Source organism: Bacillus sp. UMB0728, assembly GCF_002858875.1.
GTDB classification, from domain to species: domain Bacteria; phylum Bacillota; class Bacilli; order Bacillales; family Cytobacillaceae; genus Bacillus_AB; species Bacillus_AB infantis.
This window is the reverse complement of sequence record NZ_PKLA01000006.1, coordinates 169,973-224,466: the sequence shown is the minus strand read 5'-3', so window position 1 is coordinate 224,466 and position 54,494 is coordinate 169,973. Positions and strand designations below refer to the sequence as shown.

The 54,494-nt window shown below is 46.7% G+C and carries 66 protein-coding genes (2 of these 66 running past the window's edge); 46 read left to right on the top strand and 20 right to left on the bottom strand.

Annotated elements, in window-relative coordinates; all coding sequences use genetic code 11:
* The 3 genes in view from CYJ37_RS22670 to CYJ37_RS22660 are tightly spaced (at most 29 nt apart) and all read left to right on the top strand, a layout consistent with a single transcriptional unit that may run on beyond the window.
* Positions 1–515: the 3' portion of a carbohydrate ABC transporter permease gene (locus CYJ37_RS22670; RefSeq protein WP_022543283.1), read on the top strand. The gene continues 310 nt to the left of window position 1, outside the view; 515 of the gene's 825 nt are visible here — the last part of the coding sequence; its start codon lies beyond the left edge, outside the window; its stop codon occupies positions 513–515.
* 29 nt (positions 516–544) lie between these two features.
* Entirely contained in the window at positions 545–3,583 is a 3,039-nt protein-coding gene (locus CYJ37_RS22665; protein WP_101552033.1) for a glycoside hydrolase family 2 TIM barrel-domain containing protein, read from the top strand.
* A gap of 24 nt (positions 3,584–3,607) precedes the next feature.
* Complete coding sequence (locus CYJ37_RS22660) at positions 3,608–5,824, top strand: alpha-galactosidase (RefSeq protein ID WP_101552031.1); 2,217 nt, start codon at positions 3,608–3,610, stop codon at positions 5,822–5,824.
* A gap of 233 nt (positions 5,825–6,057) precedes the next feature.
* Here CYJ37_RS22660 and CYJ37_RS22655 read toward each other — a convergent pair whose 3' ends face one another.
* Together CYJ37_RS22655 and CYJ37_RS22650 are read right to left on the bottom strand one after the other, a co-directional pair.
* Positions 6,058–6,414 carry a hypothetical protein gene (locus CYJ37_RS22655; protein WP_101552029.1) on the bottom strand — a complete coding sequence of 119 codons (357 nt, stop codon included), beginning with the start codon at positions 6,412–6,414 and terminating at the stop codon, positions 6,058–6,060.
* A 33-nt stretch (positions 6,415–6,447) separates the two neighbouring features.
* Positions 6,448–7,152 (bottom strand): FadR/GntR family transcriptional regulator, encoded by a 705-nt coding sequence (locus tag CYJ37_RS22650; RefSeq protein WP_165352694.1) that lies wholly within the window; start codon positions 7,150–7,152, stop codon positions 6,448–6,450.
* 185 nt (positions 7,153–7,337) lie between these two features.
* On the opposite strand from CYJ37_RS22650, the gene CYJ37_RS22645 reads away from it, so the two are divergent.
* Both CYJ37_RS22645 and CYJ37_RS22640 read left to right on the top strand, forming a co-directional pair.
* On the top strand, positions 7,338–8,711 hold the full coding sequence (locus CYJ37_RS22645) for an FAD-binding oxidoreductase (RefSeq protein ID WP_094768016.1): 1,374 nt from the start codon (positions 7,338–7,340) through the stop codon (positions 8,709–8,711).
* Positions 8,712–8,732: 21 nt separating this feature from the next.
* Entirely contained in the window at positions 8,733–9,716 is a 984-nt protein-coding gene (locus CYJ37_RS22640) for a bile acid:sodium symporter family protein (protein ID WP_094768017.1), read from the top strand.
* A 135-nt stretch (positions 9,717–9,851) separates the two neighbouring features.
* On the opposite strand, the gene htpX is transcribed toward CYJ37_RS22640, so the two are convergent.
* Entirely contained in the window at positions 9,852–10,730 is an 879-nt protein-coding gene (gene htpX, locus CYJ37_RS22635; protein WP_101552025.1) for a protease HtpX, read from the bottom strand.
* A gap of 248 nt (positions 10,731–10,978) precedes the next feature.
* Between htpX and CYJ37_RS22630 the strand changes: the two genes are divergently transcribed.
* From CYJ37_RS22630 to CYJ37_RS22590, 9 genes are all read left to right on the top strand, one after another.
* Entirely contained in the window at positions 10,979–11,719 is a 741-nt protein-coding gene (locus CYJ37_RS22630; RefSeq protein WP_022543288.1) for a DUF1836 domain-containing protein, read from the top strand.
* Between the two features lie 121 nt (positions 11,720–11,840).
* Positions 11,841–13,355, top strand: coding sequence for an MDR family MFS transporter (locus CYJ37_RS22625; RefSeq protein ID WP_101552022.1), 1,515 nt, complete (start codon positions 11,841–11,843; stop codon positions 13,353–13,355).
* 146 nt (positions 13,356–13,501) lie between these two features.
* Positions 13,502–14,068: an RNA polymerase sigma factor gene (locus CYJ37_RS22620; protein ID WP_009792451.1), complete on the top strand. Its 567-nt coding sequence runs from the start codon at positions 13,502–13,504 to the stop codon at positions 14,066–14,068.
* Positions 14,055–14,825 (top strand): hypothetical protein, encoded by a 771-nt coding sequence (locus CYJ37_RS22615; protein ID WP_009792450.1) that lies wholly within the window; start codon positions 14,055–14,057, stop codon positions 14,823–14,825. Before CYJ37_RS22620 ends, CYJ37_RS22615 begins: the two co-directional genes overlap by 14 nt.
* The gene (locus tag CYJ37_RS22610) at positions 14,819–15,697 is read left to right on the top strand and encodes an ABC transporter ATP-binding protein (RefSeq protein ID WP_009792449.1); all 879 of its coding nucleotides are present in this window, start codon (positions 14,819–14,821) and stop codon (positions 15,695–15,697) included. Before CYJ37_RS22615 ends, CYJ37_RS22610 begins: the two co-directional genes overlap by 7 nt.
* Positions 15,694–16,950: a hypothetical protein gene (locus tag CYJ37_RS22605; RefSeq protein ID WP_009792448.1), complete on the top strand. Its 1,257-nt coding sequence runs from the start codon at positions 15,694–15,696 to the stop codon at positions 16,948–16,950. Before CYJ37_RS22610 ends, CYJ37_RS22605 begins: the two co-directional genes overlap by 4 nt.
* A gap of 17 nt (positions 16,951–16,967) precedes the next feature.
* A complete protein-coding gene (locus CYJ37_RS22600; RefSeq protein WP_180827420.1) occupies positions 16,968–18,122 on the top strand; it encodes a hypothetical protein in 1,155 nt (384 codons plus the stop codon).
* A 130-nt stretch (positions 18,123–18,252) separates the two neighbouring features.
* Positions 18,253–18,681: a sigma-70 family RNA polymerase sigma factor gene (locus tag CYJ37_RS22595; RefSeq protein WP_009792446.1), complete on the top strand. Its 429-nt coding sequence runs from the start codon at positions 18,253–18,255 to the stop codon at positions 18,679–18,681.
* Entirely contained in the window at positions 18,674–19,984 is a 1,311-nt protein-coding gene (locus CYJ37_RS22590; protein ID WP_009792445.1) for a DUF4179 domain-containing protein, read from the top strand. The genes CYJ37_RS22595 and CYJ37_RS22590 overlap by 8 nt, the downstream gene beginning before the upstream one ends.
* Positions 19,985–20,023: 39 nt before the next feature.
* Here the strand turns inward: CYJ37_RS22590 and CYJ37_RS22585 are convergent, their stop codons facing one another.
* Entirely contained in the window at positions 20,024–21,082 is a 1,059-nt protein-coding gene (locus tag CYJ37_RS22585; protein ID WP_022543289.1) for a sulfite oxidase, read from the bottom strand.
* A gap of 174 nt (positions 21,083–21,256) precedes the next feature.
* On the opposite strand from CYJ37_RS22585, the gene ypfJ reads away from it, so the two are divergent.
* Both ypfJ and CYJ37_RS22575 read left to right on the top strand, forming a co-directional pair.
* Positions 21,257–22,102: a KPN_02809 family neutral zinc metallopeptidase gene (gene ypfJ / locus CYJ37_RS22580; RefSeq protein WP_009792443.1), complete on the top strand. Its 846-nt coding sequence runs from the start codon at positions 21,257–21,259 to the stop codon at positions 22,100–22,102.
* Positions 22,103–22,123: 21 nt separating this feature from the next.
* The gene (locus tag CYJ37_RS22575; protein WP_022543290.1) at positions 22,124–22,624 is read left to right on the top strand and encodes a cupin domain-containing protein; all 501 of its coding nucleotides are present in this window, start codon (positions 22,124–22,126) and stop codon (positions 22,622–22,624) included.
* 44 nt (positions 22,625–22,668) lie between these two features.
* Here the strand turns inward: CYJ37_RS22575 and CYJ37_RS22570 are convergent, their stop codons facing one another.
* On the bottom strand, positions 22,669–23,046 hold the full coding sequence (locus tag CYJ37_RS22570) for a YidH family protein (protein ID WP_094768026.1): 378 nt from the start codon (positions 23,044–23,046) through the stop codon (positions 22,669–22,671).
* Between the two features lie 147 nt (positions 23,047–23,193).
* On the opposite strand from CYJ37_RS22570, the gene CYJ37_RS22565 reads away from it, so the two are divergent.
* Positions 23,194–23,754, top strand: coding sequence for a maltose acetyltransferase domain-containing protein (locus CYJ37_RS22565; protein ID WP_009792440.1), 561 nt, complete (start codon positions 23,194–23,196; stop codon positions 23,752–23,754).
* A 51-nt stretch (positions 23,755–23,805) separates the two neighbouring features.
* On the opposite strand, the gene CYJ37_RS22560 is transcribed toward CYJ37_RS22565, so the two are convergent.
* Together CYJ37_RS22560 and CYJ37_RS22555 are read right to left on the bottom strand one after the other, a co-directional pair.
* Positions 23,806–24,288, bottom strand: coding sequence for a DinB family protein (locus CYJ37_RS22560; RefSeq protein ID WP_009792439.1), 483 nt, complete (start codon positions 24,286–24,288; stop codon positions 23,806–23,808).
* A gap of 105 nt (positions 24,289–24,393) precedes the next feature.
* Positions 24,394–25,056, bottom strand: coding sequence for a hypothetical protein (locus CYJ37_RS22555; protein WP_009792438.1), 663 nt, complete (start codon positions 25,054–25,056; stop codon positions 24,394–24,396).
* Positions 25,057–25,277: 221 nt separating this feature from the next.
* Between CYJ37_RS22555 and CYJ37_RS22550 the strand changes: the two genes are divergently transcribed.
* From CYJ37_RS22550 to CYJ37_RS22530, 5 genes are all read left to right on the top strand, one after another.
* Positions 25,278–25,559, top strand: coding sequence for a hypothetical protein (locus CYJ37_RS22550; protein ID WP_009792437.1), 282 nt, complete (start codon positions 25,278–25,280; stop codon positions 25,557–25,559).
* A 154-nt stretch (positions 25,560–25,713) separates the two neighbouring features.
* On the top strand, positions 25,714–26,388 hold the full coding sequence (locus CYJ37_RS22545; protein WP_022543291.1) for a response regulator transcription factor: 675 nt from the start codon (positions 25,714–25,716) through the stop codon (positions 26,386–26,388).
* Positions 26,378–27,763: a sensor histidine kinase gene (locus CYJ37_RS22540; RefSeq protein WP_009792435.1), complete on the top strand. Its 1,386-nt coding sequence runs from the start codon at positions 26,378–26,380 to the stop codon at positions 27,761–27,763. Before CYJ37_RS22545 ends, CYJ37_RS22540 begins: the two co-directional genes overlap by 11 nt.
* A gap of 192 nt (positions 27,764–27,955) precedes the next feature.
* Complete coding sequence (locus CYJ37_RS22535) at positions 27,956–29,044, top strand: NAD(P)-dependent alcohol dehydrogenase (protein WP_009792434.1); 1,089 nt, start codon at positions 27,956–27,958, stop codon at positions 29,042–29,044.
* A 224-nt stretch (positions 29,045–29,268) separates the two neighbouring features.
* Positions 29,269–30,183 (top strand): peptidoglycan recognition protein family protein, encoded by a 915-nt coding sequence (locus CYJ37_RS22530; RefSeq protein ID WP_009792433.1) that lies wholly within the window; start codon positions 29,269–29,271, stop codon positions 30,181–30,183.
* A 28-nt stretch (positions 30,184–30,211) separates the two neighbouring features.
* On the opposite strand, the gene CYJ37_RS22525 is transcribed toward CYJ37_RS22530, so the two are convergent.
* A complete protein-coding gene (locus CYJ37_RS22525) occupies positions 30,212–31,198 on the bottom strand; it encodes an NAD(P)-dependent alcohol dehydrogenase (RefSeq protein WP_101552018.1) in 987 nt (328 codons plus the stop codon).
* Positions 31,195–31,359 (bottom strand): hypothetical protein, encoded by a 165-nt coding sequence (locus CYJ37_RS27450; RefSeq protein WP_022543293.1) that lies wholly within the window; start codon positions 31,357–31,359, stop codon positions 31,195–31,197. Before CYJ37_RS27450 ends, CYJ37_RS22525 begins: the two co-directional genes overlap by 4 nt.
* A gap of 65 nt (positions 31,360–31,424) precedes the next feature.
* Here CYJ37_RS27450 and CYJ37_RS22520 point away from each other — a divergent pair, with 65 nt between their 5' ends.
* From CYJ37_RS22520 to CYJ37_RS22465, 12 genes are all read left to right on the top strand, one after another.
* Positions 31,425–31,940, top strand: coding sequence for a hypothetical protein (locus tag CYJ37_RS22520; RefSeq protein WP_009792430.1), 516 nt, complete (start codon positions 31,425–31,427; stop codon positions 31,938–31,940).
* A gap of 5 nt (positions 31,941–31,945) precedes the next feature.
* On the top strand, positions 31,946–32,596 hold the full coding sequence (locus tag CYJ37_RS22515) for a PspA/IM30 family protein (RefSeq protein ID WP_022543294.1): 651 nt from the start codon (positions 31,946–31,948) through the stop codon (positions 32,594–32,596).
* 103 nt (positions 32,597–32,699) lie between these two features.
* Entirely contained in the window at positions 32,700–34,178 is a 1,479-nt protein-coding gene (locus CYJ37_RS22510; RefSeq protein WP_022543295.1) for an aldehyde dehydrogenase family protein, read from the top strand.
* Between the two features lie 110 nt (positions 34,179–34,288).
* Positions 34,289–34,705, top strand: coding sequence for a hypothetical protein (locus CYJ37_RS22505; RefSeq protein WP_094768038.1), 417 nt, complete (start codon positions 34,289–34,291; stop codon positions 34,703–34,705).
* A 69-nt stretch (positions 34,706–34,774) separates the two neighbouring features.
* Positions 34,775–35,203 (top strand): GNAT family N-acetyltransferase, encoded by a 429-nt coding sequence (locus CYJ37_RS22500; RefSeq protein ID WP_170939471.1) that lies wholly within the window; start codon positions 34,775–34,777, stop codon positions 35,201–35,203.
* Between the two features lie 37 nt (positions 35,204–35,240).
* Positions 35,241–35,780: a hypothetical protein gene (locus CYJ37_RS22495; RefSeq protein WP_101552015.1), complete on the top strand. Its 540-nt coding sequence runs from the start codon at positions 35,241–35,243 to the stop codon at positions 35,778–35,780.
* 44 nt (positions 35,781–35,824) lie between these two features.
* Positions 35,825–36,016, top strand: a complete 192-nt coding sequence (locus CYJ37_RS22490) for a hypothetical protein (protein ID WP_101552012.1) — start codon at positions 35,825–35,827, stop codon at positions 36,014–36,016.
* A 78-nt stretch (positions 36,017–36,094) separates the two neighbouring features.
* Entirely contained in the window at positions 36,095–36,718 is a 624-nt protein-coding gene (locus CYJ37_RS22485) for an alpha/beta family hydrolase (protein WP_101552010.1), read from the top strand.
* Positions 36,719–36,728: 10 nt separating this feature from the next.
* Positions 36,729–37,169 (top strand): NUDIX hydrolase, encoded by a 441-nt coding sequence (locus CYJ37_RS22480; protein WP_101552008.1) that lies wholly within the window; start codon positions 36,729–36,731, stop codon positions 37,167–37,169.
* A gap of 143 nt (positions 37,170–37,312) precedes the next feature.
* Positions 37,313–37,522: a helix-turn-helix transcriptional regulator gene (locus tag CYJ37_RS22475; protein WP_101552006.1), complete on the top strand. Its 210-nt coding sequence runs from the start codon at positions 37,313–37,315 to the stop codon at positions 37,520–37,522.
* Positions 37,519–37,908 (top strand): hypothetical protein, encoded by a 390-nt coding sequence (locus CYJ37_RS22470; RefSeq protein ID WP_101552004.1) that lies wholly within the window; start codon positions 37,519–37,521, stop codon positions 37,906–37,908. The genes CYJ37_RS22475 and CYJ37_RS22470 overlap by 4 nt, the downstream gene beginning before the upstream one ends.
* Before the next feature lie 118 nt (positions 37,909–38,026).
* Positions 38,027–38,452, top strand: a complete 426-nt coding sequence (locus CYJ37_RS22465; protein ID WP_101552002.1) for an organic hydroperoxide resistance protein — start codon at positions 38,027–38,029, stop codon at positions 38,450–38,452.
* Positions 38,453–38,489: 37 nt separating this feature from the next.
* On the opposite strand, the gene CYJ37_RS22460 is transcribed toward CYJ37_RS22465, so the two are convergent.
* The 3 genes from CYJ37_RS22460 to CYJ37_RS22450 form a co-directional block, all read right to left on the bottom strand.
* Entirely contained in the window at positions 38,490–38,939 is a 450-nt protein-coding gene (locus tag CYJ37_RS22460; RefSeq protein WP_101552000.1) for a MarR family winged helix-turn-helix transcriptional regulator, read from the bottom strand.
* An 84-nt stretch (positions 38,940–39,023) separates the two neighbouring features.
* Complete coding sequence (locus CYJ37_RS22455) at positions 39,024–39,539, bottom strand: CBO0543 family protein (protein WP_101551998.1); 516 nt, start codon at positions 39,537–39,539, stop codon at positions 39,024–39,026.
* A 225-nt stretch (positions 39,540–39,764) separates the two neighbouring features.
* On the bottom strand, positions 39,765–40,940 hold the full coding sequence (locus tag CYJ37_RS22450; protein WP_101551996.1) for an IS256 family transposase: 1,176 nt from the start codon (positions 40,938–40,940) through the stop codon (positions 39,765–39,767).
* A gap of 150 nt (positions 40,941–41,090) precedes the next feature.
* Here CYJ37_RS22450 and CYJ37_RS22445 point away from each other — a divergent pair, with 150 nt between their 5' ends.
* A complete protein-coding gene (locus tag CYJ37_RS22445) occupies positions 41,091–41,936 on the top strand; it encodes a hypothetical protein (RefSeq protein WP_101551994.1) in 846 nt (281 codons plus the stop codon).
* Positions 41,937–42,024: 88 nt separating this feature from the next.
* A complete protein-coding gene (locus CYJ37_RS27445; protein ID WP_009792415.1) occupies positions 42,025–42,198 on the top strand; it encodes a hypothetical protein in 174 nt (57 codons plus the stop codon).
* A gap of 47 nt (positions 42,199–42,245) precedes the next feature.
* Here CYJ37_RS27445 and CYJ37_RS22440 read toward each other — a convergent pair whose 3' ends face one another.
* Complete coding sequence (locus tag CYJ37_RS22440; protein WP_094768042.1) at positions 42,246–42,977, bottom strand: alpha/beta hydrolase; 732 nt, start codon at positions 42,975–42,977, stop codon at positions 42,246–42,248.
* Positions 42,978–43,112: 135 nt separating this feature from the next.
* Here CYJ37_RS22440 and CYJ37_RS22435 point away from each other — a divergent pair, with 135 nt between their 5' ends.
* From CYJ37_RS22435 to CYJ37_RS22425, 3 genes are all read left to right on the top strand, one after another.
* A complete protein-coding gene (locus CYJ37_RS22435) occupies positions 43,113–43,409 on the top strand; it encodes a hypothetical protein (protein WP_101551992.1) in 297 nt (98 codons plus the stop codon).
* Between the two features lie 458 nt (positions 43,410–43,867).
* Positions 43,868–44,362 carry a GNAT family N-acetyltransferase gene (locus tag CYJ37_RS22430; protein WP_094768044.1) on the top strand — a complete coding sequence of 165 codons (495 nt, stop codon included), beginning with the start codon at positions 43,868–43,870 and terminating at the stop codon, positions 44,360–44,362.
* A 15-nt stretch (positions 44,363–44,377) separates the two neighbouring features.
* A complete protein-coding gene (locus tag CYJ37_RS22425) occupies positions 44,378–45,394 on the top strand; it encodes a S66 family peptidase (RefSeq protein WP_009792409.1) in 1,017 nt (338 codons plus the stop codon).
* Positions 45,395–45,450: 56 nt separating this feature from the next.
* Here CYJ37_RS22425 and CYJ37_RS22420 read toward each other — a convergent pair whose 3' ends face one another.
* A complete protein-coding gene (locus CYJ37_RS22420) occupies positions 45,451–45,762 on the bottom strand; it encodes a hypothetical protein (RefSeq protein WP_022543298.1) in 312 nt (103 codons plus the stop codon).
* A gap of 94 nt (positions 45,763–45,856) precedes the next feature.
* On the opposite strand from CYJ37_RS22420, the gene CYJ37_RS22415 reads away from it, so the two are divergent.
* A complete protein-coding gene (locus CYJ37_RS22415; protein WP_022543299.1) occupies positions 45,857–46,195 on the top strand; it encodes a hypothetical protein in 339 nt (112 codons plus the stop codon).
* A gap of 220 nt (positions 46,196–46,415) precedes the next feature.
* On the opposite strand, the gene CYJ37_RS22410 is transcribed toward CYJ37_RS22415, so the two are convergent.
* From CYJ37_RS22410 to CYJ37_RS22390, 5 genes are all read right to left on the bottom strand, one after another.
* Positions 46,416–46,598 carry a DUF1272 domain-containing protein gene (locus CYJ37_RS22410; RefSeq protein WP_009792406.1) on the bottom strand — a complete coding sequence of 61 codons (183 nt, stop codon included), beginning with the start codon at positions 46,596–46,598 and terminating at the stop codon, positions 46,416–46,418.
* Between the two features lie 108 nt (positions 46,599–46,706).
* Positions 46,707–47,528, bottom strand: coding sequence for an SPL family radical SAM protein (locus CYJ37_RS22405; RefSeq protein WP_101551990.1), 822 nt, complete (start codon positions 47,526–47,528; stop codon positions 46,707–46,709).
* Between the two features lie 11 nt (positions 47,529–47,539).
* The gene (locus tag CYJ37_RS22400) at positions 47,540–48,253 is read right to left on the bottom strand and encodes a 2OG-Fe(II) oxygenase (RefSeq protein ID WP_101551988.1); all 714 of its coding nucleotides are present in this window, start codon (positions 48,251–48,253) and stop codon (positions 47,540–47,542) included.
* Positions 48,254–48,530: 277 nt separating this feature from the next.
* Positions 48,531–49,478: an L-lactate dehydrogenase gene (locus tag CYJ37_RS22395; RefSeq protein WP_101551986.1), complete on the bottom strand. Its 948-nt coding sequence runs from the start codon at positions 49,476–49,478 to the stop codon at positions 48,531–48,533.
* A gap of 197 nt (positions 49,479–49,675) precedes the next feature.
* Complete coding sequence (locus CYJ37_RS22390; RefSeq protein ID WP_009792402.1) at positions 49,676–50,002, bottom strand: hypothetical protein; 327 nt, start codon at positions 50,000–50,002, stop codon at positions 49,676–49,678.
* A gap of 118 nt (positions 50,003–50,120) precedes the next feature.
* On the opposite strand from CYJ37_RS22390, the gene CYJ37_RS22385 reads away from it, so the two are divergent.
* The 4 genes from CYJ37_RS22385 to CYJ37_RS22370 all read left to right on the top strand — a co-directional run bounded on the left by CYJ37_RS22385 (position 50,121) and on the right by CYJ37_RS22370 (position 51,651).
* Positions 50,121–50,273, top strand: a complete 153-nt coding sequence (locus CYJ37_RS22385; protein ID WP_009792401.1) for a YfhE family protein — start codon at positions 50,121–50,123, stop codon at positions 50,271–50,273.
* 129 nt (positions 50,274–50,402) lie between these two features.
* Complete coding sequence (locus tag CYJ37_RS22380; RefSeq protein ID WP_094768049.1) at positions 50,403–50,825, top strand: DUF1801 domain-containing protein; 423 nt, start codon at positions 50,403–50,405, stop codon at positions 50,823–50,825.
* 18 nt (positions 50,826–50,843) lie between these two features.
* Positions 50,844–51,362, top strand: coding sequence for a GNAT family N-acetyltransferase (locus CYJ37_RS22375; protein WP_101551984.1), 519 nt, complete (start codon positions 50,844–50,846; stop codon positions 51,360–51,362).
* A 34-nt stretch (positions 51,363–51,396) separates the two neighbouring features.
* Complete coding sequence (locus tag CYJ37_RS22370; RefSeq protein WP_022543303.1) at positions 51,397–51,651, top strand: hypothetical protein; 255 nt, start codon at positions 51,397–51,399, stop codon at positions 51,649–51,651.
* A 26-nt stretch (positions 51,652–51,677) separates the two neighbouring features.
* Here the strand turns inward: CYJ37_RS22370 and CYJ37_RS22365 are convergent, their stop codons facing one another.
* Entirely contained in the window at positions 51,678–52,343 is a 666-nt protein-coding gene (locus tag CYJ37_RS22365) for a hypothetical protein (protein WP_142385293.1), read from the bottom strand.
* 93 nt (positions 52,344–52,436) lie between these two features.
* Between CYJ37_RS22365 and CYJ37_RS22360 the strand changes: the two genes are divergently transcribed.
* Together CYJ37_RS22360 and CYJ37_RS22355 are read left to right on the top strand one after the other, a co-directional pair.
* A complete protein-coding gene (locus CYJ37_RS22360) occupies positions 52,437–53,273 on the top strand; it encodes a GNAT family N-acetyltransferase (RefSeq protein ID WP_180827419.1) in 837 nt (278 codons plus the stop codon).
* 134 nt (positions 53,274–53,407) lie between these two features.
* On the top strand, positions 53,408–54,494 hold the 5' portion of the coding sequence (locus CYJ37_RS22355) for a catalase (RefSeq protein ID WP_101551979.1). The gene runs 959 nt beyond the window's last position; the window shows 1,087 of its 2,046 coding nt (coding positions 1–1,087); its start codon is at positions 53,408–53,410; its stop codon lies beyond the right edge, outside the window.

Here is a 54,494-nt window from a genome sequence, read left to right as displayed (position 1 = left end):
ATATCCTGCTCTTATCAATGATGATTCCGTTTGCTGCTTTAATGGTGCCTTTATTCCGCATGTTCGGAACCATATCGCAGACCATGCCGATGATCGGGATCGACACTCTCACGGCAGCCGTCCTGCCGACGATTACTACCGCTTTCCTGATTTTCTTCTTCAGGCAGAGCACAAAAATGTTTCCGCGCGACATACTCGAAGCCGGGCGGATCGATGGTCTTTCTGAGCTGGGCATCTTTTTCCGCATTTATGTGCCAACCATGAAAACGACTTATGCTGCAGCTGCAATCATCACCTTCATGGCAAGCTGGAACAGCTATCTATGGCCCCTGGTTGTCCTGCAGTCACCGGAAAACCAGACAATTCCGCTTTTGATATCCAACTTAGGTTCAAGCTATTCACCTGACTATGGTGTGATCATGACAGCTATTGTCATTGCGACCCTCCCGTCTGCACTGATTTTCTTCATTATGCAGAAGCACTTCGTGGCAGGGATGATGGGATCGGTTAAATAAACTTTTTATAAAAAGGAAGTGCAGGAAAAATGTCTTCAACTCCATCTTTAAATTGGCTATCGGATGTCAGTGTGTTTGCAGTGAACCGCCTCCCCGCACACTCAGACCATAAATACTATAAAACACTGGAAGAAGCCAGGGCGGGTGCTTCCATGAGCATGCGACACAGCCTGAATGGCAGCTGGAAATTTAATTATTCGGTGAACCCCGATATGAGGCCTGCCGAATTTTACAAGGAAAAATTTTCGTGTGATGGCTGGGATTTCATCAATGTCCCCGGACACATCCAGCTGCAGGGCTACGGCAAACCCCAATATGCGAATACGATGTATCCATGGGACGGCCTTGCTGATATCCGCCCGCCTGAGATTCCGCAGGACGTTAATCCTGTCGGAAGTTATGTAAAAGAATTTACGGTGCCTGAATCTATGGAAGGCAAGCCTCTTTATATTTCATTCCAGGGAGTGGAGTCCGCTTTTTATGTGTGGCTGAACGGAGAATTCGTCGGCTACAGCGAGGACAGCTTTACTCCTGCTGAGTTTGAGCTGACACCATACCTTAAGGATGGTGATAACAAGTTGGCTGTAGAAGTATACCAGCGCAGTACAGGAAGCTGGCTGGAGGATCAGGATTTCTGGCGCTTCTCCGGGATATTCCGGGATGTGTATCTGTATACGGTGCCCGGCACTCACATCAATGACCTTGATGTCAGGACAGAGCTTGATGATCATTTCACCAGCGGTACGCTGAAGGGAAGATTGGAACTGCTGAAGGGCAGTGATGTTCCGTCACGGATTGCAGCAGATTTATATGACGACCTTGGGAACCGTGTTTCCTCAGGAGAGGCAGTTGAAAGCGGCGGGAGCTGGGAATTCACTCTCGGGCTCGACTCTCCTGCATTATGGAGTGCGGAGCAGCCTAACCTGTATAAGCTTTATCTTACGGTATATGGAGAAAACGGAAGCATAGAAGAAGTTATACCGGAAAGGGTTGGGTTCAGAAGGTTTGAAATGAAGGATAAAATCATGACCCTGAACGGACAGCGGATTGTCTTTAAGGGCGTCAACCGGCATGAATTCAATTGCCGGACGGGGAGGGCAATCACCAGGGAAGATATGCTCTGGGATATAAAGACACTCAAGCAGCATAACATCAACGCTGTGCGCACCTCTCATTATCCGAACCAGAGCCTGTGGTATGAGCTTTGTGATGAATACGGGATTTACGTGATTGATGAAATGAATCTTGAAACACATGGATCATGGCAGAAGATGGGCAAAGTCGAGCCTTCCTGGAATATACCGGGGAATCTGCCGGAATGGCAGGATATCGTCATGGACCGGGCAATTTCCATGTATGAGCGGGATAAGAACCATCCATCCATCCTGATCTGGTCCTGCGGCAATGAATCATATGCCGGCGATGTGATCCTGAACGTCTCAAAATACTTCAAGGAAAAAGATCCCGGCAGGCTCGTTCATTATGAAGGGGTATTCTATGACCGGAATTACAGCGAAACGAGTGACATGGAAAGCCGGATGTATGCCAAGCCGACCGATATTGAAAAATACTTAACCGAAGATCCCGAAAAGCCATACATCAGCTGTGAATATATGCATGCGATGGGCAACTCGCTTGGAGGCATGTACAAATATACTGATCTGGAAAACAAATACCCGATGTACCAGGGCGGCTTTATTTGGGATTATATTGATCAGTCACTGGTGAAAAAAGACCGTTTCGGCAAAGAATTCCTTGCCTATGGGGGGGACTTTGACGACAGGCCGACCGATTATGGCTTCTGCACGAACGGCATTGTATATGCCAACCGGGAGCTGTCCCCGAAAATGCAGGAAGTGAAATTCCTGTATCAGGACTTCAAGCTGGAAGTAGAATGGGCCGGTGCCAGGATTAAGAATGAAAGCTTGTTTACTAATCTGGAACAGTATGATCTGCAGTATACACTGCAGCATGAGGGAAATGAGATTTTTAAAGGATTTTCGTCCTTGTCTGTAAATCCAGGTGAAGAAGGATATGCAGCCTTCGAATGGCCTGAAGCTATCAGAGAGAAGGCTGGTGAGTACTGCATTACAGCTTCGCTTATCCTTAGAGAGCCGGAGCAATGGGCTGAGCAGGGGCATGAAGCTGCATTCGGCCAATATATTTTCGAGGTGGAAGGTGAGCAAAAAGCTGAAGCAGTGTCTGGGAAACTAAGGATTGTAGAAGGAGACGTAAATATCGGTGTCCATGGAAGCGATTTTTCCATCATATTCTCTAAGCAGGCTGGAACACTTGTCTCGCTCAAATATGCCGGAAAAGAAATGATTTCGTATCCGGTCTTCCCGCTGTTCTGGAGAGCAACTACAGACAATGACAGGGGATTTGCACAGGGATTCACATCAGGGGCATGGTATGCGGCGAGCCTGGCAAGGCAGTGTACAGCGGTGGAAGTAAAGGAAGAAGAAGCGGGCTCTGCCGAAATTGCGTTCAGCTATCAATTTTCCATCAGCGAAAAGATGAGCGTAAAGGTTCATTACACAGTACGCGAGAATGGTTCCCTGCATGTAAGATCCGTATACAATGGTGCAGATAACCTACCGCAAATGCCGACATTCGCCCTTTCCTTCAAGGTGCCGGCTGAATATGAAAAGCTTGACTGGTATGCCCTTGGGCCGGAGGAGAATTATGATGACCGCAGCCGTGGGGCCAGGCTTGGAAGATTCCAGAACACAGTGAAAGATAATGTCTCCGGCTATGTGATGCCGCAGGAGTCCGGAAACCGTACCGGCGTCCGCTCAGTGGACATAACCAATCAGAATGGTTCAGGCATCAGGATCTCAGCAGAAGGGGAGCCGGTGGAGTGTACAGTCTCTCCATACATGGCATTCGAATTGGAGCATGCAAACCATCACTATGAACTGCCTGATATCCATTACACAGTGGTGACGGTTGCCGGCCGCCAGATGGGTGTGGGCGGCGATGACAGCTGGGGGGCTCCTGTCCACAGCGAACATACAATCCAGCCGGAGAAAGACATGGTATTCGAGTTTGTCATTGAACGGGTGTAAGAATTTTTTGAAGCAGGTGATCCTATGCTAATACATGCAAACAGTGAGACAAGACAGTTCCATCTGACAAATGGGCAGGTCAGCTATATTTTTCACGTCATGAAAAATGGCCAGCTTGGCCATCTTTATTACGGAAAGGCACTCCGCCACCGGGAGGATTTTTCCCATTTACAGATTTATGATGTACCGACCGCAGCAAGCTGCCACCCTTATGCAGATGATCCTGCCTTTTCCCTTGAGACATTGCGCCAGGAATATCCTGTCTATGGCAGCTCAGATTTCAGGGAACCTGCCATTTTGGTAAAACGAAATGGATTGAATCATATTCCTGACTTTCAGTTTGAACGTTTTAAGATAATGGAAGGGAAGCCCCTGCTAAAGGGGCTTCCGGCCACCTATACGGAAGAGAATGGGGAAGCGGCTACGCTCCAGATCTTTTTAAGGGATGAAAAACTTCAGGCAGAGCTTTTGCTGAATTACACCATTTTCAAGAATCATCCTGCGATCACAAGAAGCGTCCTCCTTAAAAATGAAGGAGAAGAGTCTCTTGAAATAGACCGTTTAATGAGTGCGTCCATTGATTTACCTGATAGTAACTTTCGCTTTCTTCATCTGGCAGGTACCTGGTCAAGGGAGCGGCATGTGAAGGAAAGAAAGCTCCAGGCAGGAATTCAGTCCATTTCAAGCATAAGAGGTGCAAGCTCTCACCATCATAATCCGTTTGCCGCATTGGCGAGGCCTGATGCGACAGAGCATAACGGTGAGGTCTATGGCTTAAACTTTGTTTACAGCAGCAATTTCATCATTCAGGCTGAGGTGGACCATTATGAAGCGGTAAGGCTTACAGCTGGCATCCATCCTTTCGGGTTTCACTGGTCTCTGGGGGAAAAGGAGTCATTCCAGAGCCCGGAAGCAGTGATGATATACTCTGACAGCGGGCTGAACGGGATGAGCCAGGCCTTCCATAATCTTTACCGGAAACATCTGATTCCTGCACAATGGCGCAAAAAGGAAAGGCCGATTCTGATTAATAACTGGGAAGCCACCTACTTTGATTTTAACGAAGAAAAGCTGGTGAATATCGCAAAGTCTGCTGCAGAGCTGGGAATCGAGCTGTTTGTCCTGGATGATGGCTGGTTTTGCAAGCGCAATGATGACACAACCTCGCTGGGAGACTGGGAAACAGACGAAAGCAAGCTCCCGAATGGATTGGAGAAGCTCGCAGAAAAAATAAAGGAAACCGGAATGAAATTCGGCCTTTGGTTCGAACCGGAGATGATCAGCCCGAAAAGCAGGCTGTATGAAAAGCATCCCGACTGGGCGGTCGGCCAAACCCTGGGGAGGAATCAGCTGGTGCTGGACTTCTCACGGGAAGAGATCGTCGAGTATTTATATGAGAAAATGTCAGGCATCATTAAAATGACAGGATTGTCCTACATAAAATGGGACATGAACCGGAATATCACGGAAGCCTTTTCAGCGAATCTTCCGGCTGGGCAGCAGGGTGAGTTCTTCCATCGTTATATTCTTGGAGTGTACCGCTTGTATGAAAAGCTGACATCAGAATTTCCGGAGGTATTATTTGAATCGTGTGCAGGCGGGGGAGGCAGGTTCGATCCAGGAATGCTGTATTACGCCCCGCAGGCGTGGGCCAGCGATGATACAGATGCAGTCGAAAGATTGAAGATCCAATATGGGACCTCCTTTGCCTATCCTCTGTACAGCATCGGGTCACATGTGTCTGCCGTGCCGAACCACCAGACTTTAAGAGAGACTCCGCTGTCTACCCGGGCCAATACAGCCTATTTTGGAACATTTGGTTATGAATTGAATCCTCTTAGTCTATCAGATGAAGAGCGCAGCCGGATTTCAGAGCAGGTTTCTTTTTATAAACAGCATCGGCGCCTGATAAGGGACGGGCATTTCTGCAGATTATTGAGTCCTTTTGAAGGAAACGAAACAGCCTGGCTGACAGTGAATGAGGACAAAACGGAGGCGCTGGTTGGCTGGTATAAGGTACTGGCAATGGCGAATCCGCCGAAACAGCAAACGCTGAAGCTTTCAGGACTGGATCCTTCTATTATGTACCAGGTATCAGGAAGCAGCAGAAGCTATTACGGAGATGAGCTGATGCAGACCGGGCTGCAGCTTCCCGTTGAATTTAACGGCGTTAATGGAAAGACGGCCGAGCGCGGCGGGGATTTTCAGTCTTATGTGTTCCATTTAAGAGCAGTGGATTAAAAGGAAGGGCGGGAGAACCGCCCTTTTTCCTTTGAAGACTATTAAACTGCTGATTCTTCAATCTCCCTGCCTTTAACAACCTCTCGAATAGAAAGCGGACAAGACGCCCCATAACGAGAAGCTGCAGGGGGAGCGCAAAGATAAAGTTCTTAAAAGCAATTGATCCGTAGCTTTGCACCCATGAGTCCAAGCTTCAGAACCAAAATGCATATGCCCCAAGTGCTGAAGCCTCTTTAATCAAACGTTTGATTAAGAAGAAATCTCCTTACTTTTCCTGTGATGACACCTCTTTTGAAAAAGAAAAGGAACCACCACAGCATCAAATATAAATAACCTGCCAGCGAAAATAAGGTCCAGCCGATGCCCTGCTGCAGCTGGCCGATAAAGTATTCCATTTCATTTATTCCGGGTCCTCTTTCAGTGCTGGCAGCCATGCTGGCAATAGGTACACTCAGTACAAAGAAAATCAAAATGACAGATGGAATCTTCAGCTGTTCTTTCATAATACAATAGACAGCGGCAACCATCGAGCTAAACAGAATAGAATAATAAATGGCCCAAAACCAGCCGGGCATAGTCTCCCAATACATAATGATCCTCCTGATTTCAGCCTTATAAAAAGCTCACTGTACCTGCTGCCTATCTATCATTCCTAAAGAAAGCTCTCTCCTGATTAGGGAGATATGCTTTTCCATGGAGAGCCTTGCTTCTTGGACCTGGCCTGAAGCGATGGCCAGAAAGATTTCTTTATGCTCTTCAATGGTATCCTGCCTTCTCGATGGATCGAGGAGCCTTTCCTTCCTAGTAGCACGGATGGTGTCATTCATATGTCCGCTTACCGTTTCAAACAGTTTGGCAAAGATGGAATTGCGGGCGGCATTGACAATGGCGAAATGAAAGTCGACATCCGCCTTAATCCCCAGCTCTGCATCATCCGTGCTCTCCATCAGGAGAAGGGCCTGTCTGATCGGCTCCAAATCCAGAGAGCCTGCCCTCTGTGCTGCAAGCCCGGCACATTCTACTTCCAAGGCGCGCCTGAGCTCGAGCATCTCATAGACAAGCTTGGTTTTTTCATTTTCGATGGTAAAAGAGACGCTCTCCGGCCGGGAATTCGGACGGGCTTTCAGATAGCTCCCGCTGCCCTGCCTGATTTCGAGCACCCCCTGTGCTTCGAGCTGCCTTAAGGCTTCTCTGACAGATGTGCGGCTCGCCTTAAAGCGGGATGCCAGTTCCCTTTCAGTCGGAAGCCTGTCCCCGGGCTGGAAGGCACCGGAAAAAAGTATATTCTGGAGGTGATCTATTATAGTTTCATAGGCCTTTTTTTTCATATTTTTCACTCCCTAAAAATGACAGGTAAAGCGATTTCATCATACAGAAAATCCAGGGAAAGCTCAATACTTTGAAAGAAGTTATTGATTTTTTCAGACAATTTAGTAAAATGGACGAAAAGGTTGGACCAATCTGAATATATAACTAATTGGTATGAACCATTATTCAGCAGGGAGAGAGATGCATGAATACAGTCAGCGCGGAAGCGATAGGAGAACTGCAGAGTATGTTAAGAGAAGGGCAGGTTTCTGTCAATCAAACAGAAAGGGAGCAGCGAAGCCGGGATGAATCCTATCATAAAGAAAGCCTGCCGGATGTCGTCGTCTTTCCGGAATCGACGGAGGATGTCCAAAAAATCATCATAACTGCCAGGCGGCATAAAATGCCGGTTATCCCATTTGGGCGCGGAACCAGCCTGGAAGGACATGTGATCCCCTATAACGGCGGGATAACTGTCGATTTTTCAAAAATGGATAAAGTGCTGGAGGTCAGGGAAAAGGATTTTCTTGTGCGGGTGCAGCCGGGCGTTACCCGGTCCCAGCTTAACAAAGTCCTGAAGAAATATGGTTTGTTTTTCCCGGTTGATCCTGGGGCAGATGCCACTTTAGGCGGGATGGCTGCGACCAATGCAAGCGGGACAACCTCGGTCAGGTATGGAGTGATGCGGGATCAGGTTCGCGATCTTGAAGTGGTGACAGCTGACGGGACCATTATACATACAGGCAATCTGGCGGCCAAATCATCCTCCGGCTATCATTTGAATGGACTGTTTGTCGGATCTGAAGGGACGCTGGGATGCTTTACTGAATTGACCTTGAAGGTGTATGGCATACCGGAAGCCATTCTGGCGGCAAGGGCTTCATTTCCCACCATCACCTCTGCGGTCGAAGCAATCGTCAGCATCCTCCAGGCAGGAATTCCGATAGCCAGGGGAGAGCTAGTTGATGAGGCTTCAATGAAGCAGGTTAATTTATTCAGCGGTACCGGGTATGCTGAAAAGCCGACGCTGTTTCTGGAGTTTCATGGAAACGGGGCCGGGCTGAAGCAGGATGTTGAATTCATGAAGGCGATCGCTGAGGAATGCCAGGCAGAACAAATTGACTTTGAAACTGACAACGCTTCCAGGACGCAGCTCTGGGAGGCGCGCCATAATCTCGCTTATGCTTATATTCACGGGTATCCTGGAAAGAAGATGATGGTAACAGATGTATGCCTGCCTATATCAGAACTGGCCGGAGCTGTGGAACACAGCAAGGTCCACCTCGATGCACTGGGATTGGCCGGGGGCATAGTCGGGCATGTCGGGGACGGGAATTTTCATGTGCTGCTGATGATCAATATGGATGATCCGCTGGAGGTGCAGCAGGCAGAGGAGTTCAATGAACGGATTGTCATGTATGCACTGGAGCGCGGCGGGACCTGTACAGGAGAGCATGGGGTCGGAATCGGCAAGCAGAAGTATCAGGAGAAGGAGCATGGCGCGGCCTATGAGGTGATGAAGAAAATCAAGCGGGCCATTGATCCTGAAGGCCTCCTGAATCCCAATAAACTTGTTTAAAAAGAAAGCGGGGGAAAATTGATGAAGGTTCTTGAAACAATCAGTACAATTGCCGGCAAATATTTTGCCATATGGGTCATCTGCATGGCGATAATTGCTTACCTGCTGCCTGACCCATTCCTTGTGTTCGGCAGCTATATCACCATCCTGCTTGGCGTTGTTATGTTTGGAATGGGGCTGACCTTGAAAGGGACCGACTTTAATCTTATTTTTAAAAATCCGGTGCCTGTTATCATCGGTGTCTGTGCCCAGTTCATCATCATGCCGCTCGGGGCATTTGCAATTGCTTACCTTCTGGATCTGCCTGCAGAGCTTGCAGCCGGCCTGGTCCTGCTTGGGTCTGTACCAGGGGGAACGGCTTCCAATGTGATGGTTTACTTGGCAAAAGGGAATCTGCCTCTTTCCATCGCTATGACTTCGTTTTCAACGCTGCTTGCCCCGCTGGCAACCCCCTTTATCCTGCTGCTGCTGGCAGGCCAGTGGATGCCGGTGGATGCGAAAGCCATGATCCTATCGATTGTTCAGGTCATCATTGTACCGATCGTTCTAGGCCTGCTTATCCGCCGTTTTATGCCGCAGGCTGTAGAAAAAGGCATCACGATCATTCCGCTTATTTCCGTACTTGCCATCATTATTATTGTCGCAGCTGTGGTAGCAGGAAATGTAGCCAACATTGCATCGGCAGGGCTGCTGACCTTTGCAGCTGTAGCGCTTCACAATGGATTGGGGCTTTTATTGGGCTATTTGGCCGCGTCAGCCTTAAGGCTGGATGAAAGCACAAGGAGAGCCATCAGCATTGAGGTCGGCATGCAGAACTCAGGTCTTGGTGTGGCGCTTGCCACGGCCCATTTTGGCCCTCTCGCAGCACTGCCGAGTGTAGCTGGTGCTGTATGGCATAATATATCCGGCCCGATTTTGGCTACCTATTGGTCGAAGAAGCCTGTTTCCGAAAGAGCTGAAGAAGATTACCCCATTAGTGAAGGAAATGCGAAAACAAATGTATAGCAGAATTTGAGATTTAGGAGAAGCACTGCAGCAGCAGTGCTTTTCGTTTTCAGGAAAGAAAGCAGAAGCAAAAAAATGCCGGCCCGCTAAATCCGCCGGGGGAAGGCGGCCTTTAACGGGCCAGCATTTGTGTTATTAGCTGTTCAAACGTCTGATTCTCTCATCCAGATCAGGGTGGGTTGAGAATAGGGAACGCTTGCCTTTGTTATTAATTTTCAAGGTTGATATCGCTGTCTGCTCTTCGCCTTTCATACGGGCAGAGTAGGCTTTCAGCATTTGGAGGGCATGGGTCATTTTATCCCTGCCGGCAAGATCTGCGCCTCCCCGGTCTGCGTGGTATTCGCGATGCCTTGAGTAGGCGAACACGACCAGGCTTCCAAGGATCGAGAATGCGATCTGGAAGATAATCACTGCGATGAAGTGGACAATCGGAGCCATCTCTTCCCTTACAAAACGTGATGCCACCCAGGCAGCAATACGGGCCAGGAAGACGACGAATGTGTTCACTACACCCTGCAGGAGGGTCATGGTCACCATATCGCCATTGGCAATATGGGCAACTTCATGGGCAATAACGCCTTCAATGGCATCATCATCCATTTCCTGAAGCAGACCAGTCGATACTGCAACCAATGAACGCTTTTTGGAAGGTCCGGTCGCAAATGCGTTAACCTCAGGGGAATGATAGATTCCGACCTCCGGCATATGTGTGAGTCCTGCTGCCCTTGAGAGGCGGTGGACTTTTTCAACAATCTGCCTTTCAGAAGGAGATAAAGACCCTTCAGGCTTCAGCACCTGGACATTCATCATCCGCTTTGCCATCCAGCGCGACATTGCCAGGGAGATGAATGATCCGGAGAAACCAATGACAGCACTGAATATCAGCAGGGAAGCAAAATCAATCCCGCCCTGTGCATTCATGTAATTTCCGCCGCCGATCAGTGAAAAAATAATCGAGATGGTCAACAGAACCAGCACATTGGTCAATAAAAAGTAAAATATCCTTTTACCCAATTCTTCTCATCCTTTTTATATAAATTTTAAGGTCATTTGAACTTGTAACTTGACCTTATTTTATATGATTATGCACAAATAAGCAAGTATAAAACATCCTCCCCAAACACTCCGTGCCTGACACCGGAAAAAGACAAATACGCCATTTTTGTCCACATATGGTGCCAGGCACGCGGAAGCACCGTTGACGGTGTCAGGGGAAAGATTTAGGATAGGGTTACAAAGTATCGGTCGGGAGATGAATGAGTATGGAGTTGTTTCAGTTGTCGAGGGCCAGGATGGCGGAGCTTTTATTTGCCCTCAGGGGGGAAGGGGAGAAGAACCCGAAGGCTGTGCTGCAAGAAGCATGGAAATCGGGCCATCTGACCAATATATATGGAAAGAAGCTTGAGATATTTATAGAGACGGATATGCCTGCTGTATTTGAAAAAATTATGAGGCAGACTCCCCCGGTTCCGGGCTTCAGCGTCAATGAAATTGTCTCGCTCGGAAATCAGATCGAGTATACGAATCTTTCCTCCACAGCAGTCCAGAACTGGGTGAAAAGAGAAATGCGCGAACTGGTTGGGACGCCGCAGGCCGGGAAGAAGTATACCATTGACCAGGCGGCCATTCTTTTTATTGTGGAGGATCTGAAGTCGGCTTTGGATTTTGGCTCTATCCGTAAGATACTGACACTTCTTTTTAATAATCCGGAAGATAGGACAGACGATGTGATTGATCCGATCATCTTCTACGCTGGATATGCCGGCATTTTTGAAAAGGTGCATCCGCAGAAGCTGGCTGAAGGCACCGCGCAATTTCAAGTAGAACAGGAGATCCGGAGAGAATCGGCTTCAATAGTGGAAGGATACACGGATTTGACCAGACCTCAAAAAGAGATTGTATCCAATGTGCTGACAACCGCCGCCCTCACTGTGCTGTCAGCCTACTATAAGACACTGACAAGGAAATATGTGAGTGCGACCCTGTTTCTTAACGGAGAATAGGGTACCGCAGTGTATTTCTGTAAGAGTTTGTCGAACGGGCGGAATTGATGTTTGGAAGGATAAAATTTAAAATTGAATAGATATCTTATCTATCCTATTTCAGTTTTAATGGAGGTTTAACGTGGCAGAACAAAAGAATGTAAATCTTGTAGTGGCAGGGCTTCTGCTGGGCATCCTGATGGCAGCGATGGACAACACGATTGTTGCCACAGCGATGGGGACCATTGTGGCAGACCTGGGCGGATTCGAACAGTTTGTCTGGGTTACTTCAGCCTATATGGTCACCGTCATGGCGGGCATGCCGATTTTTGGGAAGCTTTCCGATATGTACGGCCGCAAGCGCTTTTTTATTTTTGGACTGGCTGTATTCCTGATCGGCTCTGCCCTTTGCGGGCTTGCCCAGTCGATGGTCCAGCTCAGCGTTTACCGGGCTATCCAGGGGGTTGGCGGAGGAGCCCTCATGCCGATAGCTTTTACGATTGTATTTGATATTTTTCCGCCTGAAAAACGGGGGAAAATGACCGGCCTTCTCGGGGCTGGGTTCGGGACAGCCAGTGTCCTGGGCCCGCTGCTCGGAGCATTCATTACAGACTGGATCAGCTGGCATTGGGTTTTCTACATAAATGTACCGATCGGGATCGTTTCCGTCTTCCTGATCATCAAGTACTATCATGAATCCAATGACTATCAAAGGCAGAAAATTGACTGGGCCGGTGCTTTCACCCTGGTGGCTGCAGTTGTCAGCCTTATGTTCGGCCTTGAGCTCGGCGGAAAGGAATTCGCCTGGGACTCTTTCCAGATTATCGGACTGTTCGCGGGCTTTGTCTTCTTTTTCATTGCGTTCCTGTGGGTGGAAACGCGGGCGGATGAACCGATCATTTCTTTCTGGATGTTCAAGCGCCGCCTTTTTGCAACTTCCCAGATCCTTGCATTCCTTTACGGCGGCACCTTTGTCGTCCTGGCTGTGTACATCCCGATTTTTGTCCAGGCCGTGTACGGGGGATCAGCCAAAAATGCCGGTCTGATCCTGACGCCGATGATGCTTGGTTCTGTAGCAGGAAGCGCCATCGGGGGGATCTTCCAGACAAAAACCAGCTATCGGAATCTGATGGTCATCTCGGTCATTTCCTTTTTTGCAGGCATGCTTCTGCTTGGCAATATGACACCTGATACAGCCAGATGGGCTTTGACTCTGTTTATGATCCTCACCGGCTTTGGAGTAGGGTTTTCATTTTCGCTGCTTCCGACAGCATCCATCCATAACCTGGATCCGAGATACCGCGGTTCAGCCAACTCAACGAACTCATTCTTGCGTTCGCTTGGCATGACGCTTGGCATTACCATCTTCGGAATCGTCCAGCAGAATGTATTTGCTGACAAACTGCAGAATGCTTTTAAAGGCATGCAGGGCGGCGGGGCAATGCCGATGGGTGACCCGCAGCAGCTGTTCGAACCGGCAGAGCGGGCGAAAATTCCGGCTCCGGTTCTTGATAAAATCATTGCAGGGATGTCAGACAGTATCACCATCATATTTATGCTGGCCCTCATCCCGATCGGCATTGCGGCAGTGACCATTCTCTTTATGGGAAAAGAACGCGTGGAAATCAACAAGAAAATAGAAAAGCCGCAGGAGTAGCGGCAGGTGGCCGGCAGGGGGGAATCCTGCCGGTTGTTTTTTTGCAAAAAAGAAATAAAGTTCAAAACTAATTGCCGCCTTGTTACGAATATATAGATATAAGCTTATGAACCAACAGAATTCTGATAGGAATAGAGTGGTGGGAGATGCATCGGGACTTAAAGCTCATACAAAAGATAATTAAAAAGGGAAACGAAGAGGCAGCGAATGAGCTGGTGTCCCTTTATTATCGCGAAATCTATCATTATGTCTACAAACAGACTCTTGATCAGGAGCAATCCAAGGATTTGACCCAGGAAATTTTCATTAATATGCTGCATGGACTTCATCAGTTTGAAGGAAAGAGGGCCCTTTTCCGCACCTGGCTGTATAAAATAGCAACCTATAAAATTGTCGATTATTACAGGTCAAAGCACTACAAAGCAAGCAGGAGGATGGCGGATATAGAAGATCTTGAAATTGGCAGCCATGAAGATTCTTCTGAGTCTATTCTGCAAAAAGAAGAGATAGAAGCAGTTTTGGCCGTGCTGGATCGAATGGAAGCTTCGTATCAGCAGATATTCCGGATGAAGCTGTTTGGCGAGCAAACCTTTCAGGAAATTGCCTCTTCACTTCAGGTTCCAGAATCAACAGTAAAAACAAAGTATTATCGCAGCCTCAAATTTATCAGAGAGGAAGCTAAAAAGGAGGGATTTACGCATGCAGAAAGATAAAGACTGGCAGATTCCAGAGCTAAAGATTTCAAAAGAGGAAATAACGTCAATTGTCCAAAAGGGCAATGTCAGAAAAGAGTCATTCATTACTTTGATAAGGGGAATGTACAGGAGAATCGGCTTCAGGTTTCTTATGAAGGATTGGCTTGAAATGCTCCTGGCCGCCGGCATGCTGGCAATGCTAATGATTGGAATCACAGCCACAGCCAGTGAAGGAGAGGCAGCTGGCGGGGGAACAAGCTTTTACAGCTTGATCATGATTGTTTCCCCGCTTCTCTATGCCTTCCTCGCCTTCCTGCCATACTTAAAAAGCAGGGCCAGCGGGACGTACGAGCTGGAAATGGTCTGCAAATATAATCTTCACCAGCTGGCAGCTTTCCGGATGCTGATATTCAGTGTCTTCTGTTTTCTTCTTAATAGCATATGGGTGCTGGCTCTTGCTGTACGGTTTGCTGCTGTGGAATTTGTACAGGGCTTATTGATATCAACGGCTTCCCTGCTGATTTTTTCTGTGCTGTTCTTATATGTATTAAGCTTCTTTAAAACGAATATGGCGCGGGCGGCAGCTCTGGTTATTTGGATAGCCGGCAATATTATTCTTGTCATACTGAATAATTCCATATATATGGGCTTGCTCATATCTGTTCCCAGGTACTTATACGGGGCAGTCATCGTTCTGTTTTTCTATTTATATATGAACAAATTGAAGGAACTGCTTATTCATAACAAAAGAAGAGGGGGCTACACACTATGCTGACAGTGAATAGCGTAAGCAAACATTTTGGCAGCCATGCAGTATTGAAAGATGTGCAGCTGGAATTCTCAAACGGGGTATATGGTTTGCTTGCCCCGAATGGCGCAGGGAAAACGACCCTCATCAAGATGCTGACTACTCTTCTGCACCCAGGAAAAGGTGAAATCCTGTACAGCGGGCAGAATATCCTGAGCATGGGCGAGGCTTACCGCGAGTTAATTGGCTATCTGCCCCAGGATTTTGGCTATTACAAAAATTATACTCCCTATCAGTATCTCCAATATCTTGCTGCTTTGAAGGGCATATCTAAGAAGGAAGCGGATGAAAAAATTCCGCATCTCATGACGCTTGTCGCGCTTGAGGGTGCGGTTAAAAAGAAAATGGGGAAGTTTTCAGGAGGGATGATTCAGCGGGTGGGGATTGCCCAGGCGATGCTGAATGATCCGAAGATCCTGATTCTCGATGAACCGACAGCAGGCCTTGACCCAAAAGAACGGGTCAGATTCAGGAACCTCCTGTCTGATTTGGCAAGAGACCGGATTGTCATCCTATCCACTCATATCGTTTCAGATGTTGAGTCGATCGCCAATGAAATTATTATGATAAAGGATGCGAAGGTCCTTTATAAGGATTCAATCGCTAATATCTGCCGAAGGCTGGACGGGAAAGTATTTGAAACAGAAATCGAATTCAGTGAAGCAGCCGATTTTAGAAGAAACTTTTTGTCTCTGTCTGAACGGCAGGAACAGGGCCGGATGAATATCCGTTTTATGGCAGAGGAAAGACAGTCAGCTCACTGGAAACAGGTTCAGCCTGTTCTGGAGGATATTTTTCTCTATGAGTATAGAGATGAAGCAGGCATTACGGCTCAATGAGAGTTCTGCGCTGGGAAATCCGCAAAGCCTTTTTATCGCCTTCGGTCCTTGGTCTTGTTTTTCTGTTCATGGCCTTTAATTTGTATCTTGTGCTCAACAATTCGGTCATAAAAGAAGATTTGAAAAAAACATCAGCATTCGCGGCGGCCTACGGGACAGATATTACTGGCGAGAGCCTGGATGCAATGAAGGATGATTATGACTCCCTGATGAAGCAAGTGAATCTTGCGATAGAAGAGAAAGAATCAAAGACCTACAAGGATATGAATTCTTTTTTCACGGATCATGCCTTCGATCCATTAGAAAACTATACAAAAGAAGAAAGGGAGCTATTTAATGACGCAGGGCTGCTGGAATACTATTATTCAAGCAGTTTATATGCTGATGAAGAATACCGGAAGATAGATCCGGTGGGCATTGCTGAGTACAATATTCAGAAGTATGGATTGACAGGTTCGGCAGCAGAGCTGGTAAGGAGCCAGTATGGAAAGTTTGAGGAGCGGTTCAAGGAAGTCCTGGAAAATGGAGAGCATATGCATCTGTTCCATTCACAGGAGGCCTTCGGTACACACTTGCTTCTGTTTAAAACCATGTTTAAAGCTTTCCTGCTCGAAGGAGTGATTCTTGCGGCCCTGATTACAGGCCATGTCATTAATTTTGAATTTGATCGCGGAACCCACCTGCTGGCATACAGCTCCAGAAGGGGAAGGAGGCTTTGGCAGGATAAATTTTGGGCAGCCCTGACGGCAAATCTAGTACTGTTCACAGTCATGCTGGCAGCCGGGCTCGCTGTCTATTTTGCAGTTTTTCCCTACAGCCAGTTTTGGCAAGTCCCAATGTCGAGCTATTTTAATAAAGGGGAGCATTGGTTCATGACGGTGAGGGAGATGACGTTTTCACAGTATCTTGCTGCAGTTATCGGCCTTTCCTATGTCATGATGATCATCTTCACCCTTATGGCTGCCGTAATTTCTAGATGGATACGAAACAGCTATCTTGTTTTTTTTGCCTTTCTCTTGTTATTCGGCATGCTTTTTGCTGTTCAGAAACTCTTTCCAACCAGTCATGCCAGTTACTTTATCGGCCTTTTCACACCGGTGAATCTGGTGCTGAATTCTTTTGTCTGGTTTATGCACCGCGCCATGCACGTCATTTCAGGATTTGAGCTGGCGGTTTCAGGTGTCTGGCTGATTTTCCTGGCAGCAGCTGTGATGCTGTCCTGCAAGAGCTTTAATAGATGCGACTTAACATGAAGGGGATGAACCGGGATTTGAGAATTATCTGGCAGGAAATGAAAAAGATCTTCCGACCAATCATGCTAATCATGCTTGTCTTAATTAATTTGCTGATGTACTACATTTTTATAGACTTCGATATTTCTTATTTTGCAAATGGCCGTCCAGCCAAAGATTATTATGAAATCAGCAGTGAGATGATAGAAGATTACGGAAGAAAGCTGGATGAAAAAGAGTATGATGATTTCAAGCAGGCATACCAGGAGGCATTGGACCGTGCAGACGCCTATATACAGAAGCTTGACGAAGCGCAGCAAACTGATGTTGCTTCGTACGCAGAATTAGTAGAATTAAATAATAAGAATGATTTAAGCAGCCCTGAAAGACAATTGTACGACAAGCTTTTCTCTGAGAAGGAGATAGGCTGGGAAATTCAGACGCGGGAAGGCATCATGGAAGATATGGATTCTGCCGGCACAGACTTTGGTTACGGCTATATTTCAGGTAAGCCGTCTGAAAGGCAGGAAGCAAGGATCAATGATCTGCTAGAGGATGAATCCTTCCGTTCCATTTTCCCGGCATATCCTGTAGGTGATAATTTTCACAGCATCAGCCAAAATATCTGCCTAACAATCCTGGTGAGCATTCTTTTTATGATTCTCCCTATTACGATCAGAGATTATAAGAACCGTATGATTGATCTGCAGTATACCTCCAGGGCTGGGAGAAAATTGTTTATAAAGAAGGCAGCGGCAGGCGTCCTGTCAGCATTCATCATTGCAACAGTCCTTCTTTGTGTCTATTACGGGTTATATTTTACCAATAATATTACAATCTTTTTGAACAGTGATATCAACAGCTTTCTTGGGTATCCATACTGGTACAACCTTACTTTCTGGCAGCTTATACTGATTGTCATCGGGCTAACCTATATCCTGGCTTTGTCCACCGCTCTTTGTGCCATATTCATTTCAAGCATCAGCAAAAATTTCATCAGCGTCATCGGCCTCCAGTTCCCGATTTTTGCATGTGTCTGCTGGCTGCTGGCGCAAAGGATGCTCCTCGGAAACGCATTGGCAATTGATCATCCGCAGCCTCAATTCTTCTTTACTTATGGAGTGATCATCATATTGCCCGCAGTAGCTATTCTCTGGAAAAAGCAGCGGGAGCAGCAGCGCGATATTTTATAAGAGGGGCCTGGCATAAGCCAGGCCTTTAAGTATGTTCATGTAAAGAAATATTTACTCGAAAATAGTCAGGCAACTGAAACGTTTCCCACCCCCCAGCACTCTAACAAGCAGAAAGAAAGGAGGGGCAGGCGTGGATATAAAAAAAGTGAAGCAGGCGAAAAAGGGAAATAAGAAGGCCTTCCAGGATTTATTGGAGGCAGAGAAAGAGAAGCTGTATAAGATGGCTTACTTGTATATGAAAAATGAGGCGGATGCCCTGGAGGCCTTCCAGGAGACGGTATATAAAGCCCTCGTATCGATTCAGCAATTAAGGGAAGAACAGTATTTTTCAACCTGGCTGGCGCGGATCCTGATTAATACATGTAAGGACCTGCTGAAAAAGAAAAGCCGGGTCATCCCGATGGAAAGAGAAGTACTGGAAGATAGGACCTCTCCCTATATGCCGGAAAGCGACAGCTCTGAATTGCTGGAATGTCCGGAAGGCACCGTTAAGACAAATATCCATCGCGGAATAGGACAGCTGCGGGTGAAAATGAAGGAGGAGTGTGTTAATGAATAGCGAATTTCCTCAATTTAAGGTTGAAATGAAAAAAATTGCTGTGCCTGAAGATGAGCTGGATCAAATTATCAGCAAGGCCGTAAGGGAAACCAGAATTAAAGGAACGTTAAGGCGAAAAGCGTTTTACACAACCAGCGCAGCTGCTGCAGGGTTTGCCTTATTTATCGGTTCGGCTATATATTCTCCTGCTATTGCAAAAATCGCTTCCGAAATCCCGGTTGTGGGCACCTTTTTCAGCGGTTCGGGAGATGAAGGGCTGGAAATTGCCGGGGCAAAAGGTCTTACCCAGGTGGTCGGCAAATCGGCAACAGATAAAGGCATCACTTTAACCATAAATGAAGTCTTTTATGATGGAACCAGGCTGGCCTTTGGGTTTACACATGAATCTCTGTTAGCGATTGGGGAAATGGAGCGGCCGGCTATTTATGTGGATGGCAATGAAATCAACTTTAGCTCAGGCTCTTCAGGGGAGTTTGTTACACCGGCAAAATACCAGGGGATTCTGGATATTAATCCGACCGAAGAGCTTCCGGAGGAGTTCACCATGAAGTTCAGGGTGGATGCAGTCGGTCTGATGCCGGGGAAGTGGGAATTTGAATTCCCGGTCAAACAGTCCGGCGAAGTGACGGTTATCCGGCCTAAAGAAACCAAAAACATTCAAGGGATGGAAGTGAATGTGAATTCAGTTAAGATCGGCCCTGCTGGTACGGATCTTTCTGTCAGTCTGACAGCTGATTTGGAACAAACAAAGCTGGATCCTTATACAGATTTGCACTTCAATATTGTGGATAATCAGGGGTTGGCGCTAAGGCAGATGTCGGGAAGCGGGCATGGCGATACTGTGGACGGAAAGGAGGAGGCAACGCTTAGTATGTTATACTCTCCGGTAAAAGAGGGGACTAAATCCTTGAGCATCATCCCCTATACGCTGCCGGCTCAGCATAGCGCCCCTGAAGAGGTAATGATTCCTCTTAGTGAAGGAGGTCTTCCAGCTATACTCGAGCAGGGAGGGGGAGACAAAATAACGGTAACGGACATAGAACGGACAAAGCAAAGCACCACCATATTTTTCGAAGTAGACAGCGAATTTGCCTATGATGACCAGCTGACGAGAAATCCTACAATTCTTGAGACGGCTGATGGAGAAAACCTCACAATTGAGAAGGAACCGTTTGCTGAAAGGGTGAAAGGAAACCTATATAAACAAGTATTTAAGGCAGCTGGGAGTAAGGAACTGATTTTCAAAGCCTTTGTCATGCCTGAGCCGGAAATGTTTGAAGCTTTTACTGTAGAACTGCCATGATAATAGCCAGGCACCTTTCATCGGTGCCTGGCTATTATTTCACTCCACCTTAACACTCACCATATCAATCGCATGATACCCATACCCCTTCCTATTCCAAAATGGGGAAGCCGGCTGTACACGGCCATGTGTATCATACGCTCTGGACATAAGAGTATATTCTCCTTTACCGGCCTTCCAATCATACACCCAAGGCTGCCACTCATACCCGCTTGCTGCCGGGCTTTCAAGTCTTGCCTCCTTCCAGTTTTCACCGCCGTCAGTGCTTACCTCCACTTTTTCGATTTTCCCTTTACCGGTCCATGCGATGCCTTTGACAGGATGGCTCCCGGTTTGAAGAATCTGTCCGTCCAATGGATGGCGGATGGAACTGTTGACATGGAGCTTCGTTACTGGCGCTGCTCCTTCATCCTTTTCTCTATGAGGATAATAGACATAATCGATTGTCTGGAAAGGTCCTGTAAACGGGGCATCTGCAACAGTGATGCTCTTGAGCCATTTTACGGAAGCCATTGCGTACCACTGGGGAACGATAAGTCTTAGTGGAAAGCCGTGCTTGAAAGGGATCGGCTTTCCGTTGTATTCGTAGGCAACCAGTGTATCCGGATGCAGGGCTTTTTCCAGCGGAAGGCTTCTTGTAAACGAATATACCTCGTCAGAATCGGTTCTTTCTCCAAAGTCATAGCCCCCAAAGATGACTTCTGCCGCTCCATTCCGGATGCCTGCACCCTCGAGGAGGGAGGCAAGCGGAACGCCCTTCCAGCTCCCCTGGCTGACCGCGCCTTTTTCCCATTGCTCACCGAAGGTTTTGGGTTCAAAAAGGCTCCTCTTGTTCCCGGCGCATTCCAAAACGGCGGTCACGGTCCTCGATGGGAGATTCATCAATTCGGTCAGGGAATAGAGCCGGGGTGAAGAAACTGACCCATTGACAGGCAGCCAATAGGCAGATGCTGAAAGCGAAGGATAGGCAAAATGATTTCTCCGGTAAAAAAGCGAATTGCCGACTCTCCTGCCTGAAATGAACTCAATGGGCGATTCCTGATTCTCAGGCTGCAGGCTATGGGTGGTCAAATAGGGCCTTACAAAAGGTTTTTGCATAATACGGCCTCCTGAATCGGTAAATATCCATTTATATGATAGAAACAGGATGATCATGCCTTTCCTATATGTAAAAAATTCCGGCCCTTAATGGAGATAATTCCTGTCCTGTGCGGGTATATGACTAAAAGATATGATTCTTGCGAAAGAAAATGGCAGCAGGGAGGATAAACCATGAAATGGAAGGGAAGAAGAGCGAGCTCCAATGTTGAGGATAGAAGGGGAATGGGCGGCAAAACGCTCGTCGGGGGAGGTCTCGGAGGTATTGTCATTGTCCTGATTATTACACTATTGGGAGGCAATCCCGGCGAGCTTCTCGGCGGTCTGGGGATGACCGGTGGGGAACAGTCGCCTGCACCTTATGAAGAAACGGCCGAGGAAAGGGAACTGGCCGATTTTGTATCAGTCGTGCTGGCGGATACAGAGGAAGTCTGGAGTGAGATTTTCCAGGAGCAGGGGATGGAATACAGGGAGCCTACCCTTGTTCTGTATACCGGCAGCGTCCAGTCTGCCTGCGGAGCAGCAGGTGCATCGGTCGGTCCATTCTATTGCCCTGGAGATCAAAAGCTTTATATTGATTTAAGCTTCTATAGGGAGCTTCGGGAAAAATTCCAGGCGCCTGGCGATTTTGCCATGGCCTATGTCGTTGCCCATGAAGTCGGCCATCATGTCCAGACGCTCCTTGGCACTACGGATGAAATTATGCCTCTCCGCCAAAAGCTCAGCCAGGAAGAATTCAATAAATATCAGGTCAGGTTTGAGCTTCAAGCTGATTATTATGCCGGCGTTTGGGCGCATCATGCACAGGGAATGGGTTATTTAGAGCAAGGTGATCTGGAAGAAGCAATCCAGGCTGCCCATGCAGTCGGCGACGATACGATCCAGAAAAAGGCGCAGGGCTATGCAGTTCCGGAAAGCTTTACCCACGGCACCTCTGAACAGAGGAAGCGCTGGTTCAATAGGGGCTTCCAGAGTGGAACGATAGAGGGCGGCGATACGTTCAGCGCCCGAAATCTATAACTTACAAAGGAGTGGATGCATATGGCAACGCAAGTCAGATCATTTTTTCTCCAGGACAATGGTGATATCCCGAACAATCAGGAACTGCCTGTCATCATCTATGAAGGGATCTTCAGTGACAATGCCAATACGATAGAGGGGACATTCACCCGCCACAATTGGCTCGGCACATGGACAGGCGGAGTGTTCGACTACCATCACTATCACAGCAACTCACACGAAGTCCTCGGTGTCCGTTCAGGCCGCGCTACTATTCTCTTAGGCGGGGACGGCGGAGAAAGAGTTGAAGTGAAAGCCGGGGATGTCATTGTGCTGCCTGCAGGTACAGGACATAAAAACGTCGACAGCTCAGAAGACTTTGAGGTTGTTGGAGCCTACCCGGACGGAATGAGCCATGATTTGAAAAAGAAAGATCCGGGAGGGCGCGCGCAGGCACTCTCAGATATCCGCAGTGTACCGGTGCCTGCAACAGACCCTGTCTATGGAGATACAGGCCCGCTGCTTGAAAAATGGGTGAAATAAACAAAAAAGCCTGGCACAAGATGAGTGCCAGGCTTTTGATTGCTTTAAAGAATTCCCCAAACGAACATATAATAAAATCCGAACACGGCGAAGATGAGCAGCAAAAGAGCTGAGAGGAGAACAATCATCCTTCTGGAAAACCTGAATGATTGGCTGTTGATTTCATGCCCTTTCCTGAAGTAGCCGATTGTCGTCATGATGATCGTCAATATACCCACAATAATGGAGGCAAGCCCGATGATCTGCGCCAGGGCGTCTCCTATCATCGAAGCAGCCGGCAGAGTGGAAAAGTGAAGATTTGTGATAAGGAAGCCGACTCCTATAATTGTGATGCTTGTCCTGACCCAGGCCAGATAGGTCCGCTCATTGGCCAAATGCTGCTGGATATACTTAGAATCCTTTGTAGGCTGCCCATTGTCCATCCTCAATCACCACACTATCAGTTTGTTGGATAAATGGTAGCATACACTGGGAAAATTGGCTAATCTGCAACCTGATGCAACTGGCTCCTTGCCCAAAGAGCAAGTAGAATAAGGGTAAACTCTCAATCTGGAAGGGGTACCACTAATATGCTGTCTGAAAAAGAAAAGATGCTTGCAGGTGAGCTATATGATGCGGCAGATCCAATCCTTGTAAAAGAAAGGGCCAATGCACGCAGACTGACACGGCTGTTCAATCTGACAGAAGAAACTGAAGAGAAGAAACGGGCAGCACTTTTAAAAGAGCTGTTGGGATCGACTGGGAAGAAGCTTTATATTGAACCAAGCTTCCGCTGTGACTATGGCTATAACATCAAGGTTGGCGAAAACTTTTATGCGAATTTTGACTGTGTCATCCTGGACGTGTGTGAAGTGAATATCGGCGATAACTGCTTTATGGCTCCAGGTGTACATATCTATACAGCAGGGCATCCGCTGCATCCGGAAGAGCGGAATGCCGGTCCGGAATTCGGGAAGCCCGTCACCATCGGAAATAGTGTCTGGATCGGGGGCAGGGCCGTCATTAATCCGGGCATAAAGATTGGGGACAATGCAGTCATCGCCTCAGGTGCAGTTGTAACAAAGGATGTGCCTGATAATGCTGTAGTAGGCGGAAACCCGGCGAGAGTGATTAAGTTTATAGACGTCTAATCTTCTTCATGATTAACTCTCAAAGATTCACTATAAAAAAAGCAGACTGGCCTATTGCCGGCTGGTCTGCTTCACATAACGCTCCCAATGATCCTCAATTTCCTTCTTATGCTTGTGGTCATGCTCAATCAATCCGGCAAAGTATTGGCCGATTGTCATGTCCCTCCCTGGGTACAGCTCCTGAAATCTTTCCGGCTCCAGTTTTTCCAAAAGTAAGAGAAGCTCTTTTCTTGCCTCAGCAAACTCACTGATCAGCATTTTTTTGCTGATGCCTGACCTCGCGTATTGTCCCGCTTCCATATTCATTGCATCTGCATCAATTTTTTCAGAAGGAATTTCCTCTTTGCTCAGCAGGGCAGGCATACGCCGGCTGATGACAAATCGATCCCAGGTAATAAAGTGGGAAACCACATCGGCTGTTCCCCAGGAGCCTTCCCGGAAAGGGAGGAACCATAGTTCTTCATCCATTTGTGCCAGTGAGTTCACCCAGTTAATGAAACTTGATTTTTCTTCAATAATATCTTCTTTCCTCATAAAGCTTCCCCCTTAATTAGCTATCACACTCTCTCTTCTTTCTGAGCAGAGTGAATTCCTGCTTTTAAAAAGAAGAGGGACCTCCGTATGAAGGTCCCTGCACTATTAAAATTTGTGTCCGCCCATCAGAGGCTTCTCTACACCAAGCTCTTCCAGTTCTTCTTTGGCAGAATCCATAATGCTCCCGGCTTTAGCTTTCGTCTCTTCATCGAGATCAGCGAACGGATCTCCTTTGCCATGCCTCCCAGGAAGAGTGATGCCAAGAGCCTTCAATTGCTCATTAGCTTCATCACGAGTAAGTGAGCCATCTTTGACCTTATCTTGAATGGCCTGTACTTTAGCTTTCGTTTCTTCACCCAGATCCGCGAAAGGACCTCCTTTGCCATGATGGTCAGGAAGAGTGATGCCGAGAGCCTTTAACTGCTCATTAGCTTCTTCGCGGGCGAGGGAGCCAGCCATAACCTGATCCTGAATAGCCTGAGCTTTTGCTTTTGTCTCTTCATCAAGGTTAGCAAAAAGGTCCTCTTTTTCTCTTTTTGCAGGAAGTTCAACACCGATCGCAGCCAGTTCTTCTTTCATTTTGTCCATGATCGCCTGAACCTTTGCCTTGGTGCTGTCATCCAATACTTGTCCGGCCTTTTCTAAAAGAGAAGCAGGTGCATTCCCTGTCCCGCTTTCCTCTGCGGCCATTGCCTTGAATGCCGTTCCGCCAATGAGGCTTAGCGACAATGCTCCTGTAAGTGCATATCCAGCCCATTTTTTCTTCATCAATAAATACCTCCATTTTTTATTAGAATTTTGGATCGTCTTGCTGTGTACATGCTTTACTATAGGGAACCTTGGTGAAAAACAGGTGAAAATAAAATAGAATTAAAAATATGAAAGGATTTTTTTTTTTTATTTTTTTAAAAATTTTTGGTAATATAAGGATATGGTTGTGTGTAACCCCATAACGGCAAGCTTGCAATGTTCTTAATTGGGAGGTTTATATGCAAAAAGTGAATGTCTGGTCTTTCATTTTCTCTATCATTTGTTTCCTGCTGTTTATGGAGGCTGCTTTTTCAGGACCGATCGATGATTCCCTCTTCGGCCTTGACCCGCTCGAAATATTGCTTTACCTTACTCTGGCGGCCTTTGTTGTAGCTGTTATGGGATTTGGCGGCATCCAGAACAGGATGGGACTGGTGAGGAGTGTTGCTTCACTTGCAATAACACTGGGACTTTCAGGATTCTTAACTTATATCGTTTTTTTCGGAAAACTGTTAAGCTAGCAGCTCAAAACATAATAGTTGAAAGCAGAAAGACTCATAAGCAGAGTCTTTTTTCTTTTGGACAATGAGGCAGATGGAGAAGGCTGATTTTTTCACTCGTTTTTCACCTACGTATGGTATCTTAATCATACAGAATTGCGGGAAGGTGGACATATTGAAAATACTGCTTGCAGAAGATGATGAATATCTTGGTGAATTGATCGTCCATTTGCTGAAGAAGAAAGGGTTTGGAAAAGCAGATTGGGTGATGGAAGGCGAGGATGCTTATGAATATGCAAAGGCTTCCTATTATGATGTGCTCATCCTGGATTGGATGATGCCGAATGGAGATGGCATTTCCGTCTGCCGCCGGCTGCGCCGGGAAGGATACAGCGGTGCCATTTTAATGCTGACTGCGAGGGATGCAGTCTCTGACAGGGTCGAAGGGCTTGAAGCAGGCGCTGACGACTATTTGATTAAGCCGTTTGAAATTGATGAGCTGGCAGCCCGGCTGAAGGCTTTATCGCGGAGGATGCTTGCTCCGCTTCAGGAGGATGTTATCCAATGGAAAAGTCTTGAGCTGAACCGGACGAGCCATACGCTGTTCCTGAACGGAGAAGAAATCTTCCTGACCCCGAGGGAGTACCAGCTTCTTGAAATGCTCCTGCGCAATAAAGGGCAGGTCCTGACAAGAGAGATGATTTTGGACCGGATATGGGGCATTGAATCAGATGTTTCAATGAAAACGATTGATGCGACCATCAAGCTGCTGCGAAAGAAAATAGATAAGCACGGTACAAACAGCCTCATTGAAACCATCCGCGGAGTGGGGTATAAAATTGAAGCCTAGACCTTTCCTGGATAGATGGAAAAAGAAGCTGCCTCAGGAGGTGTTCGGCCAGACCAGCCTTCGCCTGACACTGTTCTACAGCGGCATCATCACTCTTTTTCTGATTATATTTGTTATCATTGTCCTCTTTATTTTATACGGTGTCATCTATGCCGACCAGGAACGGAAAATTACGGAGCTGGCTAACCGGGAAACAAATGAGTTTCAGGAGGATGGCTTCCGCCGGCACAGGCCTCAGCAAAGGGAAGGAGACAAGCAGGTGTTTCTCAGTGAGAATCAGCTGTTTTATTATGTTGCTGCCGGGGATGGCAGCCTGGTCAGTGCCAATGAAAGTTTTGGCCCGCTGCGGCCATTGTTTCTGGACCTTGTAAAAAACTGGACCCCCGGCCAGAGTGAAATCAGGCAGAAGACACTCCAGATTCCCGAAGATGATGCCGACTACAGCCAGTTCAGGGACTTTGACATCAGGGTCCTTATGCTTGCAAGGCCGGTCATTATAAATGGACAGGCAGCCGGGATGATGTATATCGGATTGGATATATCTAATTTAAATACCATTTTTAAATGGGTGGTCATCGTTTTAAGCAGCCTGGCCGCTGTTTTTATCGGCATTGGTGTCTGGCTCAGCCGGATGATGTCAAGGAGGGCGCTTATCCCGATTGAGAAGTCGTATAATCAGCAGCGTGAATTTGTGGCGAATGCCTCCCATGAACTCCGGACCCCGCTGAGTGTTATCTTTTCTTCGGTTGAAGCGATTGAAATGGAGCTGGAGGATCCGGATCCTTTTACAAGGAAAATGATGAATGGACTGAAGCATGAAGTAAAAAGGATGACTAAGCTGATCAATGACCTCCTGACCCTGGCCCGATCTGACTCTGCTGATGGTGCAGTGCTGGAACGGAAATGGGAGGATATGCGTCCATTGGGCGCGCAGGTCCTTGATTCTTTTGAAAGTTTTGCGGCTGAAAAACAGATCAGGCTCTCACTCCACGCTCCTGAACAGGTAATGGTCCATGCTGACAGCGGGATGCTTGTCCAGCTCTTATATATTCTGGTGGATAACGCTATCAAGTACAGCCCCTCTGGGGGAGAAGTCAGCGTGAATCTCGGTGTGAAGCGGGAGAAGCAGTCAGGCATTTTTGTTCTCTCGGTAAAAGATACGGGGATGGGCATGAGCAGGGAGGAGCAGGCCCAGGTATTTGACCGCTTCTTCCGGGCAGATAAAGCCAGGAGCCGAAAGGAAGGCGGACACGGGCTCGGGCTTTCAATCGCCAAGTGGATTGCAGATGTTCATAGAGGGAGGATCACTGTGGAAAGCGAACCTGGGGAAGGAACAGAATTCCGTGTCGTGATACCATTTGAAAAAAACAATTAAGTATGATTGAAATGGTTCTTTAACTGCCATACTAAAAAGCGGGTACATGAGTACCTGCTTTTTTTAGTATTTCGAAATAACTAGGGATCGGTGTTTTGTACTTTAAAATATAGATGTGACAAAAGGTAATAGTCTGAACTGGATACTTTGAGGTGGAGATATATACCATTTATTTTAGGAGATGAACTTCTTATGAAGATTAAAGCAGCTGTCACCCATGGCCAGGGAGAAAACTTCAAGATTGAAGAAGTAGAACTGGCTGAACCAAAGGCAAATGAAGTCCTGATTAAAATCATTGCTTCCGGCGTCTGCCATACAGATGCAGTGGCTCGTGATCTGGGCCTGACTCCTTATCCGGTTGTACTGGGCCATGAAGGTTCCGGGATTGTAGAAAAAGTAGGCGCCGGCGTAAAAACAATCGAGCCGGGAGACCATGTTGTGCTTTCTTTTGCCTCATGCGGGCATTGTGAAAACTGCCTGACAGGCCACCCGACAGTCTGCACCGAATTCAATGATCTTAACTTCGGCGGCAAAATGGAAGACGAAACCCATCGCCTGCATCAGAATGACCGCAACCTTTCTACGTTCTTTGGGCAATCTTCCTTTGGTACATATGCAGTTGCCAATGAGCGAAATGTCGTTAAGGTCGACAAAGATGTTGATCTGGCACTGCTTGGACCTTTAGGATGCGGCATCCAAACCGGAAGCGGAACAGTATTGAACCGCCTGAAACCGGATTTTGGAACATCCATTGCTGTTTACGGCACAGGGGCAGTAGGCTTGAGCGGCATCATGGCGGCCAAAATAACCGGATGCAGGCATATCATCGCCATTGATATCCATGACAGCCGCCTCGAAAAAGCAAAAGAGCTTGGAGCTACACATGTCATCAACAGCAAAAACGAAGATGTTGTTGAACGCATCAAAGAAATTACAAATGGCGGAGTGCATTACGGACTTGAAACCACCGGAGTTCCGGTTGTGGTGCGCCAGGGGCTTCGGGCTCTCCGTCCGCTTGGGACGCTGGCAATCGTCGGTGTGACGCCGGAAATGGAAATCAATGTTCATGAAGAAATCATGGCAGAAGGGAAAACCATGGTCGGCGTCATCGAAGGAGATGCTGTGCCGCAATTATTCATCCCTCAATTGGTCGATTATTATAAAAATGGCCTGTTCCCATTCGACAAACTAGTGGAATTCTATGACTTCAGCGACATCAACCAGGCCTTTGAAGATTCTAAAAAAGGCCTTGCGATCAAGCCGATTGTCAAAATTGGATAACAGAGAATAAACCCTCGCCGCCTGCGGCGGGGGTTTATTTGTATACAGTGCAGCGGGGAGAGCTGGCGGGAATAATTTCATTGCTGACAACCAAACTAATAGCAGGATGGAATCACAATGAAAGGACATCACAGATGAAAAAACAACTAGCTGTTTTACTTAGCGTTCTTCTATCAGCCTCGGCATTGGCTGCCCCCGCCAGTGCAGCGAATAATCCCCGAAACATGTACGATGTAAAGCGGGGGGATACCTTGTGGAGAATATCGGAAATTTATAAGACAACAACTGAAGAATTAAAGAAAATCAACGGGCTGCAGACGTCCCTTCTTTTGCCGGGCCAGAAACTGCGGGTGCCCATCGTGTATGAGGTGAAATCCGGAGATACATTATGGAAGCTGTCACAAAGCTTCAGCTCTGATGCCGCGGCCATAAAGAAAGTGAACCGGCTTGCAACTGACCGGATTTATACGGGGCAGAAACTGAGAATACCGCCGAAGAAACTTCAAATGGAAGGGCAGTTTGTCCTGATGACAAGAGAAGAATTCCAGGACTGGATCTTCAATCAGAAATTCACAAGGAAGGTCGGCAAGGTCCAGCAGCATCATACATTTCAGCCTTCCTACGAGCAATTCAACGGGAGCAACCATTTTTCCATGCTGAAAGGCATGAAAGAGTATCATGTGACAGGAATGGGCTGGAGTGATATCAGCCAGCATCTGACCACTTTCCCGGATGGAAAAGTAGCTGTCGGGCGGTCCTTCAATACTGCACCTGAAGGGTCATTCGGACTGCAGAATAAAGCCGCCATGCACAGGATTGAAGCAGATAGCATAGCAATCGAAAATGTCGGCAATTTTGACAAAAACAAAATGACAAAAGAGCAAAAGGAGACCATCACTGCAGTTACAGCCCTGCTTATGCTCAAATACGGCCTTTCCCCATCAGTGGACACCATCACCTATCATCATTGGTGGGATATTAACACCGGTGAGAAAGTGCTGGACAAAAGCAGCGGACATGCAGTCAAGACATGTCCCGGAACAGAATTCTTCGGCGGGAATTCCACTGAGGACGCCAAGAAAGGCTTTTATCCGCTGGTGGTGAGGAAAATGAAAGAAATATCGGCTTCCATTCAGTAGCAGGAAAGGCCTGGACTTCTAAGAGTAATCATGCACTGGGGGAATGGGACATAGATATAACGACCTTTCCCCGTGCATGCCCTTCAGCAAAGTACCGGAATGCCTCCGGAACGTCTTCAAGACTATAGATGCGGTCAATGATTGGCCGCACCTTGCCTTCTTCAATAAGATCGGCCAAAAATATCAGGTCCTTCTGATTGTGCCTTTGAAGAAAACTGCCCACCTTTTGTCTTCCTGTTAAGGAAACCCACGGACCCATCATCAAAGCTTGAAACATCTGCTTGCCTGATCCGCCGACATGGACAAACTGCCCGTCTGGCCGCAATGAACGCCTGTACGTCCTTATTGAATTAGACCCGTTCACGCCAAGAATCAGGTCGTACTGATCATTGAGTACAGTAAAGTCTGTCTTCTTATAATCGATGCATCGGTCAGCGCCAAGCGACTGTAAAATATCTATATTCCCTGTACTGCACACCCCGGTTACCTCAGATTCGAAGGATTTGGCAATCTGTACGGCAAATGTTCCGACACCTCCGGATGCTCCGTATATCATCACCTTTTGCCCCTTTTTAATCTTTCCCTTATCACGCAGGCTTTGCAGGGCAGTGGCAGCTGCCATCGGCACAGCGGCTGCTTCCGTGAAGGATATTCCTGCAGGCATCAGCGCTAATGAACTTTCCGGAACAGCAGCATATTCCGCAAAGCTGCCCCAGCCGCTCCCCGAAAGATCGCCGAACACTTTATCGCCAGGCCTGAACTGTTTAACCTTTTTACCTGCTGCTTCTACCACCCCGGCCATATCACCGCCGGGTATGAGGTAATTCGGCTTGAAAAGCCCAAAGGCAAAACGCGCAAGAAACGGCTCCCCTTTCAATAAAACCAAATTGCCAAAGTTGATGGAAGCAGCATGTATCTTAACCAGGACCTGATCATCTCCAGGAACGGGCTTATCAATCTCTGCTAATTTTAGTACTTCGGGCGAGCCATATTTTTCGCTTATGATGGCTTTCATTTTGTGCCTCCTTCTCTTTCTTTTGGGAAAAAGATATTCCTGAAACTAATGAATAAGACTATTGCTTTAGGAAAAATATATCTTGTATTTATGCGTTTGCGAGAAGAACAAGGACCAGATTGGTCTTTTTTATATCTCCTGAAAAAATCTGTTTTTTTCACCAGATTTTCTCCTAAGCACTTTAATATTCTCTTTGCAGCCATCAACTAACAAGGAGGTGAAGAAAATGAAAATGAAGATGCTTATCGGAGGCGCTATCGGTGCTGCCGGAGTATACGCCATTTATAAATCAGCAGAGGGCTGGTTCTATGGACAAGCTTCAAGGCCGATGGCAGCAGAGGGTCAGATCCACTTTGCTCCTCATCACCGGGGCCGCGGATTCCACCAGCATGTGATCGAGTTTACATCAGCCGCGCAGCCTCACTCCTGGATGCAGGCAGGAAGCTTTATGGCGGTTATCCTGCAGCTGCTTTTGATTGCAGCAGGCTTTCTTTTATGGAAAACGGCCCGGAATGGGGGGCTGAAGAAATGGGCTGGCATACTTCTCGCGGGTCTGGGATTATTCCTGCTCCTTCCTGAGATTGTGTTCATTCCAGTGGCACTCATTGGACTGTACACGATCTATAAAATCCGCAGAAATGAGGAGACAGCCGCTTTTTCATATGAATGGACAAGCACCGTCTTTCAGGGAAACAGAGACTTCCTGGATGAGTGGGAAAAGAAAACGAAAATGGAGGAATAGGAGAAATGGGCGTATTAAAAAGAATGAAACGCATCGTTACTGCTGACTTGCATGATGCAGTTGATAAAATGGAGAATCCAATAAGCCTTTTGAAGCAGTATATAAGGGAAGTGGAGGAACAGCTGGAAAAAGGAAAGCAGGCAATGGCCCAGCAGTATGCTGTTGAACAGAAATACTCGTTACTGATTGCATCGGAACAGGAAACAGCAGAGAAGCGCAACAGACAGGCGGAACTGGCCGTATCAAAGGGTGAGGAAGATATTGCAAAGCTTGCCTTGCAGGAGAAGATCGTCAGCGAGCGGAAACTTTCGGTCTACGTCCAGCAATATGAAATGATTCAGGAAAAAACAAATGAACTGGCAGGGCAGCTTGAATGGCTCCACCAGCAATATGAAGAGCTGAAGCTGAAGAAAAATGAGCTGGCAGCCCGCTATCAGGCTGCAGCAGCCATCAGGAACATACAGGAAAGCACAGTTTCCTTTAAGGCGGAACAGGCTCTTAGCGGGTTTGCCAGAATGGAAGAAAAGGTACTTGAACAGGAATCTTATATAAAGGCAGGGCGGCTGCTCTCTGCTAATGCTTATAAACCGTCTGTCAGCCCGTATCTGGCAGATGAAGTGGAGCTTGAGCTGGAAAAGCTGAAAACAAAGGGATAAAGGTAAGGGACTCCGGTTCCTTGCTTTTTCAAATTTTGGGAATATATCCTTGAAGATTTCATCATACTAAGGCTTATCTATGATTATGGGAGGCTATGCTTTGATGAACAGGGAGCCAGTAAAGATTGATGCAATCATAAATGGAGAGAAAACACCGACTGGGAAAAACTTTCCCCGTGAAAATCCTGCCCATCCGGAGGAAATCGCAGGATATGCACCTGTAAATACAAAGGAAGAAGCTATCAAGGCCATTGATGCGGCTTACGATGCATTCAGCGGGTGGAAAGTCAGCAAGGTAGAAGACCGGGTCGAACGTATGGAGCGCGCTATCCGGAAAATCAAAGATGCCACCCCGGAAATTGCGGAGCTGTTGTCGCGGGAGCATGGCAAGGCACTGTGGGATTCGAAAGGGGAGATTGCCGTTTCCCTGATGTGGATGGAATTTGCCTGCCAGAATGTAAAAGAGGTAACAGAACCGCAGGTGAAGGAGCATGACAACGGAAGAACCCTTATTACCTATGATCCCATCGGCGTGGTGTCAGCCATCACGCCGTGGAATTATCCGATATCGCTATCAACGATTAAAATAGCCCCTGCACTGCTGACAGGAAATACGATGGTGCTGAAGCCAAGCCCATTTGCGCCCCTTGCTGTCAGCCGGGTGGTGGAGATCATTGCTTCCGAATTCCCGCCGGGGGTCCTTAATCTTGTTCATGGGGAGGCAGATGTCGGGGTTGAGCTTACATCCAATCCAAAGGTAGCAAAAATTGCGTTTACTGGCGGAACTAAAACAGCTAAGAGCATTATGAAGGCTGCCTCTGAGACGATCAAGAAAATGACACTTGAGCTGGGCGGGAATGATGCTGCCATCGTGCTGCCAAGCTTTGATGTTAATGATGGGAAGGCGATGCGCCGTATGGTCATCTCCAACTTCCTGACGTCAGGCCAGATCTGCATGATTGCCAAAAGAGTGTATGTGCATCAATCCATTTATAAAAGTTTCGTGGAGAAATACAGGGAAGCCGCAGATAAATGGATCCGGGTTGGTGATCCATTTAACCCGAAAGTAACCGTCGGGCCGGTCAATAACCCTGGACAGGTGAAGTATGTGAAAAGTCTGGTTGAGGATGCAAGGAGCAAGGGTGCAGAAGTCATCCAGCTCGGCAAAATCCTTGACCCGGATCTGATGGACAACGGCTACTTCCTTCAGCCCACACTGGTCCTCGGTGCAGATCCGCATGACCCGATCGTAGTGGAAGAGCAATTCGGGCCGACTGTCCCGATCATTCCCTATGATGACGAAGAGCAGGTGATCCAGCTTCATAATGAAAGCATTTATGGACTGACCAGCTCTGTCTGGGGAGATGAAGAAGAAGCGATCAAGGTTGCACGCAGGATTGAGGCCGGCACCACAATGATCAATACCGCTGCCGTACAGGGACTTGATGTCCGCTTTCCTTTCGGAGGCGTAAAGCAGTCCGGTGTGGGCCGCGAATACGGCAAAGAAGGGCTGAAATCCTATCTCGAAGTGCATGTCATCAATATCCCGAAGACATTGGAGCTGCCATATATCCCAGAATAATGAACGAAAAAAAACGAAGGCTGCTAAAGAAGCAGTCTTCGTTTTTTGTGAGTTTACAGAGTTGGAACGCGAATGTATAATTATGGAAACTTGTATAAAGGAGTTGTGCTATGAAGAGGCTGATATGGCCATGGTTCCTTGCTGCGGCCGGCTTTATTTTTACAGCTATGGGAATAATCTTCGGAATCATTGGAGCAGACGTTCTAAACATACCATTTACAAGGATGGATTTAGTTCCAATCGCAGTCAGTTTCCTTGGGATCATGCTTTTGTTTGCAGGCATTATGTTCATTATGGATAAAAGATTTGAAACTTTGAAAGAAAAGGACAAAGGAAGTGAAAAAATCGTCCAAAAGGCAAAATCCAAAGCATTCAATTTAATGATTGGGCTATATTCCATTGGCACCATTACACTGGCACTGCTTGGTTACTTAAATGAAGTTTCTTTTTTCAGCCTGATTGGCCTGTACATCATTGGCCTGCTTTTCTATAGTTATCAGCTTGTGATGAATAGGCGTGCTGCTTGAATAAGGTGATAGGGGGGGGATAGAATCTCTCCATTAACTGATATTTTTTTAAAAGGGAGGCAGGGCTCTTTGATCCGTGAAGCCGAAGAAGCCGATCAGAAGCAAATTTCCGAACTTTATGGAATGCTGGTTCCTCATAGCAGGAAAAGGAATGTTTTGGGAGAACAAATTAAGATAATTAAAACTGACCCCAATAATTTTTTGCTTGTCTACGATGAAGAAGGAATCCTTCTCGGAACGCTGACACTCAATATATGTCTGCAGGCCTTGCATGGCTTAAGGCCTTATGGCGTAATTGAGAACTTTGTGGTTCATGAACATCATCGCGGCTGCGGGATTGGGCAGAAGCTATTGCAATATGCAGAGAATTACTGCAGATCGCTGGATTGCCATAGAATTATGCTGTTAAGCAGCTCCAAGCGGCAAATGGCCCATCAGTTTTTTGAACATGAGGGATTTGACGGGGCAGTGAGCAAGGGATTCAAGAAGTACTTATAGAAGTAAGATATCAACCTGGCTATATGGGAGGGTTTCGATGAAGAAGTACTTCCTCGCGGCTGTAATTGCCATACTGGGTATTGCGTTTTGGTATTATTCTCCGAAAAACATTCATAGGGATCTGAGCGGATTGATTTACCAGTTGGGAGAAGCTGAGAATGGAAAGAAAGTTAATATTAAAATAGACGGGCAGCAGCGCTTTACAATGACTGGGGATAGAATCTTTGAAGGAACGATTGAGATTGAGGGGCAAAGCATTTCTGTGCCGCCCGAGGACAGGAAATTGGAGCTGAAATTTGATCAAAACAATTCTGCACACGTATCCTATGTCCACTTCCCTCACAAGAATGGCATTTCAAATACTGAAATCATTCCTTTTGGCCAGATTCATGCTGCCAAGTCCTTTAGCCGGCTTACAATTCAAAAATTCAATAAGGACGGTGTTTGGACTGGTTCTGAAGGAATGATGATTGCAGCTCCGGCAGACAATTGGAAGGAAGCCATCAGGCTGTCTGATGACCTAATTGAAGAATATCAGCTGAACGGGAATGTTTTTATGGAGGCAAAGACAGAATAAATGGGCTGAAAGATCCTCTGTACTTTTTAGAAAGGGTGAAGGCTATGAATGAGAAAAAGCGGGAAACCTGGAAGCTTTGGGATGCCATGTTCACCTCTGGTATTTTATCTCTTCTTAAGGACGGGGAAGAAGCTCAAACAGACGATAAAAAGTTCAGGCAATTAGTATGGCAGCTGTTGTTTGGGATTATTTTTACGTTCTTATTGTTTATTATTCTGGCTATCTTTTTCTATTAGAGAGAGCCTTTCGGCTGAGGGTCAGCAGATAGAGCGATTATTTGTGTAAAAATTACAGCGTCCGAAGGAGTGTCAAATATGACAGCAAACAAAGTAAATCATGCTAAAATTTCTTCCAGATTAATAGAGCAAAAAGAAACGGCTGACAGCCTGGCCATTATTTTGCCGGGAGCAGGGTATACGGTACAGGCTCCGCTGCTTCATTTCTGTACAGGGTTATTTTACTCGAAGGGATATGATGTCCTTCATCTTAACTACAGCTTTAATCGTAAAGAGCAGGCGGCCTTATCCGGGGAAGGACTGGCTGAAGCTGTCCGGCTTGTGATTGATGACGCATTGAAAAATAAAGGGTATAAGCAGTATTTCATTGTTGCTAAATCGATAGGAACCATGGCGCTGCCTTATTTATTGAAGGATCAAAGCTTTCAGGATGCGAAAGCAGTATGGATGACCCCTTTGCTTCAAAAAGAGTTTGTATTAAATAGCATGGGTGCTGACAACCATAAGGGGCTTTGTATCATTGGAGATCAGGATCCATTTTTCACTTGGGAACGCATTGAAAGAATTAAAGAGAATCCCAATCTTTCAATTAAGGTGGTGGAAGGGGGCGATCACAGTCTGGAGCTAAGCGGTGATCCGATCCAATCTATAGATCTGTTAAAGAACATCATTTCTGATATTCAGCACTTCCAGTCTTTCTAAAGGAGTTTCTATGAATTATATTAAATCTCTGCGGAAATATATCGGTACAGAACCAATCATAGCTCCCGGGTCAGCGGTCATCGTTTTCAATGACAAGGGAGAGCTGCTGCTTCAATTGAGGTCAGATACACTGGATTGGGGGATTCCCGGGGGCGGGATGGAATTGGGTGATTCTTTTGAAGAGACGGCCCGGAAAGAACTTTTCGAGGAAACGGGCTTAACGGCCAAATCTTTGGAATTGCTGACGCTGGTCTCAGGGAAAGAGTTTTATTATCAGTTTCCCCACGGCGATGAAATCTATAATGCAACGGCAGTCTATAAAGCGGTTGACATAGAGGGCATCCTAAAAAAAGATGGAGAAAGCCTGGAGCTGGCCTACTTCCCCCTGCACTCCCTTCCTTCACTGAATAGTACAGCCCGGAAAATGCTTGAAAAGACAGGATATATCTAATAAGAATTCTTTCATGTAAAAAGAGCCTTCAAGGTTCTTTTTTTATTTTGCAGAAATGTAAAACATGTTTGACATGTAAAATACTGTCATGTTATTCTGTAAATGTAAAACATGTTTGACAAAAATACAGCAGAGTGGTGTAAATGGAAAATCAAATCAAAGATGCAAGAAAAAGCAGCGGCCTTTCCCAGGAGGAGCTGGCTAAAGCATGCGGCGTTTCGCGACAGACGATTAATGCAATCGAGAACAACAAATATGATCCCAGCCTTACTCTTGCCTTTCAGCTGGCAGAGTCCCTTGGCATGACAGTGGATCAGCTATTCCATTTTAGGAGCAGGGGGAATGAAAGATGAAAGGAAAAGAAATAGCAGCACTGGTGTTTCTGATAGCGGCAACACTTTATTTTGGGGGAACCTTCATCAGCTATATTAAAATCGAGGATGCCTCCATCGGGTCAGCCGAGCTCCTCGTAATCATCGCCCTGATGACCGGCTGGGTTCAGTTCATGACCTGGGGGGCGAGGAAGGAAGTCCAGAAGGATGAGATGGGCAGGCAGATCATTAAAAACAGCGCAAGGATCAGCTATTATGTTGTAATTGCTGCACTTCTGCTGTTATGGATCATCGACTTTTTCCTTGTGAGCAGGGGAGAGAACTACACACTGTTCATCGCTTTGTGCATCGCTTATATTACGTATCCGATCATCCAATATGTACTTGTTAAGAGATATGCGGATTAATTCCAATCCAAAACCACAGCTGCTGCTGTGGTTTTTATTGTTGAGCAAAAACATTGCTGTTTTTTAATAGATTTTATAAAATTAAATTGTGCACAATTAATAATCGGGAGTGATTCACATGACAAAACCTTTATTCACATCATCAGTAACAGCAATTGGCGGACGAGAAGGCCGAGTTTCATCTGCAGAAGGGAATTTGGCTTTGGATGTAGCCATGCCAGGAACCCCAAGGAAAAAGGAAGTACCTGAAGCAACGAATCCTGAGCAGCTGTTTGCGGCAGGGTATGCAGCCTGCTTTGACAGTGCGCTGCAGATGGTTGCAAGGAAAGAAAGGGTTTCTTTTCAATCGGAAGTGACTGCAAATGTCAGCCTTTTAAAAGACGAAAGCGATCAAGGCTTTAAGCTGGGGGTTGTTCTGCAGGTAAAAGGAACAGGCATCGAGGATAGCCTTCTGAATGAACTGGTTGAGAAAGCCCACGGTGTTTGCCCATATTCAAAAGCTGTGAATGGGAATATTGAGGTTCAGCTTGAAATCGTACAGTAAAGTAAGAAAGGATGCCCGCTTGGCTGGGCATCCTTTCTTATTGCTCGTGTTTATGATGAAGAACCTGCAATAGCTGCAGAAGGGAGGTTTTCATCGAGTTGTACTCCTCTTCGCTTGCGCCGCTCATTTCGAAAATTTTTGCAGGGATTGATTCTGCCTGTCCCTGAAGAGATACTCCTTTTTCTGTCAGTGTCACAAATACAGACCGCTGGTCCTCAGCAGATCTCTCCCTGCTCAGGAGGCCCTGCTGCTCCATTCTCTTCAGCATGGGTGTAAGGGTGCCGGAATCGAGGTAGAGAAGCTCCCCCAGTTTTTTTACAGTCAGGCTTTTCTTTTCCCAAAGAAGGAGAAGGACAAGATATTGTGGATAGGTGACTTCAAGCTTATCTAAAAGTGGCTTATACTGCTTGGTCATCTCTCTTGAAGCAGCATAAAGAAGGAAGCAAAGCTGATTTTCGAGCTTTAAATGGCTGTACTCGTTTGTCATTTTTTCACCGCTTATCGTTATAGTCTGTATGTATACTATAACCTCCGCATTACATTTAATAAACTAAACTGCATACCGTTTTCCTTAATAGGGAGTCGGAACATCAAATATAAGATAGAGAGCTGCTATAAAAATACCGCCAAGGAGCCACGCGGTCCACGGCTTGCGGTAATGGGCAATCAGAAGTGTGAACGTCACAATATTGAACAAAAAGGACCAGCGGAAGGACCAGCCATGATGATGGATAATGCTGTCATTTATATAGGCGATGAGCTCCACACCAGTGAACAAGATTGACCAAAGAAGAATCCAGCCAGCCTGTGCCTTCAGCTTTTCCGGAAGCCGCCCGAGAAAAATGGGCAGGACGAAAGGGTAGATAATAAAAGCAATCGCCATCGAAATGGAATTGTGAGTAGGCAATAATAAATGATCAATCCAAACAGGCTTGAATTCCCAGACCCGATAATTATACAGGAGAAGCTCATAAGCAAGATTGGCAATAATCCAGAATAAGAGCGTGCTGTAGTATTGTGCAAAGCTTCTCCAGACTCCAAGGACGAGCCCTGCAATAATGAAAAATATAACGAATGATGACTGCATTTTTTTACCCTCTTATCAATGATATAAGAATAGGTTTTCCAATAACCTGGAAAATAACCTGCTCCCAAAGGCCTGCTGAAAAAGGAAATACGCCAGCTGGCGGCGAATTAGAAGAAAGGGTTCCGTCAAGAATTATGTGTAAGCATATGCACTTCATGAGTTATCGTTATTTAGTTTAGGGGGGAGTCAGGCAGCCAAGGCTGCCTGACTCCCTGACTATGCGTTTTATGACTTTGGATATCGCTCATCAAACATGTTCAATATTGTTTCATAGGCCAAGCCGAATCCACCGAGTTTCCTTCTTGCCCATCGATCATTATAATCGATAGAAGTAAGGTATATAATCTTCTCGGCTGCTTCAATATTAGGTAAGCTGTTCATTGTCTTTAACCTTTTACGCACTTCCTTGTTGGTACGCTCAATTAGGTTTGTTGTGTATATATACTTTTGGATTTCCTCAGGGTAGTGTAAAAAAGTTAGGAGGACTGGGAGGTCCTCTTCCCATGAGGCCAGTTCCCGGCTATAAGTCTTTTTCCATTTCTCCTTAATCTCTTTCAACACTTTTTCTGCTTCTTCGAATGTGCTTGAAGTGTATACTCTTTTTAAATCCAAGCTTAGCTCTGCCTGATCCTTTTTTCGTGCTTTATTCATAGTGGAACGTACCTTATGAACAACGCAGCGTTGAACATCAGCTTTTGGAAAAATGGATTTAAAGGCCTCTTCGAGACCTGGAAGTCCATCAAAGACGCCAACTAAAACTTCCTGGACGCCTCTTTTACGTAAGTCCAGAAGGATCTCCTGCCAGCCGTTTGATGATTCCACTCCGCCTACATAAAATCCAAGGATTTCCCGATGGCCTTCTGGAGTAATACCTAAAACAATATAAACAGCCTCTTTGCCTACAGTATCTCTGCGGACTTTTACGAATAGCGCATCAAGGAATAAAGCACAGTAACGTTTCTTCAGAGGCCGATTCTGCCATTCAATAACGTCCTCCATAACAGCCGAAGTGATATTGGAGATTGTCCCTGGGGAATATTGTTCACCAAGCAAACTTTTCATGATCAGCCCAACCTGCCGAACACCAACTCCATGTTGATAGAGCTGGACAACGAGTTCATCTACGGCCACCATACGTCTTTTATAGGGTTCGAACATTTGGGTAGTAAAATCGCCCTTACGATCACGGGGAACTGCCAGATCCTCAATCCGGCCATAAATGGTGTCAAGAGTCCGTGAATAATACCCATTACGTGAGTTTTCTTCGCCGACAGGCTCATTTTCTAGGACATTCTTTATCTCTTCACGCAAGATATTTTCTGCTTTCTCTTTAAGGAGGTCCTGCATAGAAAGTTTAAGGATATTGGCAAAATCAAGGTCGTCTATGTTAAAATGGGGCATGGATAAAGTGCTCCTCTCCTAAGGTTATTGTGGTGATAACTCAGAGGGTACTTTGTCCTTTTTTATTTGTCTAGAAAAAGGTCTTACACATACTTTTATACACCATCGAAGAAAGCAAAAGTTTATCTCAAGACAACAGAGGTGCAAAGAATGAAAGCCAAACTAATACTCGTTGAGGGGCTTCCCGGCTTCGGTAAGTCAACAACTGCCAGATATACAAAAGAGATACTCGATGAGGCAGGGCTGGAGACCAGATTATTTCTGGAAGGCAATCTCGACCATCCTGCCGACTATGATGGAGTCGCTTATGCGGCGGAAGCAGAGATGGAGAAACTGCTGAAGGAAGCAGGCGGCCAAGGAGAACTTATTAAACAATATACAATCAAAAAGAATGGCTATTATCTAGTTCTATATGAAAAAATGAAACGGAAATATCCTGATGCATTTCCTGAAGGCCTGCTGGATCCTATTATCCGGACTGATATTTACGAACTGCCTATGAAGCTGCATATGGAGCTGATGGAGGCCAGCTGGCTCAGCTTTGCAGAAGAAGCAAATGGAGATGCGGTGTATATATTCGAATGCTGCTTCATTCAGAATCCTTTAACCATCGGGATGATCAAGTACAATGAGCCGGCAAATGAAATCATGGCTTATGTTAAGCGGCTTGGCGAAACGATTAAAGAACTTGATCCGCTTCTTATTTATCTGGAGCAGGACGATCCTGAGTCAGCCTTCAGAAAGGCTGTGAAAGAGAGGCCGGCAGAGTGGTTCGAGGGCTTCACCGAATATTACACTGGCCAAGGGTACGGACTCAGCCGCGGATGGAAAGGCCTGGAGGGAACGCTGAAGGTACTGGAGGCAAGGAAGCAGCTGGAGCTGGACACGATGAAGCAGCTTGATCTGAAAAAGGCTGTGGTGAATAATTCCTGGTTCGATCCGGACAGCCATAAGGAAATGATCAGGCAGGTGCTGAAGGAACAAGGCGTAATTTAAGAAGAATTCCTATACCAAAACAGCCTGATGTGTTTGATAAAGCAGCTGTCCGGGAATATCCCCAAAAAACAGGCAAGGGGGATTAGAATTGAAGTTCAATAAAGATGACCTCACGAAAGTAATTAAAACGGCGGCAGATAAAGTAAGTGGAGACAATGCAGGCCAAACATCCAACAATGATGTTCAAACCCAGATAAACAGCATCAACAGACGGCTCTCATTGCTCGAGGAAGAGCTTAGGCAGATAAAGGAGAAGGTATAAGGGCCATTGAGGCCCTTTTTTGTTTAGGACAGTAATAATAATCCTGGTCAGGAACGGGCTTCAAGCCACCTCAAAATTTCTTTTACTATTAAATCCTGCTGTCTTTGAGGCGGAATGCTAGCATGATTGTCTCCTTTTTGAGGTCCATACATGCCGAATTGTGCATGGTTGCCGCCTTCTATTCCATATAAGTCTGCTCCATCAGAAAGCAAATGCCGTGTTTTCTCAATCTTCCCGGGTGTGGTCAGTCCATCTTTTTCCGCATAGATCGAAAGCATGGGCATCGTGGAATCTGAAAAGTCAGAGCCGCTGCTTGGATAGGAACCGAGCAGGATGACCCCATCAATCTGGTCCGCATGGTTAAACGCATAAGTAGCAGCGGAAACTCCTCCGAGGGAATGTCCTCCAATATACCATCTCTCAATCTCTGGATAATGCTCGATTAGTTCGTCTGCTTTATTTCCCTCGAGGATGGAGAAATTCAGGCGCATTTCCGGCACCAGCACCAGGTACCCATTCTCAGCAAGCCGCCCGCCCAAATAGCTGTATGCCTCTGGCTCCACCTTGGCTCCAGGGTAAATGATGATCCCTGCTTTCTTCACTGCACCCGGATCAAAGACAATCCAATCATTCTCATGCCGGATATTTTCTTCACCGATTAATTTAAAGAGTTCTTCAGACGGTTTATACGTTGCCTGGGCCCAAATGTAAAATCCCGCACCGCCTGCGATGATAACAGCTAAAACAATGATAAGGGCAACTTTAATGATCTTTTTCATAAAAAAGCCTCCTGCCCGCTGGATATATCTTTTATTGTATTTTAAAAAAGGAGAAGGTTCCAGATTTGCGTGTACAGCCTGAAACCTTCCCTGAGGTCAGCGCGTATATGAAGGAAAGCTATGGGAGGGTTTCAAATGAAAAGGTATAGAGTGATGGCTGCGGCTGCTATTCTAATCATCTTCTTCCTGCTGGCCGGAAACCATTTCATCATACATACAGGAGAAGCAGAAGCGGCGGCAGTTGAAGATAAAGGAAAAAAGGGCACAGAATTCTATGTTCTCCTTGATGGGCGGAAGCTGATGGTCGAGGACGAAAATGTCTGGAATCTGATTGAAGTGGGCGGAATCTACGACATTGCTTATGAATGGTATGGAAATAAAGATCCTGTCATAACAAGCATCACATTCCCAGGGGATGAGGGCAGCCATTGATGGGAAGCGGGATTAGAAGATGCAGATTCTCCGGGTTAAGGAATGGCTGCAGGCTTGCTCAAAAGGCTATTATGGGGTGTTTTAATTAGAAATTCCGGTTAAGCGGAGCGCAGTAGCCCGTTTTCCTGTTTTTCTAATCGATAGCCGGAATTTCTCCGTCTATTAGAGCTATATTTTGAGCTTTTTTGAAAATAAGGGAAATTTCTCCGCTAATTTTTCGGCCTGTCGCTGATTCCCTCATTCAGGTCGGGGAAGGTCCGCTCTTTTATGGACGGGCGGGGAACCCGCAATCAGAGCTTAAAATATGTAATGTGTGTTTCATTGAGCTTTTTTATAAAAATATTGAGGAATTAGCAGGAATAAGAGCCTGCCTAATCGAATATACGTTCTTTAACGAAAGGCTGGGTACCCTAAGGTAATTGCGGCATCGGGGCCTGAAAGATAGAAGGTGATCTTACATGGAAAAAACAGCACTGATAAAAACAGTCTCCCTTGAATTTTATAAAAACGAAGATGAATCGCGGCTTAAGGGCTATCAGCTCCCGGAAGAGCAGCTCGCCTTTACCTCAATGCCGGTTCCTGCGATTGAGGCCTGCCTGCAGGAGGATGACCGCCATCCTATTATCATTCAATATGGAGAGGATATAGCAGGCTTCTTCGTCCTTCATGGCAAGGGCGGGGCCATCAAGTACAGCCCGAATGAACAGGCGATCCTGCTTCGCGCCTACTCGATCAGCTCCAGCTATCAGGGGAAAGGGATTGCGGGTGAATCATTGAGGCTCCTGCCTGACTTTGTAAAAAAGCATTTTCCTGATAAAAATGAAATCGTCCTTGGGGTCAATCACAGCAATCATGCGGCCCAGCATGTCTATAAAAAGGCTGGTTTCATTGACCAGGGCCTTCGAATCACCGGAAAAAAGGGCGAGCAGTATGTGCTGCACATGCAGCTTTAGAAAGGGAATGAAATCATGATCAAATATCCGATTTTAAAGGAAGAGGCCGTAATTGGCGTAACAGCAACATCGTCAGGAGTGCCGGAAGAGCTCCACGGCATGATCCGCTCCGCCTGCAGCCGCATGGAGTCAAGGGGATTCCGCGTAAAGTGCGGGGACACTCTGTGGACACAGGAAAAAGCAAAGTCGGCCCCGGCGACAGTCAGAGCGGATGAATTCAATGAAATGATGGCAGACAGCGGGATAGACTTAATCATTCCTCCGTGGGGAGGGGAGCTTTTAGTAGAAATTCTGGATAAAGTGGATTTCGCCGGAATGGAAGAAAAGTGGATATTAGGCTATTCGGATACGAGTTTGCTGCTGTTGGCCGTCACTTTGATGACCGGGATGGCGACGGCCCATGGAACCAATCTTGCCGACCTGCGCGGTGAGCAAATGGATGAAACAACAGCCAGATGGCTGGATGTTTTGAAAACAGAAGAGGGCGGATCGGTCCAACAGGAATCTTCCAGCAACTATCAGAAAGAATGGCAGCATGAGAATCCTTCACCATATGTATTTCATTTAACAGAGCCGACGAGCTGGAAATCTATATCCGGCAGTCCGGAGAGGATGGAAGGCCGGCTGCTCGGCGGATGCATTGATGTTATCAGGCATCTGATCGGCACCCCTTACGGCCGTGTCCGTGAATTTCAGCGGGAGCACCTTGGCGGGGATCCTATTGTCTGGTATTTTGAGAACTGTGAAATGACAACAACCGATCTGCGCAGGACTTTGGTTCATATGAAGATGGCCGGCTGGTTTGAAGACTGTGCGGGAATCATGTTTGGTCGCAGCAGCGCCAACACAGCAGTTGGCGGCTATACTGCAGAGGATGTATATAAAGAGCTTTCAGCTGAGCTTGAAGTGCCCGTTATTTATGACATCGACTGCGGCCATGTCCCTCCGCAGGTCACTTTGATCAACGGAGCATACGCGGAAATTGAGGTCCGGGACGGGAAAGGCAACATAGTTCAGCATTTTAAAGCATAAGAAGAGGCAGGCTGCGGAGTCTGCCTTTTTAATCGTGCCTTAATGAGGCATGGCATTTAAGTTTCACCATAATACTCAGCAAAATAAAGGAAGCCGAATTTCCTTACAAGATAGTTTCTTAAAAGGCCTTCAGTTGCTTTTTCAATTGGAGGATCTGTAAGTGTATAAGCCTTGCCGTTAAGCCTGGCAAATTTCTTGGAATCTGCTTTGTTATGGTAGTCATCCTCGATAATGCCTGAAGTCAAAGCAGCACCTGGATAGCCGCTTATAAAAACATGGGTCCTGAGAGCAAGGTGAGGGGTTGAATGCAGCAGCAGGAAAATGATCACTATACCGGCAAGAACCAGTTTCTCTTTTTTATATTTCATGAAAGATATTCTCCTTACCATTAAGTTCTTTTAACTATTCAGTGATCCTTATGATAATCCTGCTAAAATCTAACAAAAAGGAGTGAAGCAAATTATGAAACGAATAGTGCTGTTTCTCTTTCTGGCAGCCGCTGCCATTCTGGCTGCATGCGGAGCATCCGGCCAATCTTCGGGAAGTTATCAAGTCGTTATCATAGGGGGTAATGAGGATTTGAGCGGAGCATTCAGCGATTTTGCCGGCAGCGGCGGACCGGTTGGCGAGCTCCGGTATATTGCTGATCCTGAAGAGGCCCGCAAAGAATTTTCGAAGTATTCCTTTGAAGAGGTCCCGGCCATATTCATTTTTGAGACCGGGGGAAGTGAAATGAAAAAGCTTATGCTGGAAACGAACGAGGTAGAAGAGGCACAGGCGTTTTTAGAGGGGAAGGACTAAAAAAGAGGCAGTTGGTAAATTAACTGGTGAAGTTGGTAGAATAACGTATGAAGTCGGTAGATTATGCCCTGAATCGGTAGAATAACCGTCGAATTTGGCAGATTATCAGGCCGATTAATAAAATGAGCTCAAAAAGGGGCAGGCTGCCGGCTCTCCCAGCGCCATATTGTCTGAAAACCAGCTTGAAGAACGCTATCCAAGCCGGCAAAAACAGCATTCTTCATCCAGCAGCAGTCTTTCTTGGCCTCTTGACAAGCTCGCCGCCGCAGTTCGGGCAAATATTCTCCATCTCTTCCGTGCAATCCCGGCAAAAAGTGCATTCATATACGCATATAAAAGCTGTATCGTCCAACCTCAAAGGAGCACTGCATCTTTCACATTCTTTTCTCATTTCCAAACCCATAGAAAGCCCTCCATCCGTCTATTTTCATAGCTAAGATTAGCAGAAATTCAGGCAATCATTCAGGGTCAGATCCCAACTATTTTCCGGGGTCAGCAGCGGCTGAAAACCTTATTGCGGAAGGAAGCCCTCTTTGCTGATCAGAACCTTTTCCGGAGGAAATACTTCTGTAAATCGCTTATATAGTTTCCTGTATGCGGTCCGGTTGTACCATTCTTTTAGATTCAGTTCTTCGTAAAGAGAAGGGATGCCGATCTTTTCCGTTCTTCGTCCTCCGCTTCCATCTCCCATAAAATAATCATCGATGCAAATCCGGTTTACAATGGGGAAAAGTAATTCCGGGAACTTCTCACTGCTGGGGAGCATAGGGGCAATGGCAGCCTGGACGGGTATTCCTGCTTCCTTCATCTCCCGCAGGGCCTTCAGCCTTGCGGGGATCGGCGGGGCGGAGGGCGTAAAATGCTTTCTTATTCTCTCGCTGTCCGTTTCCACTGTCATGCTGATCCGGACCTTTTCTCCAAGCTTTTGAAACAGATCCGCATCCCTTGCTGCAAGGGGGCTTCTTGTTTGGACAAACAAGAAATCCGGCTGGTTTTCTGTCATAGCTTCAAGCAGGGAGCGGGTAATTCTCTCTGTGTGCTCAGCCGGCTGATAGGGGTCTGTGCTGGAAGACATAAAAATGGTCACAGGGCCTTTCTGTTTTGCTTTTGTTATTTCTTTATCAAGCAGTTCTGCCGCACCCTGTTTTACGTCGACCCAGCTGCCCCATTCTTCGCTGCGGAAGATGGAGACTGGCATTTCTCTGACATAGCAGTAGGAGCAGCCAAACGCACAGCCTGTATAAGGGTTAAGTGAGTGGCTGTAGCTGGAAAGGAACCCGGTGCCTTTAGTCAAAATGGTCTTAGGTGTTTTATAGCCAATATTAGCTTTCATTGTTATCATCCTTATTTTGCATTGTGGAAGATGATTCCCAATCCATACCGGGTACCAGAGGAGAGTGTACTGACACCGTGGCGGACAGTGTTTTTGTAGTAGCCTCTTTTCCCCTGGACCGGCCTGCTGCTCGTTGGGAAAATCAGGGCCTCACCCTGTTCGAGCGTAATTACATGCCCGCGGCTTTGCGCTCTTGGGCGCTGTTCTACGAGAAGAGACTCACCGCCGGTGTAATCCTGTCCTCTTCTGCTCAAAGTGAATAATACCTGGAAAGGAAAAAACACATCTCCGTAAAGATCCTGGTGCAGGCAGTTGTAGCCTCCCTGCTCATATTTCAGGATAAGCGGGGTTGTCCGTTCCTGTCCGTGCTGCCTGCACTCTTCCAGAAATTCCTCCAGGGTGCCGGGATAGGCAGACTCTTTGCCAAGCAAGGCAAGCCAGCGGTTGGCAGCTTTCGCAAGCTCAGGGTAAAAAGCTGAGCGGAGCTCCTGCAAAAGAGGGGGAAGGGGATCCGCGAAGTACTTGTATTCACCTTCCCCAAAACGGTAGCGCTCCATATTGATGGTGCTTCGATAAAGGCTTTCATCCTCATACATACCGATAAGAGAATCGCATTGCGCGGGGGATAGGAGGGTGCCTAATTTTACAAATCCAGCCTCATCCAAGGATTGATGAAGCGCCTCCCAATCAAGTGTGCTTATCTTTTTGCCCATTTCGCTGTCCATGCTGCGGCCTCCTTTATTTCTAATGATATGTTCTATTATTAGCAAAGTCTTGTATTAAGAATGAGTTATATAGTGGTAAATAAAGGATATTTGAACTGATATTTAGGAAGGAGTAGTATGATGATTGTGCTTGCCGCTGTTACCGCACTATTTTCCATTCTGCTTAATCTGCGGAAGACAGTGAAACAAAATCTAAGGATATGAAGAAAGGAGAAGAGTAGTTTGATATATCTAAAACAAAAAGAAGCCGGCATCGGTTTGCCGGCTCCTATTTGAATTAAAGTGTACTGGCCATAATCTCCTTTAATACTTTCGCAGAGGTGCTGAACTGCTCTTTCTCTTTCTCATTGAGATCGATTTCAATTATTTCACGGATGCCTTCCCGGTTGATGATGGCGGGAACACCTATATAAAGGTCCTTTTCTCCATACTCACCGTCCAAATAAGCAGAAATGGTCAGAATACAATTTTCGTTATGGAGGATTGCTTTCGTAATCCTGGCCAGTGACATTCCGATCCCATAATAGGTCGCACCTTTTCTTTGAATGATATCGTAGGCTGCATCACGTACATTGACGAATATTTTTTCGAGACAGTCCGGGTTCACGTCTTCTTTGCGCTTCAAAAAGCTGCCAAGAGATTCAATTCCAATGCTGCTATGGCTCCAAACAGGGAATTCCGTATCTCCGTGTTCTCCGATGATGGCTGCGTGGACATTCCTTGTATCCACTTTGAAATACTCGCCCAGCTTAAAGCGCAGCCTGGCTGAATCAAGTACGGTGCCTGATCCGATGACTCTTTCCTTCGGGAGGCCGGATTCTTTCCACGTCACATATGTCAGGATGTCAACCGGATTTGTTGCGACCAGAAAAATGCCGTCAAAGCCGCTCGCCATAATCTGTTTGACAATGGTTTTGAAAATGCCGGTGTTCTTCGCTACAAGGTCAAGCCTTGTTTCACCGGGCTTTTGGGGCAAGCCTGCAGTGATGACGACAAGATCAGCTTCCCTGCAGTCATCATAGGTTCCGTTCCACAGTCTGACTGGGGAAGGGGCAAACGGCATTCCGTGATTAAGATCCATTGCTTCACCTTCGGCCTTAGCTTCGTTCACATCGATCAGGACAATTTCTTCTGCGGCGCCCTGGTTGACCATTGAGTATGCATAGCTGCAGCCCACAGCTCCAGTGCCAATTACAACAACCCTGTTCACTTTGTTTGTTTTCATCTCGAATTTCTCCCTTCAATTGTAAGAGTTATATGTCTGCTATTCCCGCGAGGCGGTTAACTAAGATACTTTTATTATATATTAAAAATGTGAAATAATTCACAAACTCTATGGCTATTTTGTGAAATTTTTCACAAGTTCTCTGCGGAATAACGGTTATGATCCTGTCATAACCGTTAAAGCAGCTTCAGAGCCCTTTATTCAGCACTTTCCAGCCTTTTTCTGAAATCTGAGGGGGAGAGGAGGGTGTGATCTGTATTTTCCTTCAATCCTTCCAGGAAACCAAGGTCGGCTTCGTAAAGATCCTCTTCATCGTATTTATTGCTGTAGTAAAGCTGTTCAGAGCCAGTTTGGAGAAGGAGACTAAGCTCCAGACCCATCGCGGAGCCGCTGGGACTGTCTTCGTCCCCGAGAACAGCACCAGGACGCGAGGATTCCTCCTGGCTGATGTACAAACGGGAACCAGCCGCATTTTCCGCCCTCTTCACCAATTCGGGAAGCGTACCTATCTTTTTCAATGTCATTCTTCATCACCTCTGTTCTTTGTTTACCTAATTAGAGGGGGCCTCTAAACTTTCCGTTTGCAGGAATGTCCGGAGGGTAAAAGAATAATGAATATAAATTGGAAAGGAGAATGCTAAAATGGCAGACAAAAAACCACCATACAAAGGGTTCAACACAGAGCAGAACAACGGGCTCTCCGATACCCAGGAAGTGAACTACAGCAGTGATTTCAAGAAAGCCTATAAAGCTGAAAAGAAACAAGACTCCGATTCCAGCGAAAAAAGTGAATGATGGAAAGGAAGCCCTGCCGCAAGACGGCGGGGCTTTTTGCATCTTATAAAAAGGCCGTCTGCAGGAAGGAGAACAGCCCCTGCTGTAGAAATGTACACTAAGTAAAATAGAAACTTAAGGAGGGAAATGATGTACGAGCAGAAGACGAGGGAAAATGATAAAAGTGTAGAAGAATTCATTGAAAATGTAGACAGCCCGAAGAAACGGCAGGATGCCTACAGACTGATTGAAATTTTTGAAGATACAAGCGGATACAAGGCGAAGATGTGGGGAGAGAGCATTATCGGATTTGGATCTTATCATTATAAATATAAGACCGGGCATGAAGGAGACGCACCGCTTGTCGGCTTTTCCCCGAGGAAGGCAAAGATCAGCCTCTATTTTGCCACCGGAGACACTCAAAGGGGAGAACTGCTTGAAAGATTCGGCAAGCATACAGCCGGCAAGGCCTGTGTGTACATCAATAAGCTGGCAGATGTGGATGAAGAGGTATTAAGGGAGCTGATCCTCCAATCGATCCGGTTTCTAAGGAATACATATCCGGAATCCTAGGGGACGGGAGGGGCAAGAATGAAGATCAGGAGAGCGAAGGACCAGGATGCAGAAGGAATCGCCAAAGTCCATGTGGAAACATGGAGGACTGCTTATAGGGGCATTATTGATGATGAATATCTTGCAGCTCTTTCCGTGGAAAAAAGGGCAGAGCTGTGGCACAGGAATATCGCGATACCCGGAAATATTGTACTTGTGGCAGAGGAAAATGGCAGGATAGTTGGTTTTGCAGACGGAAGTCAAGAGGAAACAGGGGAGTATGGCGGTTTCAAGGGGGATGTCACCTGTCTATATGTGCTTGAAGAGCATCAGGGAACTGGCCTTGGAAAGGCACTCCTGCAAGAGCTTTTTCAAGTATTTCAAAAAGAGGGAATTCGTTCTGCTATCGTAAAGGTGCTGAAAGAAAATGATGCCTGCAGCTTTTATGAACACACGGGTGCAAGACTGCTGAAGGATGCTATCCCAATAAAAATCGGCAGCGGCCGGGAGCTCGAGCTCTGTGTGTATGGATGGAAGGATTTTAACGCTGCATTTTAGCAGCCAGAAAATCAAGAATAGGAGAGATGAAGCGATGAAGCTGGCAGTAAAGGCATGTATCCTTTCAGCATCATGCCATCTAATATATGCGGCTTATTCTATGGTGAATGGCTATATACAAACCAAAAACTATGAACCTGATATGGACAGGGCCTGGCATGAAGCTGCCTCAGCACCGGCCTTGGTTTCATTTGGACCGGCACCGTCCCCCTGGATATTACCTCTGACTTTTATAGCAGGTGCGCTCCTGTTTGGAGCAGTGCTGTCGTGGAAAAAAAGTGCCCGGTGACAGGAGCCGTAAAAAATCCTCCAGCATTATGCCCCGCTGGAGGATTCCTTTTTACTCTCATATTCACTTGAACTGGTTCTTTCTATACCTATATTTCCAAGCAGGTTTTCTATTGCTGTTAAGTGCTTTTTATCCGGCACAGCAATGAGGCCTGGCTGAAACAAACGATTCTTCACCTTGAGTTTTAATTGATAGCCATTGTCTGCGCGGGAGTCCAGCCCGTAAAGAGGATGCCAGCGGACAATTTTCTCTGTCTCAAAAGAGCGGATTTCGGTCTGGCTGTAAAACCTTCCGTGCAGAATCATGCCGTCCTTCATGATAAATAGATTCTGCGGCTGGCGGATGAAGCTTGCAATGGCAAAGAATATATAAGCCGCATTCAAGAAGGCGGGGTCAAACCAATCGGTTAAAAGCAGGAGCAGGAGGAAGCCGGCCATGAGGAAAAAAGCACATACGGTTCCCCATTTTATATACTGATAGGATTTAGTATTTTTCGTGATCGGCTGCATTTCCTTCCATTCGCCTGGCAGCAGGATGCCTGAATATTCTTCCTGTGTGCGTGGGAATAAAGCTTGTCCCGACAAATCGGCCGCTTTTTTTATACGGAGCCGGAGCTGCAGCAGGTAGTAGCATCCGATAAGGAACATCATAATAAAAAACAGGTCAAGCCACATCGTTTTCCGCCCTTTCATTGTCTAAAATTTTTGCCCCTTGCCCTACTAATTAATACGGAGAAGATGGAAAAAGGTTCCCTATTTTTAAAAATCAGAAGGAGGCTAAGAAAAATGAAGATGACAGACCGCCTGAAAAGGATCATCCACTTGGCAGAAGGAGAACGGGTGGAGACTGGCTGCCGGTTTATCCAGCCGGAGCATCTGCTATCAGGGTGCCTGCTTGAAAGGACCGGGGCATTTGCGGAACTGGCGAATAAGTGCCGTTTAGACATAAGCAGCCTCCGCTCAGCCTCAGTCAAAAATTCTGAAGAAGGGGGGAGCTTGCTGCTTGGATTTCCGGCAGAGATATCTGAGGAAACAAAGGTCGTGATGGAGGCGGCGGCTGGATATATGAAGAAATACGGCCAGATGATCCTTAATGAAGGCCATCTCCTGAAGGCGCTGCTTTCCTGTGATTCTCTTGCTGATTTGGCAGGGAAGGAAGATAAACAGCAGATGCTAGCAATCGGGGCAGCAGCCAGAGATTTAGCTGTACATCTGGCATCGTACTCACCGCCTGACAAGCTGTTCTCTGCGGTCAGGAGAGCAGGGAAAAAGGATAGAGAGATGCTTGCCGCATTTGCAGAAGCCCATTTTTCGGCTGAATGGGCCCAAACGGCTGAAGCTGGGATGGAGCAGGAGGAACCGCCGGTCTACATAGCTTTCAGTGGAGACGGGGAACTGATTGGGTTTGCAGTATTTGATTCATACAAGGGAAAAAAGGGATATTTCGGGCCGATGGGAGTGGCTGGAGGCATTCGGGAAAAAGGAACAGGAAGCGCCCTTCTCCATGCCTGCCTGAAGAATATGAAAGAAATCGGCTATGAATATGCGGTCATCGGCGGGGCGGGGCCAATTGAATTCTATGAAAAGTCGTGCCAGGCTGTCGTCATTCCATATCCAGATTAAAATAACCACTGTTCAAAAAATTGAAACATTTAGTCTGCTTTCTCTGTTTAGCTCTCTCTTCTACTGGGAATGGGTAAGGGACTTGTACATAGCTGCCAGTCAGCATGAGCCATTCTATATGAGGAGGAGACTGAATGAAAGATAACCGCAATGTAAATGAATCCAGCAAAAACAAACAGCTGGAGCAATTCAGGACAGACGACCGTGGAGAAAAGCTGACAACCAATCAGGGAGTCAAAGTATCAGAGGACGAGTTCTCGCTTAAAGCCGGTGTCCGGGGGCCTACCTTGCTGGAGGATTTTCATTTCCGGGAAAAAATGACTCATTTTGACCACGAACGGATCCCCGAGCGGGTCGTTCATGCACGCGGCTTTGCAGCGCATGGGGAATTCCAGGTATATGAATCTATGAAAAAGTATACAAAGGCAAAGTTCCTGCAGGACCCTGCTGTGAAAACCCCTGTATTTGTAAGATTCTCAACGGTTGTCGGCTTCCGGGGATCAGCCGAGACTGTCAGGGATGTGCGCGGGTTTGCGACAAAGTTTTATACAGAAGAAGGCAATTATGACCTGGTAGGAAATAATATGCCGGTATTTTTTATACAGGATGCCATTAAGTTCCCGGATCTTGTTCATGCAATCAAGCCTGAGCCGCATAATGAAATGCCGCAGGCTTCTGCTGCCCACGATACCTTCTGGGATTTTGTCGCCAACAATCAGGAATCCGCCCATATGATCATGTGGGCTTTGTCAGACCGCGCGTTGCCAAGAAGCTTCCGCATGATGGAAGGGTTTGGCGTCCATACATTCCGCCTTGTGAATGAGGAGGGTATCTCGCATTTTGTGAAATTCCACTGGAAGCCTGTGCTTGGCGTCCATTCCCTCGTCTGGGACGAAGCACAGAAAATAGCCGGCAAGGATCCTGATTTTAACCGCAGGGATCTTTGGGAGTCTATTGAACAGGGCAACTATCCAGAATTCGAGCTGGGGATCCAGGTGATAAAAGAAGAAGACGAATTCTCCTTTGATTTCGATATACTTGATCCTACGAAACTCTGGCCGGAGGAGGACATACCCGTCCAAATCATTGGAAAAATGACGCTCAACCGGAATGTGGACAATGTTTTTGCGGAGACTGAGCAGGTCGCTTTCCACCCGGGCCATGTAGTGCCGGGGATTGATTTTACCAATGATCCGCTGCTGCAGGGGCGCTTGTTCTCCT

What these genes read in the sequence shown, in the direction of transcription:
- CYJ37_RS22665 (WP_101552033.1), top strand. Translation starts at nt 545, where the DNA reads ATGTCTTCAACTCCATCTTTAAATTGGCTATCGGATGTCAGTGTGTTT.
- CYJ37_RS22660 (WP_101552031.1), top strand. Translation starts at nt 3,608, where the DNA reads ATGCTAATACATGCAAACAGTGAGACAAGACAGTTCCATCTGACAAAT.
- CYJ37_RS22655 (WP_101552029.1), bottom strand. Translation starts at nt 6,414, where the DNA reads ATGTATTGGGAGACTATGCCCGGCTGGTTTTGGGCCATTTATTATTCT.
- CYJ37_RS22650 (WP_165352694.1), bottom strand. Translation starts at nt 7,152, where the DNA reads ATGAAAAAAAAGGCCTATGAAACTATAATAGATCACCTCCAGAATATA.
- CYJ37_RS22645 (WP_094768016.1), top strand. Translation starts at nt 7,338, where the DNA reads ATGAATACAGTCAGCGCGGAAGCGATAGGAGAACTGCAGAGTATGTTA.
- CYJ37_RS22640 (WP_094768017.1), top strand. Translation starts at nt 8,733, where the DNA reads ATGAAGGTTCTTGAAACAATCAGTACAATTGCCGGCAAATATTTTGCC.
- CYJ37_RS22630 (WP_022543288.1), top strand. Translation starts at nt 10,979, where the DNA reads ATGGAGTTGTTTCAGTTGTCGAGGGCCAGGATGGCGGAGCTTTTATTT.
- CYJ37_RS22620 (WP_009792451.1), top strand. Translation starts at nt 13,502, where the DNA reads ATGCATCGGGACTTAAAGCTCATACAAAAGATAATTAAAAAGGGAAAC.
- CYJ37_RS22615 (WP_009792450.1), top strand. Translation starts at nt 14,055, where the DNA reads ATGCAGAAAGATAAAGACTGGCAGATTCCAGAGCTAAAGATTTCAAAA.
- CYJ37_RS22610 (WP_009792449.1), top strand. Translation starts at nt 14,819, where the DNA reads ATGCTGACAGTGAATAGCGTAAGCAAACATTTTGGCAGCCATGCAGTA.
- CYJ37_RS22605 (WP_009792448.1), top strand. Translation starts at nt 15,694, where the DNA reads ATGAGAGTTCTGCGCTGGGAAATCCGCAAAGCCTTTTTATCGCCTTCG.
- CYJ37_RS22590 (WP_009792445.1), top strand. Translation starts at nt 18,674, where the DNA reads ATGAATAGCGAATTTCCTCAATTTAAGGTTGAAATGAAAAAAATTGCT.
- CYJ37_RS22585 (WP_022543289.1), bottom strand. Translation starts at nt 21,082, where the DNA reads ATGCAAAAACCTTTTGTAAGGCCCTATTTGACCACCCATAGCCTGCAG.
- ypfJ (WP_009792443.1), top strand. Translation starts at nt 21,257, where the DNA reads ATGAAATGGAAGGGAAGAAGAGCGAGCTCCAATGTTGAGGATAGAAGG.
- CYJ37_RS22575 (WP_022543290.1), top strand. Translation starts at nt 22,124, where the DNA reads ATGGCAACGCAAGTCAGATCATTTTTTCTCCAGGACAATGGTGATATC.
- CYJ37_RS22570 (WP_094768026.1), bottom strand. Translation starts at nt 23,046, where the DNA reads ATGGACAATGGGCAGCCTACAAAGGATTCTAAGTATATCCAGCAGCAT.
- CYJ37_RS22565 (WP_009792440.1), top strand. Translation starts at nt 23,194, where the DNA reads ATGCTGTCTGAAAAAGAAAAGATGCTTGCAGGTGAGCTATATGATGCG.
- CYJ37_RS22560 (WP_009792439.1), bottom strand. Translation starts at nt 24,288, where the DNA reads ATGAGGAAAGAAGATATTATTGAAGAAAAATCAAGTTTCATTAACTGG.
- CYJ37_RS22555 (WP_009792438.1), bottom strand. Translation starts at nt 25,056, where the DNA reads ATGAAGAAAAAATGGGCTGGATATGCACTTACAGGAGCATTGTCGCTA.
- CYJ37_RS22550 (WP_009792437.1), top strand. Translation starts at nt 25,278, where the DNA reads ATGCAAAAAGTGAATGTCTGGTCTTTCATTTTCTCTATCATTTGTTTC.
- CYJ37_RS22535 (WP_009792434.1), top strand. Translation starts at nt 27,956, where the DNA reads ATGAAGATTAAAGCAGCTGTCACCCATGGCCAGGGAGAAAACTTCAAG.
- CYJ37_RS22530 (WP_009792433.1), top strand. Translation starts at nt 29,269, where the DNA reads ATGTACGATGTAAAGCGGGGGGATACCTTGTGGAGAATATCGGAAATT.
- CYJ37_RS22525 (WP_101552018.1), bottom strand. Translation starts at nt 31,198, where the DNA reads ATGAAAGCCATCATAAGCGAAAAATATGGCTCGCCCGAAGTACTAAAA.
- CYJ37_RS22520 (WP_009792430.1), top strand. Translation starts at nt 31,425, where the DNA reads ATGAAAATGAAGATGCTTATCGGAGGCGCTATCGGTGCTGCCGGAGTA.
- CYJ37_RS22515 (WP_022543294.1), top strand. Translation starts at nt 31,946, where the DNA reads ATGGGCGTATTAAAAAGAATGAAACGCATCGTTACTGCTGACTTGCAT.
- CYJ37_RS22510 (WP_022543295.1), top strand. Translation starts at nt 32,700, where the DNA reads ATGAACAGGGAGCCAGTAAAGATTGATGCAATCATAAATGGAGAGAAA.
- CYJ37_RS22505 (WP_094768038.1), top strand. Translation starts at nt 34,289, where the DNA reads ATGAAGAGGCTGATATGGCCATGGTTCCTTGCTGCGGCCGGCTTTATT.
- CYJ37_RS22495 (WP_101552015.1), top strand. Translation starts at nt 35,241, where the DNA reads ATGAAGAAGTACTTCCTCGCGGCTGTAATTGCCATACTGGGTATTGCG.
- CYJ37_RS22490 (WP_101552012.1), top strand. Translation starts at nt 35,825, where the DNA reads ATGAATGAGAAAAAGCGGGAAACCTGGAAGCTTTGGGATGCCATGTTC.
- CYJ37_RS22485 (WP_101552010.1), top strand. Translation starts at nt 36,095, where the DNA reads ATGACAGCAAACAAAGTAAATCATGCTAAAATTTCTTCCAGATTAATA.
- CYJ37_RS22480 (WP_101552008.1), top strand. Translation starts at nt 36,729, where the DNA reads ATGAATTATATTAAATCTCTGCGGAAATATATCGGTACAGAACCAATC.
- CYJ37_RS22475 (WP_101552006.1), top strand. Translation starts at nt 37,313, where the DNA reads ATGGAAAATCAAATCAAAGATGCAAGAAAAAGCAGCGGCCTTTCCCAG.
- CYJ37_RS22470 (WP_101552004.1), top strand. Translation starts at nt 37,519, where the DNA reads ATGAAAGGAAAAGAAATAGCAGCACTGGTGTTTCTGATAGCGGCAACA.
- CYJ37_RS22465 (WP_101552002.1), top strand. Translation starts at nt 38,027, where the DNA reads ATGACAAAACCTTTATTCACATCATCAGTAACAGCAATTGGCGGACGA.
- CYJ37_RS22460 (WP_101552000.1), bottom strand. Translation starts at nt 38,939, where the DNA reads ATGACAAACGAGTACAGCCATTTAAAGCTCGAAAATCAGCTTTGCTTC.
- CYJ37_RS22455 (WP_101551998.1), bottom strand. Translation starts at nt 39,539, where the DNA reads ATGCAGTCATCATTCGTTATATTTTTCATTATTGCAGGGCTCGTCCTT.
- CYJ37_RS22450 (WP_101551996.1), bottom strand. Translation starts at nt 40,940, where the DNA reads ATGCCCCATTTTAACATAGACGACCTTGATTTTGCCAATATCCTTAAA.
- CYJ37_RS22445 (WP_101551994.1), top strand. Translation starts at nt 41,091, where the DNA reads ATGAAAGCCAAACTAATACTCGTTGAGGGGCTTCCCGGCTTCGGTAAG.
- CYJ37_RS22440 (WP_094768042.1), bottom strand. Translation starts at nt 42,977, where the DNA reads ATGAAAAAGATCATTAAAGTTGCCCTTATCATTGTTTTAGCTGTTATC.
- CYJ37_RS22435 (WP_101551992.1), top strand. Translation starts at nt 43,113, where the DNA reads ATGAAAAGGTATAGAGTGATGGCTGCGGCTGCTATTCTAATCATCTTC.
- CYJ37_RS22430 (WP_094768044.1), top strand. Translation starts at nt 43,868, where the DNA reads ATGGAAAAAACAGCACTGATAAAAACAGTCTCCCTTGAATTTTATAAA.
- CYJ37_RS22425 (WP_009792409.1), top strand. Translation starts at nt 44,378, where the DNA reads ATGATCAAATATCCGATTTTAAAGGAAGAGGCCGTAATTGGCGTAACA.
- CYJ37_RS22420 (WP_022543298.1), bottom strand. Translation starts at nt 45,762, where the DNA reads ATGAAATATAAAAAAGAGAAACTGGTTCTTGCCGGTATAGTGATCATT.
- CYJ37_RS22415 (WP_022543299.1), top strand. Translation starts at nt 45,857, where the DNA reads ATGAAACGAATAGTGCTGTTTCTCTTTCTGGCAGCCGCTGCCATTCTG.
- CYJ37_RS22410 (WP_009792406.1), bottom strand. Translation starts at nt 46,598, where the DNA reads ATGGGTTTGGAAATGAGAAAAGAATGTGAAAGATGCAGTGCTCCTTTG.
- CYJ37_RS22405 (WP_101551990.1), bottom strand. Translation starts at nt 47,528, where the DNA reads ATGAAAGCTAATATTGGCTATAAAACACCTAAGACCATTTTGACTAAA.
- CYJ37_RS22400 (WP_101551988.1), bottom strand. Translation starts at nt 48,253, where the DNA reads ATGGACAGCGAAATGGGCAAAAAGATAAGCACACTTGATTGGGAGGCG.
- CYJ37_RS22395 (WP_101551986.1), bottom strand. Translation starts at nt 49,478, where the DNA reads ATGAAAACAAACAAAGTGAACAGGGTTGTTGTAATTGGCACTGGAGCT.
- CYJ37_RS22390 (WP_009792402.1), bottom strand. Translation starts at nt 50,002, where the DNA reads ATGACATTGAAAAAGATAGGTACGCTTCCCGAATTGGTGAAGAGGGCG.
- CYJ37_RS22385 (WP_009792401.1), top strand. Translation starts at nt 50,121, where the DNA reads ATGGCAGACAAAAAACCACCATACAAAGGGTTCAACACAGAGCAGAAC.
- CYJ37_RS22380 (WP_094768049.1), top strand. Translation starts at nt 50,403, where the DNA reads ATGTACGAGCAGAAGACGAGGGAAAATGATAAAAGTGTAGAAGAATTC.
- CYJ37_RS22375 (WP_101551984.1), top strand. Translation starts at nt 50,844, where the DNA reads ATGAAGATCAGGAGAGCGAAGGACCAGGATGCAGAAGGAATCGCCAAA.
- CYJ37_RS22370 (WP_022543303.1), top strand. Translation starts at nt 51,397, where the DNA reads ATGAAGCTGGCAGTAAAGGCATGTATCCTTTCAGCATCATGCCATCTA.
- CYJ37_RS22365 (WP_142385293.1), bottom strand. Translation starts at nt 52,343, where the DNA reads ATGAAAGGGCGGAAAACGATGTGGCTTGACCTGTTTTTTATTATGATG.
- CYJ37_RS22360 (WP_180827419.1), top strand. Translation starts at nt 52,437, where the DNA reads ATGAAGATGACAGACCGCCTGAAAAGGATCATCCACTTGGCAGAAGGA.